Source organism: Salmonella sp. NW884, assembly GCF_051700745.1.
GTDB classification, from domain to species: domain Bacteria; phylum Pseudomonadota; class Gammaproteobacteria; order Enterobacterales; family Enterobacteriaceae; genus Salmonella; species Salmonella enterica.
The window spans coordinates 115,344-173,014 of record NZ_JAMMDE010000007.1 but is presented as its reverse complement, the minus strand read 5'-3'; the positions used below and the strand labels follow the sequence as shown (position 1 = coordinate 173,014).

47 protein-coding genes and 2 pseudogenes (2 of these 49 cut by a window edge) are annotated in these 57,671 nt (G+C 54.5%); 36 read left to right on the top strand and 13 right to left on the bottom strand.

Annotated elements, in window-relative coordinates; genetic code table 11:
• From NA197_RS16335 to shdA, 16 genes and pseudogenes are all read left to right on the top strand, one after another.
• Nucleotides 1-345 carry the 3' portion of a 4Fe-4S dicluster domain-containing protein gene (locus tag NA197_RS16335; protein ID WP_023212370.1) on the top strand. It extends 519 nt beyond the left edge of the window, so the window shows 345 of its 864 coding nt (coding positions 520-864); its start codon lies off the left edge, out of view; the stop codon is at nucleotides 343-345.
• Nucleotides 346-465: 120 nt separating this feature from the next.
• Nucleotides 466-897: a nucleoside-diphosphate kinase gene (gene ndk / locus NA197_RS16330; RefSeq protein ID WP_000963846.1), complete on the top strand. Its 432-nt coding sequence runs from the start codon at nucleotides 466-468 to the stop codon at nucleotides 895-897.
• A gap of 205 nt (nucleotides 898-1,102) precedes the next feature.
• Nucleotides 1,103-2,269, top strand: a complete 1,167-nt coding sequence (locus tag NA197_RS16325; protein ID WP_000003206.1) for a bifunctional tRNA (adenosine(37)-C2)-methyltransferase TrmG/ribosomal RNA large subunit methyltransferase RlmN — start codon at nucleotides 1,103-1,105, stop codon at nucleotides 2,267-2,269.
• Between the two features lie 292 nt (nucleotides 2,270-2,561).
• Nucleotides 2,562-3,560: a cytoskeleton protein RodZ gene (gene rodZ, locus NA197_RS16320; protein WP_064043290.1), complete on the top strand. Its 999-nt coding sequence runs from the start codon at nucleotides 2,562-2,564 to the stop codon at nucleotides 3,558-3,560.
• 26 nt (nucleotides 3,561-3,586) lie between these two features.
• The gene (gene ispG, locus NA197_RS16315; protein ID WP_000551804.1) at nucleotides 3,587-4,705 is read left to right on the top strand and encodes a flavodoxin-dependent (E)-4-hydroxy-3-methylbut-2-enyl-diphosphate synthase; all 1,119 of its coding nucleotides are present in this window, start codon (nucleotides 3,587-3,589) and stop codon (nucleotides 4,703-4,705) included.
• A gap of 110 nt (nucleotides 4,706-4,815) precedes the next feature.
• Entirely contained in the window at nucleotides 4,816-6,090 is a 1,275-nt protein-coding gene (gene hisS, locus NA197_RS16310; protein WP_001107146.1) for a histidine--tRNA ligase, read from the top strand.
• A gap of 13 nt (nucleotides 6,091-6,103) precedes the next feature.
• Nucleotides 6,104-6,724 (top strand): YfgM family protein, encoded by a 621-nt coding sequence (locus NA197_RS16305; RefSeq protein WP_064043291.1) that lies wholly within the window; start codon nucleotides 6,104-6,106, stop codon nucleotides 6,722-6,724.
• 10 nt (nucleotides 6,725-6,734) lie between these two features.
• Nucleotides 6,735-7,913, top strand: coding sequence for an outer membrane protein assembly factor BamB (gene bamB, locus NA197_RS16300; protein WP_001177072.1), 1,179 nt, complete (start codon nucleotides 6,735-6,737; stop codon nucleotides 7,911-7,913).
• 118 nt (nucleotides 7,914-8,031) lie between these two features.
• Nucleotides 8,032-9,504 carry a ribosome biogenesis GTPase Der gene (gene der, locus NA197_RS16295; RefSeq protein WP_000249411.1) on the top strand — a complete coding sequence of 491 codons (1,473 nt, stop codon included), beginning with the start codon at nucleotides 8,032-8,034 and terminating at the stop codon, nucleotides 9,502-9,504.
• A gap of 88 nt (nucleotides 9,505-9,592) precedes the next feature.
• Nucleotides 9,593-9,814, top strand: a complete 222-nt coding sequence (locus NA197_RS16290; protein WP_000402503.1) for a zinc ribbon domain-containing protein — start codon at nucleotides 9,593-9,595, stop codon at nucleotides 9,812-9,814.
• 345 nt (nucleotides 9,815-10,159) lie between these two features.
• Nucleotides 10,160-12,352, top strand: a complete 2,193-nt coding sequence (gene sinH, locus NA197_RS16285; protein ID WP_023241194.1) for an intimin-like inverse autotransporter SinH — start codon at nucleotides 10,160-10,162, stop codon at nucleotides 12,350-12,352.
• A gap of 57 nt (nucleotides 12,353-12,409) precedes the next feature.
• Entirely contained in the window at nucleotides 12,410-13,375 is a 966-nt protein-coding gene (locus tag NA197_RS16280) for a SinI family autotransporter-associated protein (protein ID WP_001149069.1), read from the top strand.
• A gap of 119 nt (nucleotides 13,376-13,494) precedes the next feature.
• Nucleotides 13,495-19,887: an adhesion domain-containing protein gene (locus NA197_RS16275; RefSeq protein WP_079849418.1), complete on the top strand. Its 6,393-nt coding sequence runs from the start codon at nucleotides 13,495-13,497 to the stop codon at nucleotides 19,885-19,887.
• A 111-nt stretch (nucleotides 19,888-19,998) separates the two neighbouring features.
• Nucleotides 19,999-27,318, top strand: a complete 7,320-nt coding sequence (gene ratB, locus NA197_RS16270) for a DUF823/DUF824 repeat adhesin RatB (RefSeq protein ID WP_064043293.1) — start codon at nucleotides 19,999-20,001, stop codon at nucleotides 27,316-27,318.
• Nucleotides 27,319-27,420: pseudogene (locus NA197_RS16265) on the top strand (IS1 family transposase); the annotation flags it as partial. It abuts the gene before it with no gap.
• A 430-nt stretch (nucleotides 27,421-27,850) separates the two neighbouring features.
• Entirely contained in the window at nucleotides 27,851-33,400 is a 5,550-nt protein-coding gene (gene shdA, locus NA197_RS16260; protein ID WP_074181612.1) for a fibronectin-binding autotransporter adhesin ShdA, read from the top strand.
• Between the two features lie 163 nt (nucleotides 33,401-33,563).
• Here shdA and xseA read toward each other — a convergent pair whose 3' ends face one another.
• On the bottom strand, nucleotides 33,564-34,913 hold the full coding sequence (xseA, locus tag NA197_RS16255; protein ID WP_064043295.1) for an exodeoxyribonuclease VII large subunit: 1,350 nt from the start codon (nucleotides 34,911-34,913) through the stop codon (nucleotides 33,564-33,566).
• Nucleotides 34,914-35,073: 160 nt separating this feature from the next.
• On the opposite strand from xseA, the gene guaB reads away from it, so the two are divergent.
• From guaB to NA197_RS16240, 3 genes are all read left to right on the top strand, one after another.
• Nucleotides 35,074-36,540 carry an IMP dehydrogenase gene (guaB, locus tag NA197_RS16250; protein WP_064043296.1) on the top strand — a complete coding sequence of 489 codons (1,467 nt, stop codon included), beginning with the start codon at nucleotides 35,074-35,076 and terminating at the stop codon, nucleotides 36,538-36,540.
• A gap of 69 nt (nucleotides 36,541-36,609) precedes the next feature.
• The gene (gene guaA / locus NA197_RS16245) at nucleotides 36,610-38,187 is read left to right on the top strand and encodes a glutamine-hydrolyzing GMP synthase (protein WP_000138293.1); all 1,578 of its coding nucleotides are present in this window, start codon (nucleotides 36,610-36,612) and stop codon (nucleotides 38,185-38,187) included.
• 192 nt (nucleotides 38,188-38,379) lie between these two features.
• Nucleotides 38,380-39,630 (top strand): tyrosine-type recombinase/integrase, encoded by a 1,251-nt coding sequence (locus tag NA197_RS16240; RefSeq protein ID WP_023972305.1) that lies wholly within the window; start codon nucleotides 38,380-38,382, stop codon nucleotides 39,628-39,630.
• A 460-nt stretch (nucleotides 39,631-40,090) separates the two neighbouring features.
• Here NA197_RS16240 and NA197_RS16235 read toward each other — a convergent pair whose 3' ends face one another.
• The 11 genes from NA197_RS16235 to NA197_RS16185 all read right to left on the bottom strand — a co-directional run bounded on the left by NA197_RS16235 (nucleotide 40,091) and on the right by NA197_RS16185 (nucleotide 45,719).
• Entirely contained in the window at nucleotides 40,091-40,669 is a 579-nt protein-coding gene (locus NA197_RS16235) for an MT-A70 family methyltransferase (RefSeq protein WP_052938591.1), read from the bottom strand.
• On the bottom strand, nucleotides 40,666-40,845 hold the full coding sequence (locus tag NA197_RS16230) for a DUF1317 family protein (protein WP_000181469.1): 180 nt from the start codon (nucleotides 40,843-40,845) through the stop codon (nucleotides 40,666-40,668). The genes NA197_RS16235 and NA197_RS16230 overlap by 4 nt, the downstream gene beginning before the upstream one ends.
• Nucleotides 40,838-41,137 carry a perC transcriptional activator family protein gene (locus NA197_RS16225; protein ID WP_052904564.1) on the bottom strand — a complete coding sequence of 100 codons (300 nt, stop codon included), beginning with the start codon at nucleotides 41,135-41,137 and terminating at the stop codon, nucleotides 40,838-40,840. The genes NA197_RS16230 and NA197_RS16225 overlap by 8 nt, the downstream gene beginning before the upstream one ends.
• Before the next feature lie 109 nt (nucleotides 41,138-41,246).
• On the bottom strand, nucleotides 41,247-41,495 hold the full coding sequence (locus NA197_RS16220) for a helix-turn-helix transcriptional regulator (protein ID WP_000816432.1): 249 nt from the start codon (nucleotides 41,493-41,495) through the stop codon (nucleotides 41,247-41,249).
• Between the two features lie 46 nt (nucleotides 41,496-41,541).
• Nucleotides 41,542-42,423 carry a RecT family recombinase gene (locus NA197_RS16215; RefSeq protein ID WP_052938592.1) on the bottom strand — a complete coding sequence of 294 codons (882 nt, stop codon included), beginning with the start codon at nucleotides 42,421-42,423 and terminating at the stop codon, nucleotides 41,542-41,544.
• Nucleotides 42,420-43,241: a PD-(D/E)XK nuclease-like domain-containing protein gene (locus tag NA197_RS16210; RefSeq protein WP_052904556.1), complete on the bottom strand. Its 822-nt coding sequence runs from the start codon at nucleotides 43,239-43,241 to the stop codon at nucleotides 42,420-42,422. Before NA197_RS16210 ends, NA197_RS16215 begins: the two co-directional genes overlap by 4 nt.
• A complete protein-coding gene (locus tag NA197_RS16205) occupies nucleotides 43,238-43,444 on the bottom strand; it encodes a MarR family transcriptional regulator (RefSeq protein ID WP_052904554.1) in 207 nt (68 codons plus the stop codon). Before NA197_RS16205 ends, NA197_RS16210 begins: the two co-directional genes overlap by 4 nt.
• Nucleotides 43,441-43,743 (bottom strand): hypothetical protein, encoded by a 303-nt coding sequence (locus NA197_RS16200; RefSeq protein WP_052904552.1) that lies wholly within the window; start codon nucleotides 43,741-43,743, stop codon nucleotides 43,441-43,443. The genes NA197_RS16205 and NA197_RS16200 overlap by 4 nt, the downstream gene beginning before the upstream one ends.
• A gap of 7 nt (nucleotides 43,744-43,750) precedes the next feature.
• Nucleotides 43,751-44,743 carry a hypothetical protein gene (locus tag NA197_RS16195; RefSeq protein ID WP_052938593.1) on the bottom strand — a complete coding sequence of 331 codons (993 nt, stop codon included), beginning with the start codon at nucleotides 44,741-44,743 and terminating at the stop codon, nucleotides 43,751-43,753.
• Nucleotides 44,744-44,747: 4 nt separating this feature from the next.
• Nucleotides 44,748-44,897 (bottom strand): hypothetical protein, encoded by a 150-nt coding sequence (locus NA197_RS16190; protein WP_001839088.1) that lies wholly within the window; start codon nucleotides 44,895-44,897, stop codon nucleotides 44,748-44,750.
• A 225-nt stretch (nucleotides 44,898-45,122) separates the two neighbouring features.
• Nucleotides 45,123-45,719 carry a helix-turn-helix domain-containing protein gene (locus NA197_RS16185; RefSeq protein ID WP_003037805.1) on the bottom strand — a complete coding sequence of 199 codons (597 nt, stop codon included), beginning with the start codon at nucleotides 45,717-45,719 and terminating at the stop codon, nucleotides 45,123-45,125.
• Between the two features lie 155 nt (nucleotides 45,720-45,874).
• Between NA197_RS16185 and NA197_RS16180 the strand changes: the two genes are divergently transcribed.
• The 14 genes and pseudogenes from NA197_RS16180 (at nucleotide 45,875) to NA197_RS16115 (ending at nucleotide 54,233) form a co-directional block, all read left to right on the top strand.
• On the top strand, nucleotides 45,875-46,108 hold the full coding sequence (locus NA197_RS16180) for a hypothetical protein (RefSeq protein ID WP_003037808.1): 234 nt from the start codon (nucleotides 45,875-45,877) through the stop codon (nucleotides 46,106-46,108).
• A 143-nt stretch (nucleotides 46,109-46,251) separates the two neighbouring features.
• The gene (locus NA197_RS16175) at nucleotides 46,252-46,455 is read left to right on the top strand and encodes a hypothetical protein (RefSeq protein WP_000822811.1); all 204 of its coding nucleotides are present in this window, start codon (nucleotides 46,252-46,254) and stop codon (nucleotides 46,453-46,455) included.
• Nucleotides 46,452-47,504 (top strand): DNA cytosine methyltransferase, encoded by a 1,053-nt coding sequence (locus NA197_RS16170; RefSeq protein WP_052938594.1) that lies wholly within the window; start codon nucleotides 46,452-46,454, stop codon nucleotides 47,502-47,504. Before NA197_RS16175 ends, NA197_RS16170 begins: the two co-directional genes overlap by 4 nt.
• A complete protein-coding gene (locus NA197_RS16165) occupies nucleotides 47,494-48,309 on the top strand; it encodes a DnaT-like ssDNA-binding domain-containing protein (protein WP_052938595.1) in 816 nt (271 codons plus the stop codon). The genes NA197_RS16170 and NA197_RS16165 overlap by 11 nt, the downstream gene beginning before the upstream one ends.
• A gap of 120 nt (nucleotides 48,310-48,429) precedes the next feature.
• The gene (locus NA197_RS16160; RefSeq protein WP_052938596.1) at nucleotides 48,430-48,894 is read left to right on the top strand and encodes a crossover junction endodeoxyribonuclease RuvC; all 465 of its coding nucleotides are present in this window, start codon (nucleotides 48,430-48,432) and stop codon (nucleotides 48,892-48,894) included.
• 170 nt (nucleotides 48,895-49,064) lie between these two features.
• Complete coding sequence (locus tag NA197_RS16155; RefSeq protein ID WP_371062102.1) at nucleotides 49,065-49,646, top strand: Eae-like protein; 582 nt, start codon at nucleotides 49,065-49,067, stop codon at nucleotides 49,644-49,646.
• 107 nt (nucleotides 49,647-49,753) lie between these two features.
• A pseudogene (locus tag NA197_RS16150) lies at nucleotides 49,754-50,086 on the top strand (ead/Ea22-like family protein); the annotation flags it as partial.
• Nucleotides 50,087-50,477: 391 nt separating this feature from the next.
• Nucleotides 50,478-50,696, top strand: a complete 219-nt coding sequence (locus tag NA197_RS16145; protein WP_015995294.1) for a DUF4014 family protein — start codon at nucleotides 50,478-50,480, stop codon at nucleotides 50,694-50,696.
• 3 nt (nucleotides 50,697-50,699) lie between these two features.
• A complete protein-coding gene (locus tag NA197_RS16140; RefSeq protein WP_226996201.1) occupies nucleotides 50,700-51,227 on the top strand; it encodes a hypothetical protein in 528 nt (175 codons plus the stop codon).
• A 3-nt stretch (nucleotides 51,228-51,230) separates the two neighbouring features.
• Nucleotides 51,231-51,455, top strand: a complete 225-nt coding sequence (locus tag NA197_RS16135; RefSeq protein ID WP_438796697.1) for a DUF551 domain-containing protein — start codon at nucleotides 51,231-51,233, stop codon at nucleotides 51,453-51,455.
• Nucleotides 51,455-51,727: a hypothetical protein gene (locus NA197_RS16130; protein ID WP_015971081.1), complete on the top strand. Its 273-nt coding sequence runs from the start codon at nucleotides 51,455-51,457 to the stop codon at nucleotides 51,725-51,727. The genes NA197_RS16135 and NA197_RS16130 overlap by 1 nt, the downstream gene beginning before the upstream one ends.
• Nucleotides 51,720-52,058, top strand: coding sequence for a hypothetical protein (locus NA197_RS16125; RefSeq protein WP_052938597.1), 339 nt, complete (start codon nucleotides 51,720-51,722; stop codon nucleotides 52,056-52,058). The genes NA197_RS16130 and NA197_RS16125 overlap by 8 nt, the downstream gene beginning before the upstream one ends.
• A 22-nt stretch (nucleotides 52,059-52,080) precedes the next feature.
• Nucleotides 52,081-52,755: a terminase small subunit gene (locus NA197_RS16120; protein WP_139381697.1), complete on the top strand. Its 675-nt coding sequence runs from the start codon at nucleotides 52,081-52,083 to the stop codon at nucleotides 52,753-52,755.
• On the top strand, nucleotides 52,752-54,233 hold the full coding sequence (locus NA197_RS16115; RefSeq protein ID WP_052938599.1) for a hypothetical protein: 1,482 nt from the start codon (nucleotides 52,752-52,754) through the stop codon (nucleotides 54,231-54,233). Before NA197_RS16120 ends, NA197_RS16115 begins: the two co-directional genes overlap by 4 nt.
• Nucleotides 54,234-54,276: 43 nt before the next feature.
• On the opposite strand, the gene NA197_RS16110 is transcribed toward NA197_RS16115, so the two are convergent.
• Nucleotides 54,277-54,705: a hypothetical protein gene (locus tag NA197_RS16110; RefSeq protein ID WP_052938600.1), complete on the bottom strand. Its 429-nt coding sequence runs from the start codon at nucleotides 54,703-54,705 to the stop codon at nucleotides 54,277-54,279.
• 854 nt (nucleotides 54,706-55,559) lie between these two features.
• Here NA197_RS16110 and NA197_RS16105 point away from each other — a divergent pair.
• The 3 genes in view from NA197_RS16105 to NA197_RS16095 are tightly spaced (at most 14 nt apart) and all read left to right on the top strand, a layout consistent with a single transcriptional unit that may run on beyond the window.
• Entirely contained in the window at nucleotides 55,560-55,766 is a 207-nt protein-coding gene (locus tag NA197_RS16105) for a hypothetical protein (RefSeq protein WP_000334867.1), read from the top strand.
• A gap of 14 nt (nucleotides 55,767-55,780) precedes the next feature.
• Nucleotides 55,781-57,451 (top strand): portal protein, encoded by a 1,671-nt coding sequence (locus NA197_RS16100; RefSeq protein ID WP_052938601.1) that lies wholly within the window; start codon nucleotides 55,781-55,783, stop codon nucleotides 57,449-57,451.
• A protein-coding gene (locus NA197_RS16095; RefSeq protein WP_052938602.1) for a hypothetical protein crosses the window boundary here: on the top strand, nucleotides 57,448-57,671 show its 5' portion. The gene runs 73 nt beyond the window's last position; 224 of the gene's 297 nt are visible here — the first part of the coding sequence; the start codon lies at nucleotides 57,448-57,450; its stop codon lies beyond the right edge, outside the window. The genes NA197_RS16100 and NA197_RS16095 overlap by 4 nt, the downstream gene beginning before the upstream one ends.

Here is a 57,671-nt window from a genome sequence, read left to right as displayed (position 1 = left end):
CTCAGACAGGCGTTTTCCGCGTTCAGCGAATGCGTACCCGAAATCAGTCCGCAAGAGTGCAGGATGTGCGGCGCCTGCTGGCGAAGCTGCCCGGAAAACGTTATCCAGTTTGACGACAATACCCTGACGATAGCGGCGGCGCGTTGTACGGGATGCGGCGGCTGTGCGGCGGTATGTCCGCATCAGGCGCTGCGGCTGCGGTTTGACGTGGAACCCGCCTCAACGCGGCATAGTGCGGCGTATACGCTCACCTGCGAAAGCTGCAAACGTACTTTCCATGCTCTCACGCCTGAACACACGCACTGCGTGCTGTGTCAGTCCCATGAGTTTGCTGTGCGCCTTTAACTTTTGTTGCTAATGCTCATTTTATTTTAAAAAAATGTTACCTGCATCCATAGGCAATTGATGGGATGCTCTTTATAATCCGCGCCTGACATAACAACAGAACATATTTCAGAGGTAAACATGGCTATTGAACGGACTTTTTCCATCATTAAACCCAACGCGGTGGCAAAAAACGTTATTGGCAGCATCTTTGCGCGCTTTGAAGCTGCAGGGTTCAAAATTGTTGGCACTAAAATGCTGCACCTGACCGTTGAGCAGGCGCGCGGCTTCTATGCTGAGCACGACGGCAAGCCGTTCTTTGACGGTCTGGTGGAGTTCATGACCTCTGGCCCTATCGTGGTATCCGTGCTGGAAAGTGAAAATGCGGTACAGCGTCACCGCGATCTGCTTGGCGCCACCAATCCGGCGAACGCGTTGGCGGGTACGCTGCGCGCCGACTACGCTGATAGCTTAACTGAAAACGGCACCCATGGTTCGGATTCGCTGGAATCCGCGCAGCGCGAAATCGCCTTTTTCTTCGGTGAAGGCGAAGTGTGCCCGCGCACCCGTTAATCTCCTTCGTCTTTCACGCTGTAAATGCGTTGGCGATAAATTATCGGTTCAAATATTATTTTTGCTAATGCCGCGTGCAGACGTGGCATCCTTACGCCAGAATTTGTACAATGCAGCGCCCCCGGACGAGCAGTAAGCTTACCGGGGCGTTTCTTTTTCAACCCTCCAGGGGCCATAACGTGTAATAACGAGGCCGGAATAGCATATGTCTGAACAAATTGTCACACCTGAAAGCAGTACCCCGGTAGTTCTTAACAACGAAACGAAAATCAACCTGCTGGATCTCAACCGTCAGCAGATGCGCGAGTTTTTTAAAAACTTAGGTGAAAAGCCTTTCCGCGCCGATCAGGTGATGAAATGGATGTATCACTATTGCTGCGATAATTTTGATGAGATGACCGACATCAACAAAGTGTTGCGCGGCAAATTAAAAGAGGTCGCGGAAATCCGCGCGCCGGAGGTCGTTGAAGAGCAGCGTTCCTCAGACGGCACCATCAAGTGGGCGATTGCTGTCGGCGATCAGCGCGTTGAAACGGTCTACATCCCGGAGGACGACCGCGCTACGCTGTGTGTCTCTTCACAGGTAGGGTGCGCGCTGGAGTGCAAGTTTTGTTCAACTGCGCAGCAGGGCTTTAACCGCAACCTGCGCGTATCGGAAATTATCGGTCAGGTCTGGCGTGCGGCGAAAATCGTCGGCGCGGCCAAAGTCACCGGCCAGCGTCCGATCACCAACGTGGTCATGATGGGGATGGGCGAGCCATTGCTTAACCTGACCAATGTCGTACCGGCGATGGAAATTATGCTTGATGACTTTGGTTTCGGCCTGTCCAAACGTCGTGTCACGCTCTCAACGTCCGGCGTGGTGCCTGCGCTGGATAAGCTGGGCGATATGATAGATGTCGCGCTGGCTATCTCCTTACATGCGCCGAATGACACTATTCGCGACGAAATCGTCCCGATCAACAAAAAATACAATATCGAAACGTTCCTGGGTGCGGTTCGCCGCTATCTGGAGAAATCCAACGCCAATCAGGGGCGCGTGACGATTGAATACGTGATGCTTGACCACGTCAACGACGGCACTGAACACGCGCATCAACTGGCGGAGCTACTAAAAGAGACGCCTTGTAAGATTAATCTGATTCCGTGGAACCCGTTCCCTGGCGCGCCGTATGGCCGCAGCTCTAACAGCCGTATCGATCGCTTTTCTAAAGTTTTGATGAGTTATGGTTTCACGACCATCGTACGCAAGACGCGTGGCGATGACATTGATGCGGCATGCGGACAGTTGGCAGGCGATGTGATTGACCGTACTAAACGTACCCTGCGTAAGCGTATGCAGGGAGAGGTGATTGACATCAAGGCTATTTGATAGCAGTTGCGCCACGGTGCATTCATTATACCGTGGCGCAATGTCAGTTGAATAATGTCTGGCGTTGTACTTGTCTGGTCAATAATAACGGTGCGTTTTTGTCGACTTTAAGGCAGTATGTAACGGTGCAACAAGAGTTTAGCCTTGTGTCTTACGCGGTTTTGTCATCTGCGGCCTGACAGGCTTATACTGTCTGACTAAGGTTAACTAACCTGATGTTTCGCGGTGTGGGCGGGCATTACGGCTCGTCGGCGCCTGAATCCTAATTTACACGTACCTGTAGCTGTAGCGAATGAATACTGAAGCCACGCACGACCAAAATGAAGCACAAACCACCGGCGTTCGTCTGCGCAATGCCCGTGAACAACTCGGACTCAGCCAGCAGGCTGTCGCTGAGCGACTTTGCCTGAAGGTTTCTACGGTACGCGATATTGAAGAAGATAAGGCGCCGTCCGATCTTGCTTCAACCTTCCTGCGCGGATATATCCGCTCATATGCGCGTCTGGTGCATGTTCCAGAAGAGGAACTGCTGCCGGGGCTGGAAAAGCAGGCCCCGCTGCGCGCCGCTAAAGTCGCTCCGATGCAGAGTTTCTCATTAGGAAAGCGTCGTAAAAAGCGCGACGGCTGGTTAATGTCTTTTACCTGGCTGGTACTGTTTGTGGTCGTAGGGCTGACCGGCGCCTGGTGGTGGCAGAACCACAAAGCGCAGCAGGAAGAGATCACGACAATGGCCGATCAAAGCACGGCTGAACTGAACGCAGATAAAGACAGCGGCCAAAGCGTACCGCTGGACACCGGTGCCGCGACAAGCCAGGATACGACGCCAGCGCCAACGGCTCCTGCGACGCCGGTTGATTCGACGGCGGCGACGCAAACGCCAGCGCCAACGGCGGCGGCGACGCAAAATACGGTAGTCGCGCCTTCGCAGGCGAATGTCGATACGGCTGCGACATCTGCCGCGCCAGCGGCAACGGAGACGCCGTCCGCGCTGCCGACCAATCAGGCTGGCGTAGCGGCGCCTGCTGCCGATCCGAACGCGCTGGTGATGAATTTTACCGCTGACTGTTGGCTCGAAGTCACTGACGCCACGGGTAAAAAACTGTTTAGCGGTATGCAGCGTAAAGATGGCAATTTAAACCTAACCGGTCAGGCGCCTTATAAACTTAAAATTGGCGCGCCGGCCGCGGTGCAGATCCAGTATCAAGGAAAACCTGTCGATCTGAGCCGCTTTATCAGAACTAATCAGGTTGCGCGTCTGACCCTTAATGCCGAACCGACACCGGCGCAGTAACAGACGGGTAACGCGGGAGATTTTTCATGCATAACCAGGCTCCGATTCAACGTAGAAAATCGACACGTATTTACGTTGGGAATGTGCCGATTGGCGATGGCGCCCCTATCGCCGTCCAGTCGATGACTAACACGCGTACCACTGACGTGGAAGCGACGGTTAATCAGATCAAAGCGCTGGAGCGCGTTGGCGCAGATATTGTTCGTGTTTCTGTACCGACAATGGACGCCGCCGAAGCGTTCAAGCTTATCAAACAGCAGGTTAACGTCCCGCTGGTTGCCGATATTCACTTCGACTACCGCATTGCGCTGAAAGTAGCGGAATACGGCGTTGACTGCTTGCGTATCAACCCCGGCAATATCGGTAACGAAGAACGTATTCGCATGGTGGTGGACTGCGCGCGCGACAAAAACATCCCTATCCGTATCGGCGTAAACGCCGGATCGCTGGAAAAAGATCTGCAGGAAAAATACGGTGAGCCGACGCCGCAGGCGCTGCTGGAATCAGCCATGCGCCATGTCGATCATCTCGATCGTCTCAACTTTGATCAGTTCAAAGTGAGCGTAAAAGCGTCCGATGTATTCCTTGCCGTTGAGTCTTATCGTTTGTTGGCTAAACAGATCGATCAGCCGCTGCATCTGGGGATCACCGAAGCGGGCGGCGCGCGTAGCGGGGCGGTTAAGTCGGCGATCGGTTTAGGTCTGCTGTTATCGGAAGGCATCGGCGACACGCTGCGCGTATCGTTGGCGGCCGACCCGGTGGAAGAGATCAAAGTCGGTTTCGATATCCTGAAGTCGCTGCGCATTCGCGCGCGCGGCATCAATTTTATCGCCTGCCCGACCTGTTCTCGTCAGGAGTTCGACGTTATCGGCACGGTGAACGCGCTGGAGCAGCGTCTGGAAGATATCATCACCCCGATGGACGTCTCGATCATCGGTTGCGTAGTGAACGGGCCGGGCGAAGCGCTGGTATCGACGCTGGGTGTGACGGGCGGCAATAAGAAAAGCGGCCTGTATGAAGACGGCGTGCGTAAGGACAGACTCGATAACGACGATATGATCGCGCAGCTTGAATCCCGTATTCGCGCGAAAGCAAGTCAACTTGATGAAGCGCGTCGGATTGACGTGCTGCAGGTTGAAAAATAAGAACGTGATGGGAAGCGGCGCGCTTCCCGTGTATGATTGAACCCGCATGGCTCCCGGTTCGTTCGGGGAAGCGCTGAGGGTTCATTTTTATATTCAGAAAGAGAATAAACGTGGCAAAAAACATTCAAGCCATTCGCGGCATGAACGATTATCTGCCTGGCGAAACCGCCATCTGGCAGCGCATTGAAGGCACACTCAAAAACGTGCTCGGCAGCTACGGTTACAGTGAAATCCGCTTGCCGATTGTAGAGCAGACCCCGTTATTCAAACGCGCGATCGGTGAAGTTACTGACGTAGTTGAAAAAGAGATGTACACCTTTGAGGATCGCAACGGCGATAGCCTGACATTGCGCCCTGAAGGTACGGCGGGCTGTGTACGCGCCGGCATCGAACATGGTCTCCTGTACAATCAGGAACAGCGTTTGTGGTATATCGGGCCGATGTTCCGTCATGAGCGTCCGCAAAAAGGCCGCTACCGTCAGTTCCATCAGCTAGGCGCCGAAGTCTTCGGCTTACAAGGCCCGGATATCGACGCGGAACTGATTATGCTGACCGCACGCTGGTGGCGCGCGCTGGGCATCTCTGAACACGTTAGCCTGGAGCTGAACTCTATTGGTTCCTTAGAGGCGCGTGCGAACTATCGCGATGCGCTGGTCGCGTTCCTCGAACAGCATCAAGAGACGCTGGACGAAGACTGCAAACGCCGTATGTATACCAATCCGCTGCGCGTGCTGGATTCAAAAAATCCGGACGTGCAGGCGCTGCTCAACGACGCGCCCGCTCTCGGCGACTATCTCGATGACGATTCACGCGAGCACTTTGCCGGCCTGTGTAAATTGCTGGACGCGGCGGGAATTGCCTACACCGTCAACCAGCGTCTGGTACGCGGTCTGGATTACTACAACCGCACCGTATTTGAATGGGTAACAAACAGTCTGGGGTCACAAGGCACCGTCTGTGCGGGTGGTCGTTATGATGGTCTGGTGGAACAACTGGGCGGTCGCGCTACCCCGGCAGTGGGCTTTGCGATGGGCCTGGAACGACTTGTTTTGTTAGTTCAGGCAGTTAATCCGGAATTTATTGCCTCTCCTGTTGTCGATATATACCTGGTAGCTGCCGGCGCACAAACGCAGTCTGCGGCAATGACGCTGGCGGAGCGGCTGCGCGATGAAATGCCAGGCGTGAAGCTAATGACAAACCACGGCGGCGGCAACTTTAAGAAACAGTTTGCCCGCGCCGATAAGTGGGGCGCCCGTATTGCACTGGTTCTTGGCGAATCTGAAGTCGCCGATGGGACTGTTGTAGTGAAGGATTTGCGCTCCGGTGAGCAAACGGCAGTGGCGCAGGACAGCGTCGCCGCGCATTTGCGCACTTTATTGGGCTAAGGAGAAGGACAGCGTGGAAATTTACGAGAACGAACACGACCAGGTGGATGCGATTAAACGCTTCTTTGCCGAAAACGGCAAAGCGCTGGCTGTCGGAGTGATTTTAGGGGTTAGCGCGCTGGTTGGCTGGCGTTACTGGAGCAGCCATCAGACGGAGTCCGCGCGTGCTGCTTCTCTGGCGTATCAAAATGCGGTGACGGCGGTAAGCGCCGATAAGCCGGATAGCATTCCCGCCGCTGAAAAATTCGCGGCTGAGAATAAAAACACCTATGGTGCGCTGGCGTCTATGGAACTGGCGCAGCAGTTTGTGGATAAGAATGAACTTAAAAAAGCCGAAGCCCAGTTGCAGCAGGGGTTGGCGGCCACCAGCGATGAAAATCTCAAAGCGGTGATTAATCTGCGTCTCGCTCGCGTTCAGTTGCAGCTTAAGCAAGCTGACGCCGCGCTGAAAACTCTGGATGCCGTTAAAGGCGAAGGATGGACGGCCATTGTCGCTGATTTGCGCGGCGAAGCGTTGCTGAGTAAGGGTGATAAAAAAGGCGCGCGCAGCGCATGGGAAGCGGGCGTCAATAGCGATGCTTCTCCGGCGTTGAGCGAAATGATGCAGATGAAAATCAATAATTTGTCCATCTGAGAGGGACCCGATGCAATTGCGTAAATTACTTCTGCCAGGGTTGCTTTCCGTTACCCTGCTCAGCGGCTGTTCACTGTTTAGCGGCGAAGAAGATGTCGTCAAGATGTCTCCATTACCGCAGGTTGAAAACCAGTTTACCCCGACCACTGTCTGGAGCACCTCTGTCGGTAACGGAATTGGCGAATTTTATTCTAACCTTCATCCGGTAATGGCAGATAACGTGGTCTATGCAGCCGATCGCGCGGGCGTGGTAAAAGCGCTCAATGCGGATGATGGCAAAGAGATCTGGTCTGTGAATCTGGGCGAGAAAGACGGCTGGTTCTCTCGTTCGTCCGCGCTGTTGTCCGGCGGCGTCACTGTTGCGGGCGGTCACGTCTATATCGGCAGTGAAAAGGCCGAGGTTTATGCGCTGAATACCAGCGACGGCACTACAGCATGGCAGACGAAGGTCGCAGGCGAAGCGTTGTCTCGCCCGGTTGTCAGTGATGGAATCGTTCTTATCCATACCAGCAACGGTCAGTTGCAGGCGCTAAATCAGGCGGATGGCGCCATTAAATGGACGGTGAACCTGGATATGCCTTCGCTGTCGCTGCGCGGCGAATCTGCGCCGGCAACCGCGTTCGGCGCGGCTATCGTTGGTGGTGATAATGGCCGCGTCAGCGCCGTGCTGATGCAACAAGGCCAGATGATTTGGCAGCAGCGTATCTCCCAGGCCACTGGCCCAACGGAAATTGACCGTCTGAGCGACGTCGATACCACGCCGGTTGTGGTAAACGGCGTCGTTTACGCGTTGGCGTATAATGGTAACTTAACGGCGCTGGATCTGCGCAGTGGTCAGATTATGTGGAAACGCGAGCTGGGGTCGGTCAATGACTTTATCGTTGACGGCGACCGTATCTACCTGGTCGATCAGAACGATCGTGTGCTGGCGCTGACCACTGACGGCGGCGTAACGCTGTGGACGCAAAGCGATCTGCTGCACCGTTTGCTGACCTCCCCGGTACTGTATAATGGTGATTTAGTCGTCGGCGATAGCGAAGGTTATCTGCACTGGATTAATGTCGATGACGGGCGTTTTGTGGCCCAACAAAAAGTAGACAGTTCCGGTTTCCTGACCGAACCGACGGTGGCGGATGGTAAACTGCTCATCCAGGCCAAAGACGGTACGGTCTACGCGATTACGCGTTAATCGTCACGGTTGTGCGTTTTAAAAAACGGCTCCTGGTGTAGGGGCCGTTTTCCTGTTTTTAACAACGGCGTAAAAATGACGCGCGTTGTCTGATGATTTTTTAAATGAGGCTTTAAACATGGTACCTGTGGTCGCGCTTGTCGGGCGCCCTAACGTCGGAAAATCCACGCTATTTAACCGTCTGACCCGCACCCGAGATGCGCTGGTTGCGGATTTCCCGGGTCTGACTCGTGACCGTAAGTACGGTCGTGCGGAAGTTGAAGGCCGCGAGTTTATCTGTATCGACACCGGCGGTATTGACGGCACCGAAGACGGCGTCGAAACGCGGATGGCGGAGCAGTCGCTGCTGGCGATTGAAGAAGCGGATGTGGTGTTATTCATGGTAGATGCGCGCGCTGGCCTGATGCCGGCGGATGAAGCGATTGCCAAACATCTGCGTTCCCGTGAAAAACCGACCTTCCTGGTGGCGAATAAAACGGATGGTCTCGATCCCGATCAGGCGGTTGTCGATTTTTACTCGCTGGGATTAGGCGAAATTTACCCTATCGCTGCCTCACATGGTCGCGGCGTATTGAGCCTGCTGGAACATGTGCTTCTGCCGTGGATGGATGATGTCGCGCCGCAGGAAGAGGTGGATGAAGACGCAGAATACTGGGCGCAGTTCGAGGCGGAACAAAATGGCGAAGAAGCGCCGGAAGATGATTTTGACCCGCAAAGCCTGCCGATAAAGCTGGCGATTGTTGGTCGCCCGAACGTAGGTAAGTCCACGCTCACTAACCGTATTCTCGGCGAAGAGCGCGTGGTGGTATACGACATGCCGGGCACCACTCGCGACAGTATTTATATCCCGATGGAACGCGACGAACGGGAATATGTGCTGATTGACACGGCGGGGGTGCGTAAGCGCGGAAAAATCACCGATGCGGTAGAAAAGTTCTCGGTGATTAAAACGTTGCAGGCGATTGAAGACGCTAACGTCGTACTGTTGGTTATCGATGCGCGCGAGGGGATCTCTGACCAGGATTTGTCTCTGCTGGGCTTTATACTCAATAGTGGGCGCTCACTCGTTATCGTAGTCAACAAATGGGATGGCCTGAGCCAGGAAGTCAAAGAGCAGGTGAAAGAGACGCTGGATTTCCGTCTGGGCTTTATTGATTTTGCCCGCGTGCACTTTATCTCTGCGCTGCACGGCAGCGGTGTCGGGAACCTGTTTGAGTCCGTACGCGAGGCTTACGACAGTTCCACTCGCCGGGTGAGCACTGCGATGCTGACCCGTATCATGACGATGGCGGTGGAAGATCATCAGCCGCCGCTGGTGCGCGGTCGCCGTGTGAAACTGAAATATGCCCACGCTGGCGGCTATAACCCGCCGATTGTGGTTATTCACGGCAACCAGGTAAAAGATCTGCCAGACTCCTATAAGCGCTATCTGATGAACTACTTCCGCAAGTCGTTGGAAGTGATGGGTACGCCGATTCGCATTCAGTTTAAAGAAGGGGAGAACCCGTATGCGAACAAGCGTAACACACTGACGCCAACGCAAATGCGCAAACGTAAGCGTCTGATGAAGCATATCAAGAAAAGCAAGTAATGCTTTTTCAGTAATATTCCAGGCCTGATAAGCGCAGCGCTATCAGGCCTTTCAAGTAAAAGCGAGTCACGCGCCTGAGGAGAATGTTATGGAAATAATCTGCCCTGTTTGCCATCACGCGCTGGAGCGCAATGGCGATACAGCCCATTGCGAGACATGCGCTAAGGATTTCTCGTTACAGGCACTTTGTCCTGACTGCCGCCAGCCGTTACAGGTTTTGAAAGCCTGCGGCGCAGTGGACTATTTTTGCCAGAACGGTCATGGTTTAATTTCAAAAAAACGAGTTAATTTCGTCATTTCCGATCAATAAAACCGCTGTCGACGTTGCGCCGCAGAGCAGAGGCGCCGACGTCTTATCCGGCTAAGGGCAAAAGCGTTATTCGATACTCCCGTAATATCAGCATAGTATCCTGCCCGGCGGCTATTTTATTCTTTTTATTTATTCAACTATTTATAGGGAATATTATTCCCGAAAATCAATATTAAAAATAAATAACATCTTTCTTTTTATTTATTATATCAATATTATAAGTCTGTTTCATATTAAACTTTTCTTTTTAGGAATATATTTAGGCCTGTTAGTTATGATTCCCTATGAATCATCCATATAATATCGTTTCATAGCAGCGTGTTTATTTAACGACAGGGATATCATATGGTGCGAAGGATTCGCATTCTGGTTTTGCTATTAGTGTCTGGAGTATCAGTTGCGGCTTCCGGCGCAGGTAACTCTGTACCTGCAAACGATGAAAGCCACTCCTCCCTGCCTGATTTAGCCAGCGAATCCGCGAAAAAAGAAGAACAGGAAAATAAAGGAAAGTCCTTTAAAGAACAGGGCGCTGACTACTTTATTAATTCCGCCACCCAGGGCTTTGATAATCTCACCCCGGAAGCGCTGGAATCCCAGGCGCGTAGCTATTTGCAAAACCAAATCACTTCATCAGCACAGTCATATCTTGAAGGCGTAATGTCACCTTATGGCAAGATCCGTACCAGCCTCTCCGTAGGCGAAGGCGGCGATCTGGACGGCAGTTCGCTGGATTATTTCGTTCCCTGGTATGATAACGAAAAAACCTTACTTTTTAGCCAACTCTCAGCCCAACGTAAAGAAGACCGCACCATTGGTAACTTTGGGCTTGGCGTGCGCCAGAACGTCGGCAACTGGCTGCTTGGCGGCAACGCATTCTATGACTACGATTTTACGCGCGGTCACCGTCGACTAGGTCTGGGAACCGAAGCCTGGACGGATTACCTTAAATTCTCCGGCAACTATTACCATCCTCTTTCTGACTGGAAGGATTCCGAAGATTTCGACTTTTATGAAGAACGACCCGCGCGCGGTTGGGATATCCGCATGGAAAGCTGGCTGCCCTTTTATCCGCAGCTTGGCGCTAAATTAGTTTACGAACAGTACTACGGCGATGAAGTGGCGCTGTTTGGCACCGATAACCTACAAAAAGATCCTCATGCCGTTACCTTGGGGCTGGAATATACGCCGGTACCGCTGGTTACGGTTGGTTCGGATTACAAAGCCGGTACTGGCGATAATAACGATTTTAGCGTTAAAGCGACTGTGAACTACCAGATAGGAACGCCGCTGGCGGCGCAACTCGATCCGGAAAACGTTAAAATCCAGCACTCTTTAATGGGCAGCCGCACCGATTTTGTCGATCGTAACAATTTCATCATTCTCGAATACCGCGAGAAAGATCCGCTGGACGTCACGTTGTGGCTGAAGGCCGACGCCACCAACGAACACCCGGAATGCGTGATTGAAGATACGCCTGAGGCCGCGGTGGGGCTGGAGAAATGTAAGTGGACGGTCAACGCGCTGATTAACCACCATTACAAAATTATTTCTGCTTCCTGGCAGGCGAAAAACAACGCCGCCCGTACTCTGGTGATGCCGGTGGTAAAAGCGGATGCGCTGACCGAAGGCAACAATAACAGCTGGAATCTGGTGCTTCCTGCCTGGGTTAACGCCGATACCGAAGAGCAGCGCACCGCCCTGAACACCTGGAAAGTACGTATGACGCTGGAAGACGAAAAGGGCAATAAGCAGAACTCCGGTGTGGTGGAAATCACCGTCCAGCAGGATCGCAAAATTGAGCTGATCGTTGACAACATTGCCGATACCGATCGTAGCGATCACAGCCATGAAGCCAGCGCGCTGGCCGATGGCGAAGACGGCGTGGTGATGGATCTCCTGATCACCGACTCCTTTGGCGACTCCACGGATCGCAATGGTAACGAACTGGTGGATGATGCCATGACGCCCGTGTTGTACGACAGCAATGATAAAAAAGTCACCCTGGCCCAGACGCCCTGCACCACGGAAACCCCCTGCGTGTTTATTGCCAGCCGTGACAAAGAAGCCGGGACGGTGACGCTTTCCAGCACCCTGCCGGGCACTTTCCGCTGGAAGGCGAAAGAAGACGCCTATGGCGACAGTAACTACGTTGATGTCACTTTTATCGGCGACAACCTGAGCGCGCTGAATGCGGTGATTTATCAGGTCAAAGCCGCCAACCCTGTCAACCTGATCGGCAAAGAAGATAAACATCCTACGGTTAATAACACCTACCGTTTCCTGCTGTGGCGCGACAAAAATAAAGACGGCGTATTCCAGATGTCCGAGCAGCTCACGGAAGAAGAGATGGCGTTGTACGACTACCAGTGGGAGTTTACCGGACAGAGTACAAACGGACATACCGGCGCGCTGGCCAACACCATAAATGAAGATCTTGTTCTGCCAGTAACCAATAAAGAGGCGGCGCAGAAGTTTGCCGCCAATGTGGAAGATGGCGTTCAGGGTTACGGCATACGCGTTACGTATAGTCAGAAATAGCGTCAGCGTTATGGCTGACCAGCCAGCCGCTGAATTTTGAGAAAAAGGAGAGTCTGAATGCAAGCAACAGTAAAACGGCGGCTGACGAAGGTCGCTTTAGCATTAGTAGTTGCCGGGTATTGCGCCGCGCCGGCGGTGGCGGCAAACGGTAATCTGAAATCGGGGCAGTGGCAGATTGTCTCTGAACAGACGGGCACCATTCAGGGTACGGTGCCGTGGATTACCCGTGCGGCGGATAAAACTGCGGATACCGACAAAGATCACGTAACGGTAACTATCGATCGCGGCGATCGCAAAATTGTGACCGAAGGCGATAAGCAGTTCCACGTTGGCGATAAGGTCACGGTCAACTGGGCGATTGGCGATACGGAAGGCGACCTGGATGTCGACAACGCCGCCACGAAACTGACGGTGCAGTGGATGAGATACAGCGACCAGAATGGTAGCAATCCCGAAGAGATTGGCACCAAAGGCAGCGATACCTATGAAATTCAGGCGGGTGACGCAGACCATTATATCGGTATCAAAATCACCCCAACCACCACCACCGGTGACCCTGCCGTGGCAACCGAACTGCTGTTGAAAGACCTGTCGACCGATGCGGGCGGTGGTGCGGATGGCGACGACATTCCGGAAGGTCCGGTGGTGGATGAAAACGTCCATGTTGTTATTCATGAGAAAGATTCGAATACCAACCTGTTGAAGAATTCAGGGACGACACTCAAAACGAATACCACCTATCAGGTATTGCTGTGGAGCGATAAGAACGGCAACGGCACCTATGATGCCGGTGAAAACGTTACCGACCAGTATGACTACCGCTGGAAATTCGTCGGCACCAGCGCAATTGCAGGTACTGGCACTGGCGGTATCGTCAACGAAAACTGGAACGATAAAGACCTTGTCATCCCGCTTACCAACGCCGAAGCGAAAGAGGCGTTCGAGGGAGCAGACGGCGGCGTTACCGTGGGTAGCGACGGTGTCCAGGGCTTTGCTTTGTCCATCGACTACAAACGCAAATAAGTTGTCCTCAACATACCACTCCCCGCGGGGAGTGGTATTTTCCGCGCACTTTGCTTAGCCGCGCGCTAAGCAAAGTGGGTTGAATTACGACAGAGAATGAAAACGGGTGGCTATCGCTCATGGACAGGAATCGGCAAGTGAATAAAGTTGTACATTTCTTACTGACATTACTGATCATGTTTGTAGCGTCGATCGCCCCTGCGCAGGCCTTACTGAAAGGCGGGACATGGCAAGAGTTGAACTCAGCCACTGCCGCAGTTAACGGCACCGTGCCCCGCGCCGACGGCGCGATTATTCCCGTGTATCAGGGAAGTATGCTGCTTGACCCGACCAAAACCTACGATGTTGCGTTTACCGCCATGCCGCGCGATTTTAGCGCGGATGCCACCTCAACCTCGATGCGTGCGGTCAATTCCACCGATACCGAAGGCGATCTCTTTAGCGATCCGCCGACCATTGCCTGGGAAAATCAACAGCCGCCGAGCGTGGGCCTGTTATGGGCCGATGCCGCCACGCCCGACACGCCGCTTTCGCCGCAGCCGACGCCTAACCAGACCTTTTGCGCCCAGAACCTGGCCGGACGGAAACTGGTTGTCTGGCCGCAGCCAGACGATGAAACGACCGTCCCCGCGCTGTGGCTCTATACTCACACCGGCGTGCCGAATAATGCGGCCATCCCGCTGCTCAGCCCGAAAGTGACTGTCAATATTGCCCAGGCAGTAGGCAATCCCGTGTCGGTCAGCGGCGATCATGTTGATGCCAGCTTTGAAGCCTCAAAAGTGAAAGTCGGAGAGAGCATCACCCTCACCGTCACGACCAGAGGGTGTGATGGCAAACTGGTGAAAAATGCGCCGTTTGTCATCCGCCGTGAGGATGCCAAAAACCGTCAGGGTGTGGTCAATAACACTAATCCAGTGCACGTTGGCGATACCGAGCTAACGACCGTGCAAACGGAGTATCGCGGCGTCACCGATGCCGAGGGTAAAGCCACTGTGGTGGTGACGCAGGATGAAGGCCCCGGCGTAAAAACGCATCTTATCGTCGCTTCGCAAAGTTATCCTACGCTGACGGACGGCGTGGACGTTATTTTCACCACCATCACCAGCCCCGACACCGCCCAGGCCAACATGTACGGCCACATGCTGGAGAGCGCCAGCGCCACGCTGAACGGCGCGACCTACACTTTCACTCGACCGAAGCTGGCGGTGGAGGCGGGTAACGCTGACGAAAGCGTCAACGATACTAACGAAACCTGGGCGCAGTTTACCTGGAGCGGCGCGGATAACCATTGCGACGTTCTGCCGGACGCCGAACAACTGGTGGCGCTAAGACATGCGCATAGTACGCTGGCAACGTACACCGGCTGGCCGGCGTCGGGCGATGCGGAATACTGGTCGTCGACCAAAGATCAGATGAGCAACTACCACGCTGCCGTGCATATGAACAGCGCGTCGGTCGTCAGGGCGCCCAACAGCGATACGCTGCTGGTTAGCTGTGTGGACAAGGCCCAGCCCGCGGCGCACCCGCAGATTACCCTCTCCCCGGAAGGGCCTTATAAGGCGCAGGTGGGGGAATCGATTGATCTGGTCATGACCGTGGTCGATAAAGACACGCAAAAACCGCTGCCTTACCGTTACATGGAGCTGTTTATCGATCCGGCGAAAAACCGCAAAGGGGAGCATCAGGACGCGTGGGATAACCAGCGGGTTACCGTCAGCTCCGAAGATATGCGCGCCTCGTCGCCGGAACACTATACCGGCGTGACCGACGTCAACGGTCAGGCGCACCTGACGCTACAGCACGACAGCGGCATGGGGGTTGAGACGCCCATCCGCATCGTGATGCCGGACGATGAAGGCGGCAGCGTCGAGCTGCCCTTTAGCGTCATTTTCACCGTAATCACCAGCCCGGACGTGGACGGCGCCAACATGTGGGGCCATATGCGCGGCGTGGTGGATGCCGGCAACCTGTATAAGCGCCCGCTGCTGGCGGTGGAAGCCAGCCATAAAGACGGCCAGTTCGACGAAAACAACGAAGAGTGGGCGACGTTTAACTCCGTGGCGTCGGCCACCGCGCAGTGCGGCGTCGGCCAGGTGCCGGATCAGTCATCGCTGGCGCATTTATACAGCGAGCACCCCAGCGGCAAGATGGAAAGCGAACACGGCTGGCCGACCGAAGACTACTTCATCGCTGCGGACAGCGACGCCTCGGGAACGGTACACGTCAACCTGGCAAACGGCGACAGCAACAAATTTACCAATCAGCCGAACTACCTGACCTGCTCGGCCAATGAAATGGTGGCGGTGCTTGAAGTTTACTTCAACGACGATCCGATGACCAAAAACAGCGATGCGGTCGCCAAAGTGGGTGAACAGATTAAGCTGAATATTCATTCGGCCAACGCCCTCAACGGCATGGCGATTGCGAATACCGACTTCACCATCACCATGGCGAACGGCAAGCGGCGCGACGGGCAGTCGACCGGCTTTACCGACCCCAGCAACGGCGAGATGCAGTTTGACGGTGTGGGCTACGTTGCCGGCCAGGTCTACCACGGGATCACCGACGCCAACGGCGATGCGACCATTATCCTCACCCAGAATAAAGGCGTGGGGCTGCTGACGCCGTTAAGCGTCGCGCCCGTCGATTCATTAATCAGCACGCCGGTTTCCCGCAGCGTCAAGTTTACCGTCGCCACCAGCCCGGATACGGCAAAAGCCAAAATGTGGGGCCACATGGCCGACACTATTACCGTCGGCGACTGGACCTTTGAACGGCCAAAACTGGCGGATGAAGTGAATAATCCGCTGCGTACGCAGGAAGAGGATAATGAAACCTGGACGCGCGTCGACCACACCGCTGCGGCGGGCAACCCGGATGCGGGCGGCTGCGCGGCGAACCGCCTGCCGCGTATCGACCAGCTTGAAGCGTTATACAGCGCCAACAGCGGCGGCGCGATCAAAAGTATTCAGGGCTGGCCAACCTTAATTAACTACTGGTCGTCCACCTACCAGAGCGCCACCACCTGGAAACTGATCGCGCTGGCGAGCGGCAGTGAATTTCCGGGCAGCAACACCTCGGTTTACACCAGTTGCCTGGCCAGCGATAACCCGGTGCCAGCCGCCATCACCATTGAACCGGTCGATCCGTCGCAGTGGTACGACGGCAGCGGCGTCCATGCGCTGAAAGTGAAAAAGGGCGATACCCTACAGTTGAAGGTGACGGTGAAGGACGCCAGCGGCAAACCGGTGCCGGAAGCGCCGTTTGTGCTCACCCGCGGCGACGGCTACGATCGCAAAGGGGAAAAGTACACCGCCCTGGACGGCGCCGATTTGCAAAATATCGTGACGCCCGTGGTGATCGACGGCGAATCGCTGGCCTGGACCACCACCAAAATGGGGTCGCAGACCGGCCTTGACGGCACCCGCATCATCAGCGTCACCCGCCCGGACACCCACGGCACCCGCACGGCCATTACCGCCACGCTGTATGAAAATGCCGCCGTGAGCGCCAGCATCGACACCATCTTTACCGTTGTCACCAGCCCGGATGTCAGCGTCGCCCGCATGTGGGGGCATATGACGCCGTCGCTGACGGCTGCGGATGGCGCGGTGTACAAGCGCCCGTCGCTCTACGATGAACTGGCCAGCAAGACCGGTGCTGCGGAGTACCCGGAAGACAACGAACGCTGGGTGGTGTTCTATGGGCCGAATACGACCAAAACCGTTAGCCCGGAAGCCTGCCCCAAGGGGTATTTTCCGTCCGTTGAGCAACTGGATTCGCTGTACAGCAAATACCCGAACGGAGCGATAAAAACCGCCCAGGGCTGGCCGATCATCCAATCTTACTGGAGCGGCACAAACGCCGGGACGCTCACCCCTGGAGTGCCATCCTATGACTATTACACGGTCGATCTGAATGATGATGCGCACCGGAAGGTCAACAATAATAGTGATAGCGACAGGCAATACCAGATTTGCGCCGCGACGCCGCAGCCCCTGGCCGGGCAGATTACGCTCACTTCTACGCTGGCGACGGATAGCGATATCCAGGCGGTGAAGGCAAAAAACAGCGACTCGATTCCGCTGGTGATCACCACCACCGATGCGGCGGGCAACCCGGTGCCTTATACGCCATTTTCGCTCATACGCGACGCCGGGACGGCGCGCAACACCAGCTATACCTTTACCGGCAGCACTAACATGATGCTGGCGCCGCCCACCGGTTCGGCGCAACAGTTCTACTATAATGGCTACACTATTTACGGTGCCACCGGCGCGGACGGCACGGCGGTTCTCACGCTGACGCAGGCCGCAGGGCCGGGGGTGAAAAACGTGATAACCGCAGCCCTGACCGACATGCCGACGGTAACCTCGGCGCTGCCGGTCGTGTTCACCACCGTGACCAGCCCGGACAGCCCGCAGGCCAATATGTATGGTCATATGCCGGAAACCTTCATCGCCAGCAACGACGCGGAGTTTAAGCGCCCGCTGCTGTATAGCGAGCTGGCGTCGACGTTAGGTGTGAAGAGCTATGCCGACACAAATGAAAACTGGCCTATAGTGAATAATTTTGATACCGGTAATTATGGCGCCTGTTCGATAAATCAGATGGCCACGCTGGCGGATCTCCAGGCGCTGTACCGCGATCACCCCAGCGGCAAGGTCACGACCGACATAGGCTTACCCGTCAAGAAGAAATGGTGGGCGGGCGACAGCCGGCTGCAAGGTCAAACCATTAACTGGCAGTATATCGATCTCAATACGGGCGTAGATGGCTCCATGTCGGGAACGCCGGGTAATTACTATTACCAGCTCTGCCTGACCAAACCGCGCCAGATGAATATCGCGCTCTCTACGGACGCCTGGAACGCGGACAAATCGGCGGCCGTGGCGAAAAAAGGCGAAACGATCCCCATGACGGTGAAGGTAACGAACGCTGCCGGGCAGCCGGTTAGCAACGCGACGGTGAAAATCACGCGCGGCGATGCGCTGACGCGTGCGGGGAGCGTGTACACCACCAACAACGCGGACGATATTACCTTAAGTAATATCCAGCCTTCCGGTACAGATCCGTACTTGCTGGGGACGGTGGATAAATATATGTATGCGCAAACGGACGCCCAGGGGCAAATGACGTTTAGCGTGTCGCAAAATAATACCATGGGTCTTAAAACGCCCATCCGCGCCACCGTCGCGGATGACATTTCAGCAACGGACAGTAAAGACGTGATATTTACCGTCCTTACCAGCCCGGACGCCGCCAGCGCCAACTACTGGGGGCATATGCCGGAAACCGTGGAAGGGCCGGACGGCCTTCGCTACCAGCGCCCGCATTTGCAGGCGGAAGCGCCGTCGGGCGTCAACTACATCACCGTGAACGGTGAAAAATGGGCGGCGCCGACCGGCGTACAGACGTATACGGCAGGCCAGTCTGCGTGCGACTTTGAGTATATGCCGCTGATGAATGACTTAAAGGCGCTACAGCAACTCTATCCTGACGGCGCGCTGGAGGATCAATTCGGCTGGCCGGTGAAAACCGGTAAACTCTGGTGGTCTGCCGATCTGAATAGCTCGAAAGCACACCAGGCGATAAACCTGAAAACCGGTCAGATATCGGCGCCAACCTCCACCAGCCTGCAGGCCTGCCTGGTCAATGCGCGTAATGTCCCTGCCTCCATTACGCTAACCTCGACGGCGATGGATGCGGAGAAAGGCGCGGCGGTGGCGAAAAAAGGCGAGGCTATTCCCTTGACGGTGACGGTGAAAAACCGCGCGGGCGTTCCTATAGCGAATGAACCGTTCACCCTGAAACGGGGCGATGCGAATGATCGCCTCGACATTAAATATACGTGGAATACTACAGCAGACGATTTGACGTTGCAGGAACTGACGCCGTCGCCGACAACGAAATCAATGACCTCTTCCGGCAATGTGTTTAGCGGCGTCACGGGGGCTGACGGGACGGCAACGTTTACGGTGAACCAGGACGGCAGTGTGGGGCTAAAAACCGAGCTGACGGCCAGCGCGACGGGGGACGTCACGCAATCAACCAACACCGTGCTGGGCGTGATCTTTACCGTGATTACCAGCCCGGACTCCAGTTACGCGGAGTTCTGGGGGCATATGCCGGATACGCTGACGGTTGATGGCGTGACGCTGCATCGACCCTTGTTAATGAAAGAAGCGCCTGCTGGCGCGACGGATAGCCGGAAAGAAAATAACGAAACCTGGGTTTCGGTTTATACGAAAGCCGATGGCACTATCTATGATATGAGCAAGAACTGTGGCGGGGTGGCCGGGTTCCCGGCAAAAGGCGTGCTGGAAAAAATGCGCGATGAGCAGATAGCAGTCGCTAACGGATGGCCGACAATCTCGTTGCCTTATGTTAGCAGTACGCCTGGGACGTATAATTATTGCCGGGTTTCGTTAGCGAAAGGGGGCACAACACATTGCCCGACCACCAACAACGATTTCACGATAGGCTATGCCGCCTGTCTTGTACAGCCGTGATCGGGATGGTTGGGTTTCGGTAAATTGTCGTTGGTACCGGTAGTGAAACGTTTCGCATTTTTACCGCCGATGGAATGAATAGTCAGAAAGGGATGTATTCCAGGTGCTGCATTGAAACTGAAAACGAATACCCGTCTTTTATCCGGGCTACAGGCATGTCTGTTTTGTGTTACCGCTTTTTTTGCCCAGGCGGCGCAAAGCAGCACCCCATGGCAGGAGCCTGACGTCTCAACTGCCGCCATTAACGGCACGCCGCCGCTGGCTGATGGCGTGACGATCCCGGTTTATCAGGGCAGCGTTCAGTTGCGATCTGATGCAGCGAATCCCGTCGATTATTCCGCGAAACCCAGCCAGTTCAGCACCAGTGATGTCGGCAGCGCGCTGACCTTAACCAATCCGCGCGATGCCGAAGGCGATATTTTCGCCGAGCCGCCGCTGGTCTGGCAGAGTGAACGGATACCCTCCGTCACGCTGGTATGGGCCGACGCCGCCACGCCGGAGACGCCGCTGTCTCCGCAACCGTCGGCAAACCTGACGTTCTGTGAGCAAAATATGGCAGGCCGCCATCTGGTAGTCTGGTCGCAACTGGATACCTCAACCGCTATGCCGCCGCTGTGGTTGCTTACCCGCACCGGCGTGCCTTATAACACGGCGGTCGAAGTGCTTGAACAAAAGTTTGCCGTGGATATCGCGCCCGCCGTGGGTGACCCGGTAACCCTTACCGCCGATCATCTGGATGAGTCGCTTAACGCCGCGAAGGTGAAAGCGGGCGAAAGCATCACGCTGACGGTGAATACCAAAGGTTGTAACGGTGAGCCAGCGGGCAATATCGCGTTTGTGATTACCCGCGGCGATGCGCAAAACCGCCAGGGCGTGGTGAACAATACCGCGCCGGTACGCGTCGGCAACACCGAACTCACCACCACTGCCACCGAATACCACGGCACGACCAACGCGGAAGGGGTGGCGACGGTGACCGTCACCCAGGCTAACGGGCCGGGCGTTAAAACCCCGCTGATGGCGCACCCGTCGAACGCGCCTGCGCTGAAAGCCAGCGCGGATGTGATTTTTACCACCCTCACCAGCCCGGACAGCAGCAGCGCCAACATGTACGGCCATATGGCGGACAGTTCCACCGCCACGGTGGACGGCGCAAGCTACACCTTTGACCGCCCCAAACTGGCGGCGGAAACCGACGGTGAAGACCGCACCGCCAGTATCAACAATGAAAACTGGGCGCAGTTCACCTGGGGCCATGCGGATAAACACTGCGATATTCTGCCGGATGCGCGCCAACTGGAAGGGTTAAAAATCGAGCGCGGCGATTTAGCCACCACTCTCGGCTGGCCGGTGGGGGTGACATCCGGTGACGAAGAGTACTGGTCCTCCTCACAGGGGGCGAGCGCAACTGACCACATCAGCATTGATATGCGCAGCCGCGCCCTTACGCAGATGCCGGACGCCACGCAATCGCTGGTGAGCTGTGTGGATAAAGCCTCGCCTGCGGTCACGCCGAAATTAGTGATTAGCACCGATAATTTTGATTCGACGGCCAACGCGGCGAAAGTGAAGGTGGGCGAAGAGATCAACATGAAGATCGCCGTCACCGACAGCGCCACCAATAAACCGCTGCCTTATCGCTACTTTAATGTCTACCTGGGCGACGAGCAAAATCGCCAGAATCAGAAGAACGCCGATCTTGATGCCGCGCATCAGTGGACGGATGAACCGGTAGTCATCACCAATCTGGACGGCGGCGACGGTCACTATCACGGCATCACCGATGCAAATGGCCAGTTTTCGCTGGCGCTGACCCAGGACAAGGGCGCTGGCGTATTAACCCCGGTGCGCGTGGTGCTGTTCGACGGCACGGAAGCGACGCAGAACGTGATTTTTACCGTCGTCACCAGCCCGGACGTGACGCAGGCGCGTATGTGGGGCCATATGCAGGGCGTGGTGGAAGCGGGCAATATCTACAAACGTCCGCTGCTGGCGGAAGAGGCCGCGCAGGATACCGGTTCCGAATTTGAGAATAACGAGTACTGGGCCACGTTTAACTCCGTGACGGCGGCGACAAACCAGTGCGGCGCAGGCCAGGTGCCGGGACAACTGCTGCTGGATACGCTGTATGAAGCCCATTCCGGCAATACGATGGAAACGACTTACGGCTGGCCGACACAGAAACATAGCTATATTGCGGCGGATACCGATGGTTCCACCACTGCGCACGTTAACCTGGCGACCGGCGCGGACAGCCTGTTCAGCGGCGCTGAACCGAACTATCTCTCCTGCTCCGGTAACGAGTTGGTGACCAGCCTGGACGTGTACTTTGATGGCAACGAGTCGTTACGTAATGCGGTAGCCAAAGTGGGCGAAAAAATTACGATGAACGTCCATTCCGTCAACGCGATGAACGGGTTAAGCGTGCCCAACGCCAGCTTTACCGTCACCATGTCGCACGGTAAAAATCGCGCCAACGCCACCACGGGCTTTACCGATCCCAGCGACGGAGCGCTGGTGATGGGCGGAGCGTCTTTCGGCTCTTCCCAGGCGTCGATGACGTACCAGGGCATGACCGATGCCGAGGGTAACGCCACGCTGGTCATTGAACAGCCGCAGGGCGTCGGCTTGCTGACGCCGCTGACCGTACTGCCGGTTAACTCGCTGATCACCACGCCCGTTAACCGCAGCGTGAAGTTTACCGTTCCCACCAGCCCCGATACGCCGGAGGCGCAAATGTGGGGCCATATGTCCGACGCCATCACGGTGGGCGATATGACCTTTGAGCGGCCGAAACTGGCAACAGAGGTTGCCGCTACCCGCACCCAAACCGAGGCTAACGAGAGCTGGGCGCGCGTTACCCATGCCGATGCGGTAGGCAATACGGCGGCGGGCGGCTGCGCCGCTAACCGATTGCCGCGCGCCGATCAACTGGAGGCGCTTTACGCCGCTAACCGCGACGGGGCTATCAACAGCACGCACGGCTGGCCGGTACTGATTAATTACTGGACCTCCACCTGGCAAAGCGCCACCACGTGGAAACTGATAGCGCTTTCTAACGGTAGCGAATTTCCGGGCGGCGCTGGCGCATCCGATTACGTCAGTTGCCTTGCCAGCGATAACCCGACGGCAGCCTCCATCACCATTGAGCCGGTGAATACGTCATTGTGGTATGACGAGAACAGCGAACACGCGGTGAAGGTGAAAAAGGGCGATACGCTCCAGCTCAAAGTGACGGTAAAAGACGCCAGCGGCAATCCGTTGCCGCAAGCGCCGTTCGTGCTCAGCCGCGGCGACGGCTACACCCGTCAGGGGGAAAAACATATCGCCGGCAGCGGCGACGGCATCGTCTCGGCGGTAGTGATTGACGGCGATTCGCTCAACGACACCGCCACCAAAATCGGCGGCATGACCGGTGAAAACGGCAGCAAAATCATCAACGTCACCCGCCCGGATGCCCACGGGACGAAAGTCGCGATTGCGGCGGCGCTGTACGATAACGCCAGCGCGACGGCCAGCATCGACACTATTTTTACCGTGGTCACCAGCCCTAATAGCGACAAAGCCAAAATGTGGGGCCATATGCCGGAAACGACCACGGCGGCCAACGGCGTGGTGTTTAAGCGCCCGCTATTATCGGCTGAAATCGCCAGCGGCTTTACCCACGGCGACAATACGGAAAACAACGAAACCTGGGGAACCGTGGATTTTGAGGCGGCGAACGACGCCTGTGGCGCGGGATACGTACCGACACTTGCCGATCTGCAATCGCTGTACGACGCCAGGCCCGGCGGCGCCATGAATACGCAGCAGGGCTGGCCGCTGGACGGTAAAAACTACCAGGACAACACCGCCGATTTGAGCAGGAGTACGGAAAACCGCTACGTTAAGTCGATTAATCTGCGCGATGGCGGCGTCGGTTCGCTATTGTGGAATGAACAACTCTATTTTGTCTGCCTGCAAAACGCCCATCCGGCGGCGACGCAGATAACGCTCACTTCGCCTGTGTATAACGACAGCGACGGCTTTGCCAAAGCGAAAGTCGGCGAGACCATTCCGGTCATCATCACCACGCGGGACGCCCAGGGCAACCTGGCCGCCGACACGCCGGTTATCTTTACGCGCGGCGACAGCGTTGGGCGCGCGAATCAGGAAGTGAATAGCGCGTCGGCGGCGGAGATACAGATAAACCACAGCGACGGGCGTAGCAGCGGCGTTAAATATTACACCGCCACCGGCGCTGACGGCACGCTGACGCTGAATATCAGCCAGGACAGCGGCGCGGGCTTTAAAACGCCGCTGACGGCGGCGATAGAGCACAACGGCGTAACGAGCGCGCCGCTACCGGTCATTTTTACCGTCGTCACCAGCCCGGACACGCCGAAAGCCAACTACTGGGGCCATATGGCGGAAACGCTGACCGACAGCAGCGGCGTGGTGTACAAGCGCCCGTTGCTGGCCAGCGAGTTCAGCGTCACGCCCGGCAAATCGCTGACCATCGCCAACGGTTACTACGACAAAGGCGAAACCTGGGGCATGATAACCGTCGATAAAGCCTGGAACGGCGCCGGCGCCGGCGGCGGCTGCGGGCGCAATTATCTGCCCACCGTCAGCAACCTCCAGACGCTGTACAGTACCTGGCCTGATAACGCCATGCGCAGCCGTAACGGCTGGCCGATGACCAGTTCTGGCAACAATAACGTCAGCCGCTACTGGTGGGCGGGGGATTACGTGATGTCGTCAGACGGCGCGCAGTCGCTCTACGCGGCGGTCAACCTGTTTAACGACGGCAATGATGTCAAAACGACGACCAGCACCACGACGTACTATATGCAGACCTGCCTTACCTCGCCACGCAGCGCCGCCGCCAGCCTGACGCTGACGCTGGCAGGCCAGGATGCAGCCACCGGGATCGCAAAAGCGAAAAAGGGCGAGCAGATGGCCGCCACCGTCACGGTGAAAGACGCCGCAGGTCAGCCGATGAAAAACGTGATGGTGAAAATCAGCCGGGGATCTTCGTACAACCGCGTCAACAGCGCCACATCGTCCTCAAGCGCTGCAGACGATATTACGCTGCGTAATGTGATGCCGTCCGGCCCGGCGACATACCTGCTGGATACCTCCGCGAAATATCTGTATGCGCAAACCGATGCCCAGGGACAGGTGACATTTACCCTTGCGCAGGACAGTACCGCAGGTTTAAAGACCACCATCAGCGCCGCCACGATGGACGGCAGCAACCTGACAGACAGCAAAGACGCTATCTTTACCGTTATCACCAGCCCGGATAGCGACAAGGCCTCATACTGGGGCCATATGCCGGAAACCTTTACCAACAGTAAGGGCGTTGAGTTTACGCGGCCGCTGCTGCGCGCCGAGCTTTCTTCAACGACGGATACCACGTCCTTCCTGTCAAATAATGAGCTCTGGTACACCTGGAACCGCTATCCAAACCTGTATCAGGACTCCGCCAGCCCGTGCGATCGGTTGGGATTGCCGACGCTGGATGATTTAAAAACGTTGTATAACGACTATCCGAATGGTGGACTAACGGCCGCCTTTGGGTTGCCTGTAGACGCGGGGAAATACTGGGGAGCAGGGGATTCGAAAGTCAACGATACGCACTCGACGAATAATTTCCAGTATATCAGGCTAAATAACGGCGTTACGCAGGTCACAAATACGAATACCTCAACGGCGCAGCTCTGTCTGGCGAAGCGCAGGGTGTTGGCGATAGCGCTGACCTCCAGCGCCATGAATGCCGAAAAATCCGCCGCGCTGGCGAAAAAAGGGGATAAAATCCCGCTGACGGTGACCGTCACGGACGGCGCCGGCACGCCGCAGCCCAACGTGCCCATTCGGCTGGGGCGAGGAAACTATTCGCAAAACCGGGCTGGCGGTAGTGACAGCACCAACAACAGCGACATGCTGTTAACGCCGATTGCGCCGCCAGCGGATGCTAAAGTATTTGCCTACCACTATTCCGGGGAGCAGCTCTGGTACTGGTATGGCACTACGGATGAGAGCGGCAGGGTGCAGTTTGAGCTGACGCAGGATAATACCCCCGGCCTGAAAACAGCGCTGCAGGCGATGCTGTCCGACAATCCGCCGACCGTCAGCAATATGGATGTCATTTTTACCGTCATTACCAGCCCGGACAGCGATAAAGCCAAAATGTGGGGCCATATGCCGGAAACGGCGGCCAACAGCGCGGGGGTGAAATTCCACCGCCCGCTGCTGGCTGCGGAGATGACGTCGAATAGCGGCACCTACTATTACAATAACGAAACATGGCCTCTGGTGACTATCGCGAACACCCAGAAAGCGGGCGCGACCACCTGTGATGCGGCATATCAGCCGTTGTTTAATGACCTGCAAACGCTGTATAGCGACCATCCAGACAGCGCTCTCAATACGGCATTCGGCTGGCCGGTAGGGGCGGGTAAAAGCTGGCTGGCGGTGGACCAGGAGCCTGGAACCGGGTATTACCAGTATCTGCGGCTGGATACCGGCGCCAAAGGCCACACCAGTTCCACGAGCGTGTCTGGCGCGCAGGTGTGTCTGGTCGAGCCGCATACGTCTACTCCTGCCAGTATTACGCTGACCTCGACGGCGATGGACAGCGCGAAAAACGCGGCGGTAGTGGAGAAGGGAAGCGCGATGCCGTTAACGGTGACGGTAAAAGATAGCAGCGGTAACCCGGTCGCCAACGTCGGTTTTACGTTGTCACGTGGCGATTCGAAAAATCGGGCAGGTACGGTGGTAACGGATGGCGACGTGGCAGCGGATGCCGGAGCAGATGATCTCATGCTTAAAGAGCTGACTCCCGCAAGCGCCAGCCGAAGTATGACCACCACCGGGATTGTCTTTACCGGCACTACCGGCAGCGACGGTACGGCAACGTTTACGCTTAATCAGGATAAAAGTCTGGGGTTAAAAACGCCACTCACGGTGAAACTGACGGACAATACGGCTCTTCACGCCTCACTGGATGTGATTTTTATGGTACTTACCAGCCCGGATACGGATAAAGCGTTGTTCTGGGGAAATATGTCGGATACGACATCCGTCAACGGAAAAACGCTGCATCGTCCGTGGCTGCAGGCTGAGCTACCGTCAGGCGTGACGCCAGTATTTACCAACGGAGTTCATGCAAATAACGAGTACTGGGCGATGACGCATACGGTGGACAACACTAAATGGGATATTGCTAAACAGTGCGGTAGCCTGAGCAAAGCACCGGATAATAACGACCTGTTGACGCTGTATCATTCAATTAGCTCGTTAGGCTGGCCGACGCTGGGCTATCCCTATTTATCTAAATCAACCTCGGGCGGCGGCATGTATTGCGGCGTGGATGAGAATACTAAGCAGCAAAACTGCGCCATTCAGCCGGCAAGTACAGCAGGTTATGCGACGTGCGTGGAGTAACGTATTAAGCGTCTGGCACGAAAAATAATTTGTTTTTCACGTTCAATTGAGCTTCATGAAAAAGTGATCGGAGCATTCATTGAAAAGTATATGTTCTGCTAATTGGAGTCATCACCGTTTGCCGCTGGTGTGTAGATGCGCCGTTTCCCTTCTGTAACCCGGCATCTGGCGCTACCTATATTTAAAGTAACACCAGGTGTCGCATGATAATCACACCTTTTATCTCACGTATCTATTTATCTCAATATATGAAATTATTAAATGTTATTCATAATATAAATATTTATTAAATAGATAAATATATTCATATTAATTATAAATTAACCAGAGGCTGACCTGGTATTGAAATAAGGCTTGAAATTAGTTAATAATTTGTCTTTGATAATACATTGTTACAGATGACAGCGACCATTCATAGAATCATATTTTTGTTATTTATTATTTAACTCATTTATATACACCATTTAAAAGTTATTTGCAGCCAATCAAATCAAGTTTGCTTCGTGAATGTTATTAAAAGGAAATTTAAAAATTGAACAGGACCTACAGTATCGTCTGGAGCGCCGTGCGAAATATGTATGTCGTAGCTTCAGAACTGGCGCGAAGCCACAGCAAAGTTAAAATACAGGCGCACGCTAATGAAGTCGCCCCTTCTATTAAAAAGCCTGATTCAGGATGGGCAAGACACCATGCGCTGGCCCTGGCAATTGTTGCCGCGCTTGGCTTTGCCAGCCCGCTGGCCATCGCCGATAATCCGGTGTCATACACCGATGGGGTCGAGCACGACCTGAGTGCCGATTCGCCGATTTCCTACTCAGGCACTGGTGAAGGTTCTGCACTGCACCTCGAAGGCCTGGCAACGCCCGAAGGGGGGTGGCAGGCAACGTCGGGTACAGGTACAAATGTCGTGATTAACACCAACGGCGGCGGCGATCCTGTTCAGGGAACTCATGCTATCGCCACGGCAGTTACCCTCAACAAGGGCGCAACACTTGACCTGACCGGGGCGCAGATCTCTACGGAAGGAACCTACACGGCAGGTATCGACCTCCAGGCGCAAAGCAGCATGACGCTGAATGGCGGGAGCATCCAGATCGGAAGTAATTACGGCATCCTGACCCTCTCTGGCGAGTCATGGGCTGCCCTGATTGGCACCAACGTTACGGCAACGACGCAAAGTCGTAGCAGCATAGTGTCACAATCAGGTAGCACGCTTAACATTAAGGACGGGAGCGTAATCACGCTGACAAACGGCCAGGTGCGCGTAGTAGGCGAGACGACATACAACTCCTGGCTGAATGTGTCCGATAGCACGATGAGCTCCACGGGTACGGATAGTACGCTTCTTGTGTCCAACAAGGGCGTTCTTGATATTACGAACTCTACCGTCACGCACGATAATGCCACAGGCGCCGCCATTGAGGTGAAAAACGCCTCAACGGTGAGCATCTCTGACGATAAAGATTCGATGGCCATCAACTCCAAAGGCATCGGTATTAAAATCCTCGCCTCCAGCGTGGATATTAACGGCGCCACCATCAACGCCGACGGCGACGGCATCTTTATAACAAGCAAAGGTAAAAGCGGTGGGTATGATGATATCAACGCGCTGACGGTTAACAAAGCACAGGTTAATTCAGAGACGATTGCGCTGCATGTGGACTCTGGCACGACGATTAACGATCCTATCGTGCTAACCGATAGCGCATTTGACGCGCCGGCAGTGATCAAGCTGGGCAGCAAGGCGGTCATTCAGGCCGACAATACGACATTGAACGGTGACGTTGTTCAGAGTGACATGTCATCGTCATCGCTGTCTTTAAGCCAGGGTTCCACGTTAACCGGTAGTGTAGATGCGATGTTTACTACACTGTCGCTCGACGATACCAGCCAGTGGAATATGACCGACTCGTCAATCATCGGCAACCTGACCAACAACGGCGACATTACGCTGAACAACGAGAGCGGTTCGACAGGCACGCTGCTGACGGTGGGCAATACCCTGACCTTGCAGGACGGCAGCCAGATAAACGCGACGCTGGATACCGCCAACAGCTCGCCAATTATCAAAGCCGCCAACGTCACGCTGGGCGGGACGTTGAACCTTAGCTCAGCGGCCACCTTTGTCGCGCCCGAAACCGACGAGCAGTTAGGATCGTTCACGCTAATTGATTCGCAAACCGCGATTACTACCGATTTTGACAGCGTAACGCTGGATGCCGACACCTCCGCTATGCCGGATTACCTGACGATCAACGCGGGCGTTGATGCGAATGATAATACCAACTACGTGTTGTCTACGGGCCTGAGCTGGTACGCGGGCGCAAAATCTGCGCGCGTTGCGCACGGCACCTTTACCGTTGACGCAGGCGATACCTTTACCGTCACCAGCGAACTGGATGAAATCGCGGCCACCTCCAACTGGGACGGTAAAACGCTGTTCAAAGAAGGCGATGGCACGCTCATCCTCAGCAACACGGCGAACGACTACGGCAATACCAACATTAACGGCGGTACGCTGTCTGCGAATGATGCCGCCGCGCTCGGCAGCGGCGACGTGGCCATCGCAGAAAACGCAAAGCTTGAGTTGAGCCAGGGCACGCTGGATAACAACGTGACCGGCGAGGGCCAAATTGTCAAAAGCGGTAGCGATGAGCTGATCGTGACCGGCGATAACAACTACAGCGGCGGCACCACCATTACCGACGGTACGCTGACGGCTGACCATGCAGATTCGCTGGGCACTGGCGCTGTTGCCAACAGCGGCGTGCTTCAGGTCGGCGAAGGCGAGCTGGAAAACACGCTTTCCGGCACCGGTTCGCTGGTGAAAACCGGCACAGGCGAGCTGACGTTAAACGGCGATAACGATTACTCCGGCGGCACCACCATTACCGGCGGCACGCTGACGGCTGACCATGCGGATTCGCTGGGGACCGGGACTATTGCCAACAACGGCGTGCTTCAGGTCGGCGAGGGTGAGCTGGAAAATACGCTTTTCGGCAGCGGCTCGCTGGTGAAAACCGGTACGGGCGAGCTGACGTTAAGCGGCGATAACAGCTATTCCGGCACCACCACTATCACTGACGGCACGCTGATTGCCGCCAACGTTAACGCGTTGGGCGGCGGTGATGTCGATAACGCGGGTACGCTGAAGCTGGACGCGGAGGGCGAATTCAACCTTGCGAATGTCACGACCCAGTCTGGAGCAACGACTGAGCTGGCCAAAGGTACGACGCTCAACGTCGACTCGCTGACTCAGCAAGCCGATAGTACGCTGAATATTGACCTCAGTAAGGCCAACGGTGAAAGCGCCATTACCGCCGACAGCGTCACGCTGGGCGGCACGCTCAACATCACCGGTATCGGCAACGTCACAGACAGCTGGACGCCTGAGGCATACACCTACACGCTGATTGACAGCGACAGCGCCATTACGACCGATTTCAATGATCTGACCGTCGCGGGAATGAATAGCGAAGATGTTGACTTCCTGACCATCGACGGAAAAGTCGACGAAGCAGACAACACCAACTATGATCTGACGGCCTCCCTCTCCTGGTATGCGGACAGAGACAATGCTTCTACTGACGCCCACGGCACCTTTACGCTAAGTGACCCTGACGGCAACTTTAACGTTGCGGCTAATCTGACAGACGTTGACGACACGCTTGATCCGAATAGCACATGGGACGGTAAATCGCTGACCAAAGAAGGCGCGGGCACGCTGATCCTCTCCGGCGACAACGACTACAGCGGCAACACCACAATCAATGAAGGTACACTGATCACCGCCAGCACGATGGCGCTGGGCACCGGTCTGGTGGACAATAACGCCACGCTGGTACTGGACGCAGACGGTGCAGTCAGCGCGGCGGGCGGCATCACCACTCATAGCGGCGCGACGACCCAACTGGCGCTCGGCACCTCGTTGGATCTCGGCGACAGCGCGTTAATTCAGGAAGATGGCAGTACGCTGAACGTTGAGCTGAATAGTGACTCAGTGCAACCGCTGATTACCGGTGGCAGCGCCACGCTTGGCGGCGATTTGGTCGTCAGCGACGCCAGCCTGCAAGCGCGCGCCTCCGACGCGGAGTTCCAGTCCTTTAAACTGATGGATATGGACAGCGATATCAGCGGCGACTTTACCAGCCTGACGATGAACCTCACCGACAAGCCGGACTATCTGACCGTAACCGGAGCAATCAATCCTCAAGACCAGTCTGAATACCTGCTTACCGAAGGGCTGAGCTGGAATGCGACCGCCACGTCAGCGACGCCAGCACACGGCACCTTCACTCTGGGCACAGGCGATAGCTTTGAAGTCACCAGCGTACTGGGCGATAAAACCGGCAACGGCGACTGGGATGGTAAAACGCTGACCAAACTGGGCGCGGGTAAACTGACGCTGAGCGGCGCGAACACCTACACCGGCGATACTAACGTACAGGAAGGCACGCTGTGGCTGTCCGGGGACGGTACGATCGGTGAAATGGGCAGCCAGCAAGCGGTGAACATCGCCTCCGGGGCGACCTTTGGCGGCAGCAATGGTACGACCGTTAACGGTAAGGTGACCAATGAAGGGACGCTGGTCTTTGGCGACAGCGACGAAACAGGCGCCATCTTCACCCTCAATGGCGATCTGATCAACATGGGGACGATCGCCAGCGGTAGCAGCGCCAGCACGCCTGGCAATACGCTTTATGTCGATGGTAATTACACTGGCAACGGCGGCTCGCTTTACCTGAATACCGTCCTGGGCGACGATGATTCGGCGACCGATAAGTTGGTCATTACCGGCGATGCCTCCGGCACCACCGAGCTGTACATCAACGGCATCGGCGATGGGGCGCAGACCACTAACGGTATCGAAGTGGTGGATGTTGGCGGTGTATCGACCAGCGATGCGTTTGTGTTAAAAAATGAGGTAAACGCCAGTCTGTATACCTACCGTCTGTACTGGAATGAAAGTGACAACGACTGGTATCTGGCGTCAAAAGCACAGTCTGATGATGACGACAGCGGTGGCGATGTCACGCCTTCGGATGGCGGTGACGATGGCGGCGATGTCACGCCTTCGGACGACGGCGGCGATGGTGGCGATGTCACGCCTCCGAACGGAGGCGGCGATGTCGCACCGCAGTACCGTGCGGATATCGGCGCGTACATGGGCAACCAGTGGATGGCGCGCAACCTGCAAATGCAGACCCTCTATGACCGCGAAGGCAGCCAGTATCGTAACGCCGATGGCAGCGTCTGGGCGCGCTTCAAAGCGGGTAAAGCGGAATCAGAGGCTGTCAGCGGCAATATCGATATGGACAGCAACTACTCTCAGTTCCAGCTAGGCGGCGATATTCTGGCCTGGGGCAACGGCCAGCAGAGCGTTACCGTTGGCGTCATGGCGAGCTACATCAACGCCGATACCGACAGCACCGGTAACCGTGGCGCGGACGGTAGCCAGTTCACCAGTAGCGGCAACGTAGACGGCTACAACCTCGGTGTTTATGCCACCTGGTTTGCCGATGCCCAAACGCATAGCGGCGCGTATGTCGACAGCTGGTACCAATATGGTTTCTACAACAACAGCGTAGAGAGCGGTGATGCGGGTTCTGAATCTTACGATTCAACCGCTAACGCTGTCTCGCTGGAAACCGGCTATCGCTACGATATTGCGCTTAACAACGGCAATACGGTCAGTCTGACGCCGCAGGCGCAGGTTGTCTGGCAGGACTACTCAGCGGATAGCGTGAAGGATAACTACGGCACCCGGATCGACGGTCAGGATGGCGACAGTTGGACAACGCGCCTGGGTCTGCGTGTTGACGGCAAGCTGTACAAAGGCAGCCGTACGGTTATCCAGCCGTTTGCTGAAGCCAACTGGCTGCACACCAGCGATGATGTGTCGGTATCGTTTGATGATGCCACGGTGAAACAGGATCTTCCGGCTAACCGTGCGGAGCTGAAAGTGGGTCTGCAGGCAGATATCGATAAGCAGTGGAGCGTTCGCGCTCAGGTTGCCGGGCAGACTGGCAGCAATGACTTTGGCGATCTGAACGGTAGCCTCAATCTGCGCTATAACTGGTAAGTGAGCGACAAAACCGGGCGGGTATTCCCAGCCCGGTTTTGAGTCTAATGACAAACCGGTTGATCGTCGGATTATGGCTACACCTTATCCGATGTGGCGCGTAGGTTGGCTGAGGCGAAACCGAAACCCAACATCGCGGTGCAAAGGGTGAGGGAATATTGGATTACGTGCCCGGCGTGACGGATTTGACTTCACTTTCAAGCCAACCGTCCTCCAGCCGCGTAGTCATGATATCGCCCGCTTTGACCTGTTTGATCTTTTTCAGCACCTTGCCGTCCGTTGTCGTCGAAACCGTATAGCCGCGCGCCAGCGTGGCTAACGGACTGACCGCCTCCAGATGCGTGACCGCGTTGCCGAAACGCTCGCGCTGTTCGCTTAACCGTGAGCGGATATTCTCCGTCAGACGATATTCCAGCTGTTGGATGCGCGACTGCGCGCGGTGAATGCGCGGCTGCGGATTTTGCTGGCTCAGGCGTTGACTTACGCGCTGTTGGCGCTGATTGGCCTGCTTAATCCTGGCCTCAAGCGCAAATCCCATCCGTTGGCGTAGACGTTCCAGCGCGGTTTGCTGACGGGCCAGACGCAGTTGCGGATGTTGCTGTTGCAGACGGTGAAAAATCTGCGTGAAACGACGGCTGCGATTGGCGAGGTAGTAGTCCATCGCCATGCCCAGGCGCTGCTGGGCGGACTGGATCTGACGTAACAACTCCTGCTGGTTACGGCTGACAATTTCTGCCGCTGCTGATGGCGTCGGCGCGCGCAGGTCGGCGACAAAATCGGCTATCGTGACATCCGTTTCGTGACCGACGGCGCTGACCACCGGAATGCGGCTGGCAAAAATCGCCCGCGCCACGCGTTCGTCGTTAAAACTCCACAAATCTTCCAGCGAACCGCCGCCGCGCCCGACGATCAGCACGTCGCACTCGCCGCGCGCGTTTGCCAGTTCGATAGCATGAACGATCTGCCCCGGCGCGTCGTCGCCCTGTACCGCGGTAGGGTAGATAACCACCGGCAGCGACGGATCGCGGCGTTTAAGGACGTGGAGAATATCGTGCAGTGCCGCGCCGGTTTTCGAGGTAATCACCCCGACACAGTGGGTCGGGGAGGGCAGAGGCTGCTTATATTGCTGATCGAACAAGCCTTCCGCCTGCAGTTTGGCTTTCAGCTGCTCATATTTTTGCTGCAATAGCCCTTCGCCAGCCGGCTGCATACTTTCGGCGATGATTTGATAATCGCCGCGCGGCTCGTACAGCGTAATGTTGGCGCGTACCAGCACCTGCTGCCCGTGCTGCGGGCGGAACGTCACCCGGCGGTTGCTGTTGCGGAACATCGCACAGCGCACCTGAGCGGTATCGTCTTTGAGCGTAAAGTACCAGTGGCCCGACGCAGGCTGCGTGAAATTAGAAATCTCGCCGCTGATCCATACCTGTCCCATCTCCTGTTCTAACAGCAGACGAACCGTCTGGTTAAGGCGGCTTACGGTAAAAATTGAGGAAGTTTGAGAGGATAACATGTGAGCGGGATCAAATTCTAAATCAGCAGGTTATTCAATCGATAGTAACCTGCTCACGGGGGATCGCAAGCACTATTTGCAAAAAAATGTAGATGCAACCGATTACGTTCTGTATAATGCCGCGGCAATATTTATTAACCTCCCAGGTGAGATATTGCCCATGCTACGTATCGCTAAAGAAGCCCTGACGTTTGACGACGTCCTCCTTGTTCCCGCTCACTCCACCGTTTTGCCGAATACTGCCGATCTCAGCACGCAGTTGACGAAAACTATTCGTCTGAATATTCCTATGCTTTCTGCGGCGATGGACACCGTGACGGAAGCGCGCCTGGCAATTGCCCTGGCCCAAGAAGGCGGCATCGGTTTTATCCACAAAAACATGTCTATTGAGCGCCAGGCGGAAGAAGTTCGCCGCGTGAAGAAACACGAGTCCGGCGTAGTGACCGACCCGCAGACCGTCCTGCCAACCACCACGTTGCATGAAGTGAAAGCCCTGACCGAGCGTAACGGTTTTGCGGGCTATCCGGTGGTGACTGAAGATAACGAGCTGGTGGGTATCATCACCGGTCGTGACGTGCGTTTTGTGACTGACCTGAACCAGCCGGTTAGCGTTTACATGACGCCGAAAGAGCGTCTGGTGACCGTTCGTGAAGGCGAAGCCCGTGAAGTCGTGCTGGCAAAAATGCACGAAAAACGTGTAGAAAAAGCGCTGGTCGTTGATGATAACTTCCATCTGCTTGGCATGATTACCGTAAAAGATTTCCAGAAAGCGGAACGTAAACCAAACTCCTGCAAAGATGAGCAGGGCCGTTTACGTGTCGGCGCGGCGGTCGGCGCAGGCGCGGGCAACGAAGAGCGCGTTGACGCGCTGGTGGCGGCAGGCGTTGACGTCCTGCTGATCGACTCCTCTCACGGTCACTCTGAAGGCGTGTTGCAACGTATCCGTGAAACCCGTGCTAAATATCCTGACCTACAAATCATCGGCGGCAACGTTGCGACGGGCGCAGGCGCTCGCGCACTGGCGGAAGCCGGTTGCAGCGCGGTGAAAGTGGGTATCGGCCCGGGTTCCATCTGTACCACTCGTATCGTGACTGGTGTGGGCGTTCCGCAGATCACCGCTGTTTCCGACGCGGTGGAAGCGCTGGAAGGCACCGGGATTCCGGTTATCGCTGACGGCGGTATTCGCTTCTCCGGCGATATCGCCAAAGCCATCGCCGCAGGCGCGAGCGCGGTAATGGTGGGCTCTATGCTGGCCGGTACGGAAGAATCCCCGGGCGAAATCGAACTGTACCAGGGCCGTTCTTACAAATCTTACCGCGGCATGGGCTCGCTGGGCGCGATGTCCAAAGGTTCCTCCGACCGTTACTTCCAGAGCGACAACGCCGCTGACAAACTGGTGCCGGAAGGTATCGAAGGTCGCGTAGCCTATAAAGGCCGCCTGAAAGAGATCATTCACCAGCAGATGGGCGGCCTGCGCTCCTGTATGGGTCTGACCGGTTGTGGTACCATCGACCTGCTGCGTACGAAGGCTGAATTCGTGCGTATCAGCGGTGCGGGTATCCAGGAAAGCCACGTTCACGACGTGACCATCACCAAAGAGTCCCCGAACTACCGTCTGGGCTCCTGATTTTCTTCGCCCGACCTTCGCGTCGGGCGATTTATTTAATCTGTTTCACTTGCCTCGGAATAAGCGTCAATGACGGAAAACATTCATAAGCATCGCATCCTCATTCTGGACTTCGGTTCTCAGTACACTCAACTAGTTGCACGCCGCGTGCGTGAGCTGGGTGTTTACTGCGAACTGTGGGCGTGGGATGTGACAGAAGCACAAATTCGTGACTTCAACCCAAGCGGCATTATTCTTTCCGGCGGCCCGGAAAGCACCACCGAAGAAAACAGCCCGCGTGCGCCGCAGTATGTCTTTGAAGCAGGCGTGCCGGTATTTGGCGTCTGCTACGGGATGCAGACCATGGCGATGCAGCTTGGCGGTCATGTAGAAGGTTCTAATGAGCGTGAATTTGGTTACGCGCAGGTCGAAGTATTGACCGACAGCGCGCTGGTTCGCGGTATTGAAGATTCCCTGACCGCCGACGGCAAACCGCTGCTGGACGTGTGGATGAGCCACGGCGATAAAGTGACGGCGATTCCGTCCGACTTCGTGACCGTAGCCAGCACCGAAAGCTGCCCGTTCGCCATCATGGCTAACGAAGAAAAACGCTTCTACGGCGTACAGTTCCACCCGGAAGTGACTCACACCCGCCAGGGTATGCGCATGCTGGAGCGTTTTGTGCGTGATATCTGCCAGTGTGAAGCACTGTGGACGCCGGCGAAAATTATCGACGACGCCGTGGCGCGCATTCGCGAGCAGGTAGGCGACGATAAAGTGATCCTCGGTCTCTCCGGCGGCGTGGATTCTTCCGTCACCGCGATGCTGCTGCACCGCGCGATCGGTAAAAATCTGACCTGTGTTTTCGTCGACAACGGCCTGTTGCGCCTCAACGAAGCCGAGCAGGTGATGGACATGTTTGGCGACCATTTTGGTCTGAACATTGTTCACGTACCGGCAGAAGATCGCTTCCTGTCCGCGCTGGCTGGTGAGAACGATCCGGAAGCCAAGCGTAAGATCATCGGTCGCGTTTTCGTTGAAGTATTCGACGAAGAAGCGCTGAAACTGGAAGACGTGAAATGGCTGGCGCAGGGCACCATCTACCCTGACGTTATCGAATCTGCGGCGTCTGCAACCGGTAAAGCGCACGTCATCAAATCTCACCACAATGTCGGCGGCCTGCCGAAAGAGATGAAGATGGGTCTGGTTGAACCGCTGAAAGAGCTGTTCAAAGACGAAGTGCGTAAGATCGGTCTGGAGCTGGGCCTGCCGTACGACATGCTGTACCGTCATCCGTTCCCGGGGCCGGGCCTCGGCGTACGTGTACTGGGTGAAGTGAAGAAAGAGTACTGCGACCTGCTGCGCCGTGCTGATGCCATCTTCATTGAAGAGCTGCGTAAGGCGGATCTGTACGACAAAGTCAGCCAGGCGTTCACCGTCTTCCTGCCAGTACGCTCCGTTGGCGTAATGGGCGATGGTCGTAAGTACGATTGGGTGGTCTCCCTGCGTGCTGTCGAAACCATCGACTTTATGACTGCGCACTGGGCGCATCTGCCGTATGACTTCCTGGGTCGTGTTTCCAACCGCATCATCAATGAAGTCAACGGGATTTCCCGTGTGGTGTATGACATCAGCGGTAAACCACCGGCTACCATTGAGTGGGAATGATTTACATCTAACTCATAGCTAATCATTTCTATTCAATTTCATAATCAACCCTCTGTTTTTACAGGGGGTTTTTATTTATATCACATCATATCTATTCACTCTATCTCACATTTTTCGTCGGTACAGGTGACGGTATTACCCTAAAGGTATAATCTTCATACCGTCAAACCATGGATGCTTTACGGGTGAATTGTGCTTACTGATACCAAATTAAAAAACCTCAAACCGCAGGACAAACTGTATAAGGTTTCAGATCGTGACGGGCTGTATGTTGCGGTGCTTACTTCCGGCTCCGTCTCGTTCAGGTACGACTACCGCATTAACGGACGACGGGAAACGCTGGTCATTGGTCAGTATGGTTGTGACGGTATCAGTCTGGCGGAAGCGCGTGAAGAACTCATTGCTGCAAAGAAGCTGCTAAAGGCAGGCCACTCGCCAGCTGCGGCTAAACGTGACGGTATCAAAAAGATACACGGTGCTGAGACATTCGCGGTACATACCGACAGCTATATGAAGCACGTCATTCTGGCTGACAGTACCCGGGCAATGAAACAGGCCGTTATCAAGCGCGATATCATGCCGGTCCTGGGTAACAAGATGATGGCTGAGATAACCACCGGCATGGTTCGTGACCTGTGCGATCGCATTGTCGAACGTGGTGGCCGGGCTACAGCGGTGCAGGCCAGGGAGATAATCAGCAGCGTGTACCGTTATGCGAATGACCGCGGGCACGGCCTGTTTAATCCTGCTGCTGACATCAAGCCTTCATCAATAGCCATGTTTAAGCCGCGCGACCGCACGCTACAACCTGAAGAGATCGGCGTATTCTTCCGCGCTCTGGATCACATCGGGACTATGGCCACGATGAAACTGGCGTTAAAACTGGTGCTGCTCACCCTAGTTCGTAAAAGTGAATTCACTCATGCCACATGGTCAGAGGTTGATTTCAAAAAATGGACGTGGATCATACCGTCAGACCGTATGAAGGGAAGCCGGGCGCACGTTATCTATCTGCCAAAGCAGGCACAGGATCTCATGGTTGGCCTGCAGATGTGCGCTGGTGGAAGTGAATACCTTTTGCCTGGGCGCTACTCAGTGAGCAAACCATTATCCAACGCCGCACTGAACAGGCTTATCAATGTTACTGTCGAATCGGTAAATGATGCTGGTGGGTATCTGGATAACTTCTCTGTGCACGACCTGCGCCGAACAGCCAGCACGCTGTTACATGAGGCAGGGTATCCATCAGACTGGATTGAAAAGGCGCTGGCGCATGAACAGAAGGGAGTGCGTGCGGTGTATAACAAAGCGGAGTATGCCAGGCAGCGCGCCTACATGTTGCAGCAGTGGGCGGATATGGTTGATGCCTGGATTAACGGGGAACACACCGATCTGGTGCCGTTCTCCCCGTCGAAGTTTGAGGTGTGGCAGCAGCAAAAATAAAGCCGCCAGCGGGATGTATGAAAAGAAAAGATAATGTGAAGACTATTTCTGGCTTAAAAGATTCACAATTCGAATGGGATAGACTTGCTGAAAGACGAAATTGCTGACAAAAAAGCCCTTACGGGCTTATTTTGATTTATGAGGATTGGTGAAATCAGGATTTGAATCTTTTCATGGTCTGTTCCCATAAGAACGCACCAATAACGATAATGTCGCCTATGAGTATTATCGGGTTGGGTTTCAGCCATCCCATCATGATACTTATCAACGAAATGCATGATAACACAACGAAGATGAGGAAAAGTGGTTCGGGTATAAATGACTTTCTTGGTTCCATAGGTATGCCAAACGAAAAGTTTTGACAATCCTAAGTCCCGTCGCATCTGCCCGTCAACCCTGATCGCCAATTCATGCGGATGATGAGGCGTAGGATTGGGTAAGCAGAATTATTCTGTCTGCATTAGGAAATCTCAATCGCACAGCCTGGCAGCAGTTCAACCGCCGCACCATCACACTGATTCCCCCAAACATCGAAGCCATGCGACGACTGACGGGCGAATAACTCAATGCGAGGCACATCGCCCAGCAATTGCACCAATTTTTCGCGGATGACGTCAGGCTTGCGGGAGTTTTCCATGCGCGGTGCGGTGACGTGCTGGCATATTGAGGCATCCATGCGGGCAGGAAGTTTCCCGCGCACCGCAAACAGGCAGTCTTCGCTGTTCGCCCTGGTCATGTGCCCCATGCCGATCGCGCTGTTTCCTTTGTGCTTATTCGTCTTATGCCAGGTGAATCCCTTCATGGTCATCAGGCGGAAGCCCCACGCTTCGATTACCTTGAGCGCTTCAACCGGCTGTGTCGGTACCCACCACATTGCCAGCAGGCAACTATCGGCAGCCAGATCCCACACTGGAAGACGGCAGATATCCTGCACGTTCATTACCGGATATTTGAATTCTGCCCCGCGGTCACCGTCGGCGGCTTTATCACGGTAGACCCAAGGCGGGTCAGCGTAGATAAGAGTGTATTTACCGGTCATGCCATACCTGCCTTAATTGGACGAACCTTAAGAGATTCATTCAGCTTTTCAGCTACCCTCTGAGCTGCAATAGGGTTGCGAATAATCAGTTTGGCTGGAGTTAACCAGCCTCCATACTTCGTCGAATAAATTAATGTCACCATTCCAACGGTGATATCGTCTTGATGATTAGTCATACACCACCCCGCGACATCCGATCCCTGCATATTCTCCACGGCGCATTCCATTGCCTTTCGATATGCACTGATCACGGCGTATCGCTATTCTTGCGCGTTCAACTTCACCAACCGCAACATCCATACACAGCAACCAGAGCCTGGCTGCAATGCGGAACTGGCCTTTCGATTCACGCTCAACAGCGCGCTTTTCTACCTCCATTGCTGCCGGAGTTACGGCGACAACCTTTGACGCCTGACGCTGAGACACATAGTTCAGGTGATACTTTTCAAGACGGGTTAATTTGCTCATCTGATCCAGCCTTCTCTGAAAATTACCGCCAGCAGATACAGCCAGGCGGAAACAGCGGTCAGGAATAAGTACCATCCTGACCATTTTCCCCAGTGCCTGATCAGCGCTGTCATGCGGCGTTACTTACTGGGCGGTAAACACGCTGATCAACCGGCGGCTTTTTTCCGGTGAACTCTGCTGGGCTGGTGGCCTGACGTTCATCAAGCCAGTTCTCAACCTCTTCAGCGTTCCATGCACAACGCTTATCAGTGATCCAGAAACGCTGCGGGAACTCGCCATTGCGCTCCATGCGGTCAATGGTGCTCATAGATACCGGCACCACTGCCATCAGTTCCTTTTTGCCAAATGCTCTTTTCATAATTACCTCTCTTGCATTTGCGACGCGCGCGGCGCCGCAGTGGTGGTTACATCGGTACTTCGTTCAGTTCGTCACAGCGGATGGTGTAAACGTCGGTTGCTTTTGCCAGCAGGTCATCATCACCAGCCAGTTTCTGAGCAACGTATTTGTACGCTTTGTCCAGGTCAGACTGGGTGTTGTAGTTCATCGCCGCGCCGGAAAATGCGTGCAGAATCTCTTCAGGACCGCGCTCGTCTTTATGCTGCTGACGCTCTTCCTGCTTCTGCTCTGGTTTTGAGTTGATCAGGCTGTTCATGCCTTGAGCCGTTGCCGCTGGTGGCGTGATATCGCGTTCAACTCGCGGTGTTGTCTCCTGCAGTTCATCAGGCGTGTAGACACCAAGAAGAACATCAGGAGCATGCAGTCTCGCCCAGCGCTTAACGCACAGGTAAGCAAGCTGCTGGCGTGGATCCTGTTCCCACAACGGAGAGTTACGGACAACGGCCTGAGCCATGCTGATGGTAAGTTCACGCGGCTCTGCTTCGCCTTTCAGCACTGCCGATACAGTTACGGTCAGTGATGGAGATTTGTCGCTCTTGCCATTCACCTTTGACCAGTCGCCGTCCCAGCGGTAATTCAGGCGGGTTGAAAGCAGGTTTGAAGAGGACACGACAGCGTTAACTAGCTGAGCTTCATAGCCAAGAGTGCCGTTTACAACGTGCGTCTTCTGCGCAACAGCGAACGGGTTCATGCCCCATTGCGCTGCCTGCATGGTTACTGCCAGGCAATCGGCAGGTTTACCAGCAAGGTGCTGAGGAACGGTTGCTTTACTGTCTGCCATCAGGGTTGCGAAACGCACCAGGCGGTCCATACCCTCAGGACTGAAGATTGCAGCAGCGGTGCCGACGGTAGCGCCTGGCTGTGATGTGATTGCGATATCGTTGCTCATACGTACATATCCTGTTTGCGTGCCCATTCAGGGCGTTTAATAATTTCCACGCCACCCCATTCATCGCTGATGCGGCATTCGTGATAGGTGTTCAGATCCCGGCGGAATAACTGGTGCCCGGCGTCAACGTCCGGCGCATCCAGTTCAAATACGCGGACCGGGTATCGACCGCAGTCGATGGTTTCGCTCACAGCCAGGAAGAAGAATCCGTGTGGCTGCCCGGTTACTTTCAGTGCACCCTCTCTGTACATGGCGTCCTGGACGTGGTAGCGGAATTCCTCGATGTGACGCGCAAAGCGATCCATGTCTGCAACCTTTTTCACGTCGACGATCACGTTGTGCTCATTCAGCCATTTATCAGGACGGATGCGGCACAGTTCGCCAGTCTCATCGTCATTCCAGTACATCGATGCTTCGCAGTGGCCTGGCGCTTCCAGCATCCAGCGCGCCGCCGGGTGAGCCATTGCACTGTCGCGCATCAGTTTCAGCTTCCGGCCCTGTTCGGTATCCATTACCGTCATACCCATACTGGCAACGTCTTTCAGGAATGCGGCTTCATCCGCTTTTCCTTGATTGGTGCGACGGTTAAATTCCGGCGCTACGATGAAACGTTTATCGAATTCCTCTGGCTCAAGCAGCAGGCAGTGCAGAGCAGTCCCCATGTCCAGTGCGGACTTCTTCTCTTCGTCTTCCGGAGCAGCCTTCACCCATTTCAGAAGGCAAGGGTTCTTGGCCACCATATCCAGTTGAGACTTACTCACGCCGTCGCCGGCGTGGTAGTCCTCGTTGCTGATGTCGAAATAGATACCGGTATTCATAACTTCACCTTGTATTCGTTCTGCTTGTTGGAGCGGGTTCCATCGTGAAACCATATTGCGCACCTGGTTACTTCTACCCATTTGCGACGTTCAAGCTCAGCGATGAACCAAGAAACCTTCGATCTTGAAATACCAAGAATCTTTGCCATGTCTCGGATGCTGTGTTTTCCACCGCGCAGCAATGAGAGGAGCGTTGGTTTCATGCCGCATTCCTTTTGCTGTCGATCTGGTCAGCCAGGTCAAGACGGGCGATGACGCCAGTTAATTCACGTTTGACTGACGCTATCAGTTCTTCGAACTCGCAACTTTCACGCGCTGCGTCGATGATTTCTTTACGTACTCCTGAGCGCAGCAGCGCTCGCTCGAATGACTCTTCCATTTCGCAACCAGCAACTGCTTCGATCAGCTCAACGTGGCGGTCATACAGTTCAGATGACAGTTGATAGTCATTGCTGAACTGAGATGCTATTTTTTTCAGGTTATTGAATTGCTGAATGTGCATAGCCACCTCAGTAGTTAATGGTTGTTGCTGGAACTTTCCCGCGAGCGATAGCGACAACGCATGCCTTCGCCCAGTCATCAGGAATACCCTGGTCAATTAGCGCTTGGACCGCAGCAGCATTAATGGCCAGACGGTGCTCTACATCAGCAGCGCGTGCTGCTGCTTCATCAGCGATACGTTTTTCTTCAGCAAGGCGAGCAACCTCCTTTGCTTCAGCTTCACGCTTAATGCGATCGGCTTCTTCCTGCGCCTTGCGTTTCTCTACTTCGATAGCCTCCTGCTTTTCGCGCTCGGCACGTTCAGCTGCGGCCTTCTTCTCTGCTTCCGATTTTTGATCTGCGGCAATACGTTCACGCTCTGCCTGCTCTGCCTTGAGCTTTAATTCAGCCTCACGACGGGAAGCTTCAGCGCGTTCACGCTCTATTTTCTCTTCGGCTTCGCGCTTGGCCTTTTCTGCTGCCTGACGCTTTAACTCTTCTTCATGAGCAATGCGCTGGCGTTCGGCTTCTTCAGCTTTCTCTTTTGCTTCACGGTCATGTTTTTCGTTCATCAGCAGGGCCATCTCGTGATCCGCTTCGAACTTGGCAGCCCGCTCCTGATCGAACTTGATGTTCATCTCCAGTGCTTCGGCGTGCAGCACATTCATGGCTTCTTCAGCCTTGATGCGTTCCTGCTCTGCTTCCCATTCGGTAAGTGGGCGGCGAACCTCATCGCGCATCTCATCGCAAGCTGATACAAATCGACGAAGCTCAGCCTCAGCAGGTTTGACTGCTTCTTTCAGATGACGAAGGTAATCGCGACCAGGCTTTTCAACTGCTGTTTTACTGCGAGAAACCTGTGCTGCCAGAGATGCAATGCGGGCACGACCTTTGGCAGTACTCAGGTCAGGAACTTCCTTAACGCTTTCGCGGATCTGTTCGAGGAACTTTTCCAGACCGTTTTCTACGTAAATGCTTGGCGCCATATCTGGCGCAATTTCGATAATTGCTAATTCGCTCACTTGCTCACCCCCATATCCCGTTATCGTTGGCAACTTCGTGCGCAACCTTGTTGGTAAATGCCCATTTCATGCCCTCACTCAGCGTGCGGAACTTCCAGCTCATCAGCCCGCAAGCTGTAACGCAGTACCAACCATTGATGACTTTCCACTGCATATGAACCTCTCTATTACCATTTTGGTAATACTTGACGATGCAGGAAAGCCACGAAGTGGTGGTTTCTGCCCGAGCGATGCGCTCTTGTATTACCTTTTGGGTAATAATCAGATCAAAAAGTGATTGTGTCAATAGGTATGACGAGAAAAAAATTACCATTTTGGTAATTAATTGAGGCGCGAGCTTACCGCCATCGGGCAGGTAAAGCGTCAGAATGGCGGGGGTTTACTTGCTTTTGTTTTGCTCAAACACGAAGTTGATGAATGAGGTGATCTTGTTTTTCTCTTCCTGCGGCAGAGCTGCATACATCCGGTGGTCGTAGTCGATAACACCAGGAGCGCCGACGGGAATAATCATCTCGTATGCTTCATGCCCGAACGCGCGCGCCAGGGAGGAAAGAACGCCGATGGTTGTGCTGACTTCCGCTTTCATAATCCGGTTAACTGTGGCCGGGCCAATACCAGCTGCTACAGCAACTTTCTTTTCGGATGTCATCTCGGTGTTCTTTCTCATCCAGGCATTGAGCGTGGCTGCAGCCTGTTTCTCTACAGTCCATTCGCCATCATCAGTGGCCGGAATAAAGATATCAGCCTGTACTGCGTCCAGTTCGTGATCAACATCAAGCCAGAACTTTTCTTTGCGCGCCGCTTCTTCAATGATACGCGCGGCATTCGGCCCGATGTTTTTGATGCCAGTGCACCACCGGTTGACCAGGTTCTGCGAACGCTTCACCCGTTCTGCAAAGCGCAGCTGGGTATCATCGAAATCCCGGCGAATGATTTCGTTAAGGTTTTTGCGTCTTATGTCATAAATACTTTTCATAGCTATTGTATTTGTCCATTTAATGTTACCTAACTGACTAAATTTAAATGAATATTACCATAAAGGTAAAGTTACCATAACGGTAATAATCATTGATTTTTTCACCAGAAAGGTAATAATTCAGATATGAATAGACAGGCTGAGATAAGCAAAATATGAGTGACGAAAAAAAATTTGATTTCAAAAAGCACTGGCTGGGACTGTCTCCTGATGAGCGTGAAGCATTTGCAGATGAAGCCGGAACCACCAGTCATTACATCCAGACTCACCTGACTGGGCGCCGCAAGATGCCTGGTAAGCGACTGATGGACGGACTGTTTAAAGCATGTCGTTCCCGCGAATGGACAAAGTCAAAACCTGAATTAGTGCTCTTCTTCTACGACCGATAATCCCTCCGAACACATCAATGCCGTCATCTCCTGGCGGCTCCTTCCTGCATAAAACACCTTTCAGGTAATAAAAACCATATATGGTTGATCTTTTTTCGCCTTAGTGCAAAATTACCAAAGATAAATAACAAAGAGGTAATCCGATGAAGCGAATCACCCAGCGTGAGGCTCTCGATTTGGGCCTTACTCGCTTCTACACCGGGAAGCAATGCATCCACGGTCATGATAGCGAGCGTTACACCCTGAGCGGGGAGTGTGTGCAGTGCAATAACGAACGGGCACGCCGACAGGCAAAGCTTCGTTCCGAAAAAATGAAGGCAGCCAGAATGGCAAGAGAGGCAGCATGATCCCAGCAGCCTACTACAACGAAATTGATTCATTTGCAGCTCAATGGCTGCGTAACCTAATCGCTGCCGGTCATATCGCCCCGGGAGAAGTTGATGAAAGGAGTATTGAAGATGTCACACCTGACGACCTGCGAGGATTCACACAGTGCCACTTCTTCGCCGGGATTGGCGTCTGGTCCCATTCCCTCCGCCTCGCCGGATGGCCAGACGATAAACCAGTGTGGACAGGCTCCTGCCCGTGCCAGCCTTTCAGCGCGGCAGGCAAAGGAGATGGGTTTGCTGACGAGCGGCACCTATGGCCTGCTTTCTTCCACCTCATCAGCGAGTGCAGACCTCAGCATGTCTTTGGCGAACAGGTTGCAGCAGGTAACGCAAACGAATGGTTCGACCTTGTACAAGCTGACCTGGAAGGAGTGGGATACGCCTTCGGGCTTGTGCCGTTTACGTCAGCGGGCATCGGTGCGCCGCACATCAGAGAGCGGGCCTACTGGGTGGCCCACTCCGGTAGCAAATACGAATCCGCAGCCGGAGACGAAACGGGGTCTGCAACATGTCTCCGGAGCTGCGCGGCTGTCGGGCTGGCCAACTCCGCAGGTGAGCAATATCACCAACGCGACGACCGTGCAAATGAGCGGGGATGGTCGAGCAACTCCGAACAAAATCGGGTGGGCAGCGGCATTGGCGGGGTGGGTGACGCCAACAACTCGCGACTGGAAAGACACTTCAGGAATGACAGCGCAGCGGGGTGGGAAGGAGCGGCTGGATCAGTTACCTCGGCAAGCTTACACAGCAGGCCCCTTGAGATTAACGGTTTTTGGCGAGATGCGGACTGGCTCTTTTGTCGAGATGGGCAATGGCGTCCAGTTGAATCCGGCACATTCCCGCTGGTTGCAAGGTTTGCCAAAAGCCTGGGACACGGCAAGTCCTCATTACGAGCAATGGCAGGCCGCAACCGCACAGGCAGACTTAAGGGTTACGGAAATGCCATAAACGCACAGGCTGCGGCTGAATTCATCCGGGCTTATATGGGGGTTAGCTATGGCCGGTGACTGGATCAAAATGCGTGCTGACCTGCACACGCACCCTAAAGTTGTCCGCATGGCGTCCGCATTGAAAGCGGACAGATTGCGGATAGTTGGCGGACTACATTCCGCATGGTGTCTTTTCGATGTCCACTCTGTTGACGGCTTTCTTGACGGATACAGTGCGGAGACTCTCGACGACCTGATCGGCTTCCCCGGATTTGCGCGTGCAATGATGGCTGTCGGATGGCTGGAAGAAGAAGGCGAAAGCCTAGTAATGCCGCGCTTTGAAGCCCATAACGGACAGTCAGCCAAGCGTCGTGCTCAGGACGCAGACAGGAAGAGAAATGTCCGCAAAGCGTCCGCATCAGAAGCGGACAAAAAGCGGACCAGAGAAGAGAAGAGAAGAGAAGATCTAAAAGATAAAACCCCACACATAGGCGACGCGGAAAATCAGCCTGTGGATAACTCTGGAGGTGACAAACCAGACCCCCATGCAACAAATTCGGTGATTGATGGATATGTCCCACCAGGAGGTTCCTGTTCGCTGGGTAAATTCACTATGCCGGATAGCTGGACACCGGATCCTGATTTCACCAAACGAGCTGCCCTATGGGGGGTAAACCTTAAAACCGATGTGACGCCATTTGAACTGGCTGATTTCATCACGTACTGGAAAGCCGAGGGAAAAGCATTCCATCACGACCAGTGGCAGCAGAAACTGGCGCGCAGTGTTCAACTTTCCAGGACAAAGCCAGCGAGAACGCAGCAGCGGGACGTTAACGCAGTACCAGAACCGGACAGCGAGATCCCCCCAGGATTTCGCGGTTAACACCGGCAGCGCAGTAGCGCATTTTTTTACATTTAATGAATTACCAAAAAGGTAATGAAATATGCGTATTGCTATTGAAATTAACTCATTTGTGGTTTTAAATTACCTGAGAGGTAAATCATGGCGGCAGTATTAGGGATTGACCCAGGATGCAGCGGATCACTGGTCCTGATAACTGAACAGGGCGGCTACATCGACCATCTGGCAATGCCGACCATCAAGGTTGGGACCAAGTCCAGAGTCAACGGAGCAGCGGTGTCTGCATGGGTTCGGAAGTACGGAATCACTCATGCATACCTTGAGCAGGTCGGTGCAATGCCAGGGCAGGGAACAGCGAGCATGTTCACGTTCGGGCATGCAGCTGGCGTGGCGGAGGGAATACTTCAGGGGCTGAACATTCCGTACACGCTGGTAACGCCGCAGGCATGGAAGAAGTCAGCCGGACTTATCGGCAGCGACAAGGACGCGGCGCGCAGCAGGGCGATTCAGCTTTACCCGGAACTCAGGGCGCTGGATGCCAAAGCGAAAGGCCAGGCCATTGCGGATGCGCTGTTAATCGCAAGGCACGGGATCGGTATCAAATAACGATCCTTTTAGTTATCAACCTAATCAATAACTTATACGGGTAAGCGAGGGTAATAATGGGAAGCAATATCATTGAATTAGCGAAGTTAGGGCATGAGCGGGCGGCTGAACTGAAAGGTTCATACGAGGCAATCAACGCGTGCAGCGTGGTTAAACCAGATGGCAAAGAAATGAGCGTAAATCGTTATGAGTTTGAAGATTACGGCACGAATGAACCAGATGGTCGCTACGTGACTTACGAAGACTACTCCGCATCTGAAGCCAGATGCGCGGCGCTGTCTGCAAAGCTGAGAATGATTAACGACCTTACGGAAGCCGCCGAACAAGCAAACAAACTGGCTCAGGAAGCAGTGGAAACGCTGGTTCAGGAGCGTAATGCGCTGGCTGCGGAGAATTCGGCACTGAAAAAATCAGAGGCCGAATTCAACGAATATTGTCGTCGCGAGTGCGAGGACGTTGGCGATACGTGGGTAGACGATTTCACTGAGACCCCGGCGACAGACGCCTTTCTGGCTGAGGTGCGGGCGCAGGCTCACAAGGAAGGGGCTCACTTTGTTGCTAACCGAATGCTGGCCGCATGGGATGCAGGATTTATCGACGACACAGCAAAGAACGCTGCGGACATCGCACGAATGATACTGACCTCCACAGAATTTATGGCTGATGCGCCGGAAGGCGATTTTGATCGCTCATTCGCCGATGGCGTTCTCGAAGGTATCGCCGCCCAGCTTCGCAAAGGAGTAGCCCAATGAGCAACATCGACAAACAGGTGCTGCGTGAAGAGTTCCGCTACATGCAAGACCACTACAACGATCCGGCAGACCGTAAGAGACAGGAAATATATATCGCTGCTGAAGCGCTGCTGGATGAGCTGGATAAAAAACAGCAATACATCAAACTCCGCGACCAGGAGAACGAGGATATTGCGCTAACGGTAGGGAAGCTGCGAGTTGAGCTGGAAGCAGCAAAAAAGAGCATGACAGAACAAAGCGCGATTGTAGCTGCTGCTGAAAAACTGGTTCGCTGCAAAGGTCGTTATCACAGCGAACTGAATTACCGGGCGCTGGCAAAACTTTTTGGTGTCATTACGCCGGATTTACCACCACTTGTGCATGAAAACGTTCATTACGCAGACGCTGCTGAGGTGGAAATTACAGCATTACGCCAGCGCATAGCAGAACTGGAGGCGAAACTTGAAACTGCTGACAAGTTGCAGGATAGCGCATTCCGTGACGGCCTGAAAGCCGGGTTCAGTTATGGGCAGACAGATGACCAATCCGGGTTCGCGCAGTGCATGTCCGCATATAGCACACGCGCTGGCATTGGCGTGAAGCAGCAGGAAGATAGCGTCGATTCTGATGTAGGCAGGAATCAGCCTGGAATGGTTGTCGCGGTTCATATCTGCGCCGGTGACTTTGTGAAAGTCAAAGGACAAGTGTTTGAGGTCGAGGAAACCGACTTTGACGACCACGACGTTACATTATGGTTTGTGGGTGGCAACGCATTGAAATGTGAAGCTGGTTGTCCAGTTGAGGTGGTATCTGCGCCGGTTGCCGCTGGCATCAAGGTTAAGGGGGAGTGAAATGACAAAAATACTCCGGAAGAATTATCCACGTCAAAGTCGGTTTAAAGAGGCTCTATTTTTCCTTCTCTTTCTTATTTTAATGGTTCCAATATCACCGATATTCTTCATCTGGTTAGCAGGCGTACAGGCAGAAAAAATAGCCGAGTGGTATAGCTCCATCGTATGGGGGCCATTTAACAAACTGCACAACAAATTAAATCCGTACAGGGAGGACTAACCCATGACCACTATTACCAAAGAACAGGCACAAGAAATAATTGATGCTGCCGACGAGGTCATCACTGCACTTGCTGGTACTAACGAGGATGTACACCCGGACAACAGCCAAGAGATGATCCGGTTGTACGATGACCTAAATGACCACTACGCCCCGCCAGAAGTTGTGCGCGAGCTGGCGCGTATCGCGTTGGTATCGCTTACCGCTGAACCTGTGGCGTACAACCAAGTGCAGCGTTACATGATGAAGGACATTATCGTCAGGAAGATGGGAGGGAATCTGGCAGGAGAAAAATTGGTTATGGATGACATACATGCCGTAACGATGGCGCTGATTGATGCTGGATTCAGAGCCTTCCCGCCAGCGCCGGTAGTGCCGGATGACTGGGTAATGGTGCCAAAAGAGCCAACTCAGGCCATGATTAACGCGTGGCTATCAGAGGTTGCTGACTGGCGCGGTCATGTGGCCGGTTACAAGGCTGCGCTGGCAGCAGCACCAAAACCACAAAATGTACCACAAAATATTCCGTAAAATATTCCTTCTGGAAAATCAACGTTAACTCCGGATGGCTGGATAAGCTGTAGCGAACGGATGCCCGCTCAAGATGATTGGGTTTTAATTTATTCAAAGCACGGCGAGTATTTGGCAGGTCAGGTGCAAGGGGAATACGTGGAGTTGAACGACGGCACGCTATCGTGGCTAGGAAGTGCCTTGCATTGGATGCTGCTACCAGAACCGCCGCAGCAGGAGGTGAAGTAGTGAATACCTCAGTAATTCGAACATACACAGAGCAGCTTGAGTCCACCATCGAAAAAGGAGTTGAGTTACGAGACTCAATGCGTCAGGAGATATCCCGACTCGAACGACTTGTAAAAGCTCAGAAGTCTGAAATCACCAATGCGGTTAATGCCAGGGAGTTGTACCAGCACAGGCTTGGTAATTACAAAAAGCGTCTGATAGTTGAGCGGGAGAAGCGGCAGAAACTTGAAGGTCAGCTTATCAAGCTAAAGCGGAAAATGAGTAATGGCTAAATCCCCAGCAGAGCGCAAAGCAGCGCAGCGTGCGCGGCAGTACGCCGCCGGTGAGCGCAAGCTTGAGCTGGTACTGGATGGGCAGGAACTGGAGATGTTGGCGCGGAACTGCGCCGTCCGTCGCCCTGGTCGTGCGCCGTATGACATGAACGAGTACATCGCGTTGTTGATCCGCCAGGATGATGCTCGGGTTCGTGGTCGCATCAAGTCAATCAGTGCTAACCGCTGTGGTAAGTGCGGCGATGCGCTGCCTGTTGAGTCATGTCCATGCGACGGTGATTCGGCATGTTGGGTGACGCGTGGCTGGCATGATACTAAATTATCAGTGTGACATGTCACGATATCGACAATAAATTGCAATGGCCGCCGACTATGGCGGCTTTGTTTTGCGTGTTACTATTACCAAAACGGTAATTATTACTTTGGTGGTAACAATGCCCGCAGAACCAAAAGCACCAAAACGCAAATCAACGCAGTACAAGCCACTGACAGCGATGCAGGAGGCTTACGCGCAGGAATACACCAAATGCCCGGAGAATCAGACTCAGGCAGCGATTAACGCAGGATTCTCACCTAATACGGCAGCGGTCAAGGCCAGCGTCATGATGCGAGATGAGCGCATCCAGAAACGGATCGCCGAGCTGATGGAGGAACGTAACAAGCGCTTGCGCGTTAGTGCGGATTACGTACTGCTCCGCCTGGTGGAAATTGACCAGATGGACGTGATCGACATCCTGAACGATGACGGCACGCTGAAGCCGATCCGCGAGTGGCCGAAAATCTGGCGAACCACGCTCAGCGGGTTTGACCTGTCCTCAACCATCATGAACATGGATGAGGATTCGATAGAGACAATCCTCAAAAAAATAAAATGGCCTGACAAGGTGAAGAACCTCGAGTTAATCGGTAAGCACGTAGACGTCAACGCGTTCAAAGAGCGCCTGGAGGTTTCCGGCACCGTCACGATTGCCGACCGCATGGCGAAGGCCCGACGTCGCGTGAAAGAGCGGGCTGGTGGTGAAGAATGACAGCCGCAGCCATGTCGCCGGAAGAGCAGCTCGTAGAGGATATTGCATCGTTCACGTATGACCCACTGGGCTATTCGCTTTATGCGTTCCCGTGGGGCGAGGATGGCACGGAGCTGGCGCACGCCACCGGGCCGCGTAAGTGGCAGGCCGACGCATTCCGCGAGATACGCGATCACCTCCAGAACCCCGCTACCCGTCACCAGCCGCTGATGCTGGCCCGTGCGTCCGGGCACGGTATCGGTAAATCTGCGTTCATCTCGATGCTGATTAACTGGGGCATGTCGACCTGTGAAGACTGCAAGGTGGTGGTGACCGCTAACACCGACAACCAACTGCGCACAAAAACATGGCCTGAAATCATAAAATGGTCGAACCTGGCTATTACGAAAGAGTGGTTCACCTGCACCGCTACCGCAATGTACAGCAACGATCCCGGTCACGACAAACGCTGGCGCGCTGACGCAATCCCATGGTCTGAGCATAACACCGAGGCATTTGCCGGACTGCACAACGAGCGAAAGCGCATCATCGTCGTATTCGACGAAGCGTCCAACATTGCCGATCTGGTGTGGGAAGTAGCAGAGGGTGCTCTGACGGACGAGGACACCGAGATTATCTGGGTGGCGTTCGGAAACCCGACGCGTAACACCGGGCGTTTCCGCGAATGCTTCCGCAAGTACAAGCACCGCTGGAAGTGCGCGCAGATAGACAGCCGTACTGTCGAAGGAACAAACAAGCAGCAGTTGCAGAAATGGGTGGACGACTACGGCGAGGATAGCGACTTTGTGAAGGTCCGTGTGCGCGGGATCTTCCCTGATGCGTCTGAAAACCAGTTTATTCCATCCGGCCTGACGCAACCAGCTGTTGGCAGGGTTATCACTCCGGCACAGGTCCAGCACGCTGCTGTAGTTCTTGGCGTCGACCCGTCTCACCAGGGTAAAGACCCCGCAGTTATCTACCTGAGGCAGGGGCTGCACTGCAAAAAACTCGGGGAGTGGCAGCGTACCACTGACGATGTGCTGTTTGCGAAAGTGATTGCCGACTTCGAGGATCAGTACCAGGCTGACGCTGTGTTTATCGATTACGGCTATGGCACAGGTCTTAAATCTGTTGGCGATAACTGGGGGCGCAACTGGACGCTGATAATGTTCGGCAGCGGTACGGCAGATCCCGAGATGGGCAACAAACGCGGCGAGATGTATAAATCCGCCCGTGACGCGCTGAAGCTTGGTGCGCAACTGGATAGCCAGGAACTTGCCGACGAACTGAGCGCACCTGAATACAAAGTCAGGCTGAAGGACAGCAGGAAGATTTTACAGGACAAGGACGAGGTGAAAGAATTGCTTGGCCGGTCACCGAACAATGCCGACGCCTATGTGCTGACTTATGCTGCTCCGGTCACCAAAAAACAATTCAACTATGGGCAGCAGCAAAGCCAGCAGGGTAAGGCTCTCACAGAGTACGATCCCTATGCATGAAAAAGCCCGCGCATCGGCGGGCTAATTGTGACATGTCATAGCGTTACTTGATGGCATCAAAGCCAGCGTTGATGGCTTCCGCAATGTTGGTGGCAGTGGTTTTATCGAATTGCCCATTCTGAATAAGCGCCGCATGCAGACATTGCAACTTCATGTTGTATAAGTGTTCGCGTATGTAATCATCATCACTTTTTTCTTTATTGACGTAGGCACGAGAAATATCAGGCACATCACCATTTTCCATTGCCGACATACGTGCAGCAACCCACTCCTGACAGGTGATGCACGTTCCAGCATCTTCACTCAGCATTAACCCTGCCAGTTGTTCACCGGGTATTGCCTTAGTTATTACTAAATCAGTTTCGCCGATAGATTCTTCACCATAAAAAATGGAGTCACTACCCTGAAAGACTCTGATGTATTTGCTTGGCCATGTGTCTAAATACGTAGCCAACATATCAGCTGTTTTCATAATCTCACCTTAAAAAAATGCCCACCGAAGTGGGCGAACTGGAAGCAATGGTGCCTTCCATGGCAGTTACGGGTTTACAGCGCAACGTCATCGCAATGGCGTTCTGGTGTAAAAGTGACGGTGGTCAGCATCAAGGGAAACTGCCACCGCCAAAGGCTACACAGCATCGTTCTTATGGGCGCTTCATCACGGTCCTAAGGCGTGATTAGGTTGTGGTACGCAGTCTATTCGGCATAGCAACTCTGCGCAGATGCTTCTAACAATCACCGGTGGTAACCGGTTTAATGCCTTATTCACCACAACGTTGAGAGCACTGCGCCTGTATCGGTTAGCGTCACGGGATTAACCGGTCACCCCAATGCTCTCATCGTTGCATCCTCGTCTCTTCCGAGGTGTCACACCGTATCGCCACGATGGTGAGTCGTCTGTCCGTGCTTACCTAACACTGGCTTGCACATTCCGGCTACCCGGCTGGGGAAGTAGCATCAAGGGAACCCATCCGGACCGCTGCGGCACATGTGCCATATGCCGTACTGCTACACACCTGAAAGCGCACTCCACCGTTTGGATTTAACGACCAGGCTCAAAGGTCATTCACTGAAGCGCGCTTTTAGTTGTGTGCGGAGATGATGCTCCGCTTATCCACCGCCTTTACTTTTAAGCCCAATTTATTGCTGCGGTACTCCGGGCTACTGCACAAGCGGTCACATAACCACCTCCGCAATTCGTCAATTCAATACGAGAACTAATTACCTAAAAGGTAATATCTGATGTTATAAGTGTCAATAGCCTACGCTAAATAAATCATATGTGGTTAAATTGGTAATAATTTAATTGCGTACGGAGCTATTGCTATGTGTATCGGCAGCAAGCCATCAGTGCCAGCGGCACCAGAAGTACAGGCCGCGCCACAGGAGCAGGATGCAGCAGTTGTCAGTTCTCGTGATGACGAAGAGCGCCGCCGCCGTGCAGCTGCTGGTCGCAGTTCTACTCTGCTGACTGGTGCGCAGGGCGACACCTCAACCGCAAACACCAGCGGTAAAACGCTGCTCGGTCAGTAACGGAGTAGGCAGAGATGGCGGAAACCGAAAAAAAGCGTCTGCTGAAGCAGCTCGCACAGCTGAAGAGTGAGCGCACATCGTTCGAGTCGCACTGGCGTGACCTGAGCGATTTCATCAATCCGCGCGGCTCCCGTTTTCTGACGTCTGATGTAAACCGTGATGATCGTCGTAACACCAAGATTGTTGATCCTACCGGTTCAATGGCTCAGCGCATTCTCTCCAGCGGCATGATGTCAGGCATCACCAGTCCTGCCCGCCCATGGTTCAAACTGGCAACGCCTGACCCTGACATGATGGATTACGGTCCGGTGAAAGTCTGGCTTGAAGTTGTGCAGCGACGCATGAACGAAGTTTTCAACAAATCGAACCTGTATCAGTCATTGCCTGTCATGTACGCCAGCCTGGGTACTTTTGGTACAGCTGCGATGGCTGTGCTCGAAGATGACCAGGACGTGATCCGCACAATGCCTTTCCCGATTGGCAGCTACTACCTGGCTAACAGCCCGCGCGGCAGCGTCGACACTTCATTCCGTCAGTTCTCCATGACCGTGCGCCAGTTGGTGCAGGAGTTCGGTCTGGATAACGTCAGCGCATCAGTGAAAGGAATGTGGGAAAACGGCACGTATGAAACGTGGATCGAGGTTAACCACTGCATTACGCCAAACATTAACCGCGACACCGGGAAGATGGACAGCAAGAACAAGCCGTTCCGCTCCGTGTACTTTGAGACTGGCGGCGACTCCGACAAGCTGCTGCGTGAATCAGGATTCGATGAATTCCCGATCCTTGCTCCGCGCTGGGAAGTTAACGGCGAGGACGTTTACGCCTCATCCTGCCCTGGCATGCTGGCACTCGGTCAGGTTAAAGCCCTTCAGGTTGAGCAGAAGCGTAAAGCTCAGCTGATCGATAAGGCTACCAACCCGCCGATGGTTGCACCTACCTCGCTAAAAACACAGCGTGTTTCCCTGCTTCCTGGTGATGTGACATACCTCGACGTGTTGAGCGGTCAGGACGGTTTCAAACCTGCATACCTGGTAAACCCGAATACTGCAGATCTGCTCGCTGACATTCAGGATACCCGCCAGACCATCAACAGCGCCTACTTCGTCGACCTCTTCATGATGCTGCAAAACATCAACACCCGTTCTATGCCGGTGGAAGCAGTGATCGAGATGAAGGAAGAGAAACTGCTGATGCTTGGCCCGGTGCTCGAGCGCCTGAACGACGAAGCGCTAAACCCGCTGATTGACCGTGTGTTCTCCATCATGGCGCGTAAGAACATGCTTCCGCCACCGCCGGACGTTATGCAGGGCATGCCGCTGCGCATCGAATACATCTCCGTGATGGCTCAGGCGCAGAAATCTATCGGCCTCACCAGTCTGTCGCAGACTGTTGGTTTCATTGGTCAGCTCGCACAGTTCAAACCTGAAGCACTCGACAAACTCGATGTTGATGAGGCTATCGACGCGTTCTCCGAAATGTCAGGCGTATCGCCAACTGTCATCGTTCCGCAGGAGCAGGTGCAGGGAATTCGTGAAGAACGAGCCAAGCAGGCGCAGGCAGCACAGGCAATGGCAATGGGACAGGCCGCAGCGCAGGGAGCCAAGACTCTCAGCGAAACGCAGACTACTGACCCGAGCGCATTAACCGCTATCGCTAATGCAGCAGGAGCGCCACAGCAATGATGGATATCGACGACGAAGGCCGTAAAGCAGAGCTTGACGCTAAACAGCAACTTCTTGCGCAGCGAGATATCGACGACATCCAGTTCGTTATGGGGAGCGAGCAGGGCCGCCGCGTGATCTGGTCACTGCTTGAGAAAGGTCAGGTGTTTGGAGCTTGCTTCAACGTAGATCCGCACATCACAGCATTCAACGAAGGGCAGCGCAATCTGGCGCTGGTTCT

What these genes read in the sequence shown, in the direction of transcription:
- NA197_RS16275 (WP_079849418.1), top strand. Translation starts at nt 13,495, where the DNA reads ATGGACAGGAATCGGCAAGTGAATAAAGTTGTACATTTCTTACTGACA.
- NA197_RS16280 (WP_001149069.1), top strand. Translation starts at nt 12,410, where the DNA reads ATGCAAGCAACAGTAAAACGGCGGCTGACGAAGGTCGCTTTAGCATTA.
- NA197_RS16325 (WP_000003206.1), top strand. Translation starts at nt 1,103, where the DNA reads ATGTCTGAACAAATTGTCACACCTGAAAGCAGTACCCCGGTAGTTCTT.
- NA197_RS16100 (WP_052938601.1), top strand. Translation starts at nt 55,781, where the DNA reads ATGGCGGAAACCGAAAAAAAGCGTCTGCTGAAGCAGCTCGCACAGCTG.
- NA197_RS16185 (WP_003037805.1), bottom strand. Translation starts at nt 45,719, where the DNA reads ATGAAAAGTATTTATGACATAAGACGCAAAAACCTTAACGAAATCATT.
- NA197_RS16190 (WP_001839088.1), bottom strand. Translation starts at nt 44,897, where the DNA reads ATGCAGTGGAAAGTCATCAATGGTTGGTACTGCGTTACAGCTTGCGGG.
- der (WP_000249411.1), top strand. Translation starts at nt 8,032, where the DNA reads ATGGTACCTGTGGTCGCGCTTGTCGGGCGCCCTAACGTCGGAAAATCC.
- NA197_RS16230 (WP_000181469.1), bottom strand. Translation starts at nt 40,845, where the DNA reads ATGACTAATCATCAAGACGATATCACCGTTGGAATGGTGACATTAATT.
- NA197_RS16235 (WP_052938591.1), bottom strand. Translation starts at nt 40,669, where the DNA reads ATGACCGGTAAATACACTCTTATCTACGCTGACCCGCCTTGGGTCTAC.
- NA197_RS16160 (WP_052938596.1), top strand. Translation starts at nt 48,430, where the DNA reads ATGGCGGCAGTATTAGGGATTGACCCAGGATGCAGCGGATCACTGGTC.
- NA197_RS16210 (WP_052904556.1), bottom strand. Translation starts at nt 43,241, where the DNA reads ATGAATACCGGTATCTATTTCGACATCAGCAACGAGGACTACCACGCC.
- NA197_RS16110 (WP_052938600.1), bottom strand. Translation starts at nt 54,705, where the DNA reads ATGAAAACAGCTGATATGTTGGCTACGTATTTAGACACATGGCCAAGC.
- NA197_RS16200 (WP_052904552.1), bottom strand. Translation starts at nt 43,743, where the DNA reads ATGCACATTCAGCAATTCAATAACCTGAAAAAAATAGCATCTCAGTTC.
- NA197_RS16175 (WP_000822811.1), top strand. Translation starts at nt 46,252, where the DNA reads ATGAAGCGAATCACCCAGCGTGAGGCTCTCGATTTGGGCCTTACTCGC.
- NA197_RS16225 (WP_052904564.1), bottom strand. Translation starts at nt 41,137, where the DNA reads ATGAGCAAATTAACCCGTCTTGAAAAGTATCACCTGAACTATGTGTCT.
- ispG (WP_000551804.1), top strand. Translation starts at nt 3,587, where the DNA reads ATGCATAACCAGGCTCCGATTCAACGTAGAAAATCGACACGTATTTAC.
- NA197_RS16140 (WP_226996201.1), top strand. Translation starts at nt 50,700, where the DNA reads ATGACCACTATTACCAAAGAACAGGCACAAGAAATAATTGATGCTGCC.
- guaB (WP_064043296.1), top strand. Translation starts at nt 35,074, where the DNA reads ATGCTACGTATCGCTAAAGAAGCCCTGACGTTTGACGACGTCCTCCTT.
- NA197_RS16205 (WP_052904554.1), bottom strand. Translation starts at nt 43,444, where the DNA reads ATGAAACCAACGCTCCTCTCATTGCTGCGCGGTGGAAAACACAGCATC.
- NA197_RS16125 (WP_052938597.1), top strand. Translation starts at nt 51,720, where the DNA reads ATGGCTAAATCCCCAGCAGAGCGCAAAGCAGCGCAGCGTGCGCGGCAG.
- NA197_RS16105 (WP_000334867.1), top strand. Translation starts at nt 55,560, where the DNA reads ATGTGTATCGGCAGCAAGCCATCAGTGCCAGCGGCACCAGAAGTACAG.
- NA197_RS16215 (WP_052938592.1), bottom strand. Translation starts at nt 42,423, where the DNA reads ATGAGCAACGATATCGCAATCACATCACAGCCAGGCGCTACCGTCGGC.
- NA197_RS16170 (WP_052938594.1), top strand. Translation starts at nt 46,452, where the DNA reads ATGATCCCAGCAGCCTACTACAACGAAATTGATTCATTTGCAGCTCAA.
- NA197_RS16290 (WP_000402503.1), top strand. Translation starts at nt 9,593, where the DNA reads ATGGAAATAATCTGCCCTGTTTGCCATCACGCGCTGGAGCGCAATGGC.
- ndk (WP_000963846.1), top strand. Translation starts at nt 466, where the DNA reads ATGGCTATTGAACGGACTTTTTCCATCATTAAACCCAACGCGGTGGCA.
- NA197_RS16165 (WP_052938595.1), top strand. Translation starts at nt 47,494, where the DNA reads ATGGCCGGTGACTGGATCAAAATGCGTGCTGACCTGCACACGCACCCT.
- NA197_RS16115 (WP_052938599.1), top strand. Translation starts at nt 52,752, where the DNA reads ATGACAGCCGCAGCCATGTCGCCGGAAGAGCAGCTCGTAGAGGATATT.
- rodZ (WP_064043290.1), top strand. Translation starts at nt 2,562, where the DNA reads ATGAATACTGAAGCCACGCACGACCAAAATGAAGCACAAACCACCGGC.
- sinH (WP_023241194.1), top strand. Translation starts at nt 10,160, where the DNA reads ATGGTGCGAAGGATTCGCATTCTGGTTTTGCTATTAGTGTCTGGAGTA.
- NA197_RS16220 (WP_000816432.1), bottom strand. Translation starts at nt 41,495, where the DNA reads ATGAAAAGAGCATTTGGCAAAAAGGAACTGATGGCAGTGGTGCCGGTA.
- NA197_RS16155 (WP_371062102.1), top strand. Translation starts at nt 49,065, where the DNA reads ATGAGCGTAAATCGTTATGAGTTTGAAGATTACGGCACGAATGAACCA.
- NA197_RS16180 (WP_003037808.1), top strand. Translation starts at nt 45,875, where the DNA reads ATGAGTGACGAAAAAAAATTTGATTTCAAAAAGCACTGGCTGGGACTG.
- NA197_RS16145 (WP_015995294.1), top strand. Translation starts at nt 50,478, where the DNA reads ATGACAAAAATACTCCGGAAGAATTATCCACGTCAAAGTCGGTTTAAA.
- xseA (WP_064043295.1), bottom strand. Translation starts at nt 34,913, where the DNA reads ATGTTATCCTCTCAAACTTCCTCAATTTTTACCGTAAGCCGCCTTAAC.
- bamB (WP_001177072.1), top strand. Translation starts at nt 6,735, where the DNA reads ATGCAATTGCGTAAATTACTTCTGCCAGGGTTGCTTTCCGTTACCCTG.
- guaA (WP_000138293.1), top strand. Translation starts at nt 36,610, where the DNA reads ATGACGGAAAACATTCATAAGCATCGCATCCTCATTCTGGACTTCGGT.